This window comes from Bradyrhizobium manausense, from assembly GCF_018131105.1.
GTDB classification, from domain to species: Bacteria; Pseudomonadota; Alphaproteobacteria; order Rhizobiales; family Xanthobacteraceae; genus Bradyrhizobium; species Bradyrhizobium manausense_B.
The window spans coordinates 1,694,712-1,750,718 of sequence record NZ_JAFCJI010000001.1; the positions used below are offsets into that span (position 1 = coordinate 1,694,712).

At 63.7% G+C, this 56,007-nt stretch carries 55 protein-coding genes and 3 tRNA genes (2 of these 58 running past the window's edge); 35 read left to right on the forward strand and 23 right to left on the reverse strand.

Features of this window, described 5'->3' with window-relative positions:
- The 5 genes from plsX to JQ631_RS07935 form a co-directional block, all read left to right on the forward strand.
- Positions 1–150, forward strand: partial view of a phosphate acyltransferase PlsX gene (gene plsX / locus JQ631_RS07915; RefSeq protein WP_212325254.1) — the 3' end only. 912 nt of this gene lie to the left of the window's left edge; only the last 150 of its 1,062 coding nucleotides appear in the window; its start codon lies beyond the left edge, outside the window; the stop codon is at positions 148–150.
- Positions 147–1,127, forward strand: a complete 981-nt coding sequence (locus JQ631_RS07920) for a beta-ketoacyl-ACP synthase III (RefSeq protein ID WP_212325256.1) — start codon at positions 147–149, stop codon at positions 1,125–1,127. The genes plsX and JQ631_RS07920 overlap by 4 nt, the downstream gene beginning before the upstream one ends.
- Positions 1,128–1,260: 133 nt before the next feature.
- The gene (locus tag JQ631_RS07925; protein WP_018456841.1) at positions 1,261–1,602 is read left to right on the forward strand and encodes an integration host factor subunit alpha; all 342 of its coding nucleotides are present in this window, start codon (positions 1,261–1,263) and stop codon (positions 1,600–1,602) included.
- 27 nt (positions 1,603–1,629) lie between these two features.
- Positions 1,630–2,208 (forward strand): MerR family transcriptional regulator, encoded by a 579-nt coding sequence (locus tag JQ631_RS07930; protein WP_212325258.1) that lies wholly within the window; start codon positions 1,630–1,632, stop codon positions 2,206–2,208.
- A 107-nt stretch (positions 2,209–2,315) separates the two neighbouring features.
- Positions 2,316–2,393, forward strand: a tRNA-Pro gene (locus tag JQ631_RS07935).
- 33 nt (positions 2,394–2,426) lie between these two features.
- On the opposite strand, the gene JQ631_RS07940 is transcribed toward JQ631_RS07935, so the two are convergent.
- Both JQ631_RS07940 and JQ631_RS07945 read right to left on the reverse strand, forming a co-directional pair.
- On the reverse strand, positions 2,427–2,726 hold the full coding sequence (locus JQ631_RS07940; RefSeq protein WP_212325260.1) for a hypothetical protein: 300 nt from the start codon (positions 2,724–2,726) through the stop codon (positions 2,427–2,429).
- A gap of 145 nt (positions 2,727–2,871) precedes the next feature.
- Positions 2,872–3,501, reverse strand: coding sequence for a TetR/AcrR family transcriptional regulator (locus JQ631_RS07945; protein ID WP_212325262.1), 630 nt, complete (start codon positions 3,499–3,501; stop codon positions 2,872–2,874).
- Between the two features lie 114 nt (positions 3,502–3,615).
- On the opposite strand from JQ631_RS07945, the gene JQ631_RS07950 reads away from it, so the two are divergent.
- Positions 3,616–4,587, forward strand: a complete 972-nt coding sequence (locus JQ631_RS07950; RefSeq protein WP_212325263.1) for an alpha/beta fold hydrolase — start codon at positions 3,616–3,618, stop codon at positions 4,585–4,587.
- 140 nt (positions 4,588–4,727) lie between these two features.
- Here JQ631_RS07950 and JQ631_RS07955 read toward each other — a convergent pair whose 3' ends face one another.
- Entirely contained in the window at positions 4,728–4,967 is a 240-nt protein-coding gene (locus JQ631_RS07955; protein WP_212325265.1) for a hypothetical protein, read from the reverse strand.
- Between the two features lie 326 nt (positions 4,968–5,293).
- Between JQ631_RS07955 and JQ631_RS07960 the strand changes: the two genes are divergently transcribed.
- The 3 genes from JQ631_RS07960 to JQ631_RS07970 all read left to right on the forward strand — a co-directional run bounded on the left by JQ631_RS07960 (position 5,294) and on the right by JQ631_RS07970 (position 8,703).
- Complete coding sequence (locus tag JQ631_RS07960; RefSeq protein ID WP_212325268.1) at positions 5,294–6,202, forward strand: dihydrodipicolinate synthase family protein; 909 nt, start codon at positions 5,294–5,296, stop codon at positions 6,200–6,202.
- 143 nt (positions 6,203–6,345) lie between these two features.
- Positions 6,346–7,317, forward strand: a complete 972-nt coding sequence (locus tag JQ631_RS07965) for an SDR family NAD(P)-dependent oxidoreductase (protein WP_212325270.1) — start codon at positions 6,346–6,348, stop codon at positions 7,315–7,317.
- Between the two features lie 270 nt (positions 7,318–7,587).
- A complete protein-coding gene (locus JQ631_RS07970) occupies positions 7,588–8,703 on the forward strand; it encodes an alpha/beta hydrolase family protein (protein ID WP_212325271.1) in 1,116 nt (371 codons plus the stop codon).
- Positions 8,704–8,737: 34 nt separating this feature from the next.
- On the opposite strand, the gene JQ631_RS07975 is transcribed toward JQ631_RS07970, so the two are convergent.
- Entirely contained in the window at positions 8,738–9,244 is a 507-nt protein-coding gene (locus tag JQ631_RS07975; RefSeq protein WP_212325272.1) for a MarR family winged helix-turn-helix transcriptional regulator, read from the reverse strand.
- 410 nt (positions 9,245–9,654) lie between these two features.
- Here JQ631_RS07975 and JQ631_RS07980 point away from each other — a divergent pair, with 410 nt between their 5' ends.
- A complete protein-coding gene (locus JQ631_RS07980; protein ID WP_212325273.1) occupies positions 9,655–11,142 on the forward strand; it encodes a porin in 1,488 nt (495 codons plus the stop codon).
- Between the two features lie 284 nt (positions 11,143–11,426).
- On the opposite strand, the gene JQ631_RS07985 is transcribed toward JQ631_RS07980, so the two are convergent.
- The 3 genes from JQ631_RS07985 to JQ631_RS07995 form a co-directional block, all read right to left on the reverse strand.
- Positions 11,427–11,909, reverse strand: a complete 483-nt coding sequence (locus JQ631_RS07985) for a GcrA family cell cycle regulator (RefSeq protein ID WP_212325274.1) — start codon at positions 11,907–11,909, stop codon at positions 11,427–11,429.
- A 72-nt stretch (positions 11,910–11,981) separates the two neighbouring features.
- Entirely contained in the window at positions 11,982–12,179 is a 198-nt protein-coding gene (locus JQ631_RS07990) for a hypothetical protein (protein ID WP_007603456.1), read from the reverse strand.
- A gap of 197 nt (positions 12,180–12,376) precedes the next feature.
- A complete protein-coding gene (locus JQ631_RS07995; protein ID WP_212325275.1) occupies positions 12,377–13,318 on the reverse strand; it encodes an acetamidase/formamidase family protein in 942 nt (313 codons plus the stop codon).
- 188 nt (positions 13,319–13,506) lie between these two features.
- Between JQ631_RS07995 and JQ631_RS08000 the strand changes: the two genes are divergently transcribed.
- From JQ631_RS08000 to JQ631_RS08010, 3 genes are read left to right on the forward strand one after another with little or no spacing between them, the layout of a single operon-like run.
- Positions 13,507–14,274 (forward strand): YdcF family protein, encoded by a 768-nt coding sequence (locus JQ631_RS08000; protein WP_212325276.1) that lies wholly within the window; start codon positions 13,507–13,509, stop codon positions 14,272–14,274.
- Between the two features lie 42 nt (positions 14,275–14,316).
- The gene (locus JQ631_RS08005) at positions 14,317–15,099 is read left to right on the forward strand and encodes a DUF169 domain-containing protein (RefSeq protein ID WP_212325278.1); all 783 of its coding nucleotides are present in this window, start codon (positions 14,317–14,319) and stop codon (positions 15,097–15,099) included.
- A 9-nt stretch (positions 15,100–15,108) separates the two neighbouring features.
- Positions 15,109–16,287 (forward strand): saccharopine dehydrogenase family protein, encoded by a 1,179-nt coding sequence (locus tag JQ631_RS08010; protein WP_212325281.1) that lies wholly within the window; start codon positions 15,109–15,111, stop codon positions 16,285–16,287.
- Positions 16,288–16,346: 59 nt separating this feature from the next.
- On the opposite strand, the gene JQ631_RS08015 is transcribed toward JQ631_RS08010, so the two are convergent.
- Positions 16,347–17,543 carry an FAD-dependent monooxygenase gene (locus JQ631_RS08015; RefSeq protein ID WP_212325283.1) on the reverse strand — a complete coding sequence of 399 codons (1,197 nt, stop codon included), beginning with the start codon at positions 17,541–17,543 and terminating at the stop codon, positions 16,347–16,349.
- 148 nt (positions 17,544–17,691) lie between these two features.
- On the opposite strand from JQ631_RS08015, the gene JQ631_RS08020 reads away from it, so the two are divergent.
- On the forward strand, positions 17,692–18,168 hold the full coding sequence (locus JQ631_RS08020; RefSeq protein ID WP_212325286.1) for a MarR family transcriptional regulator: 477 nt from the start codon (positions 17,692–17,694) through the stop codon (positions 18,166–18,168).
- On the opposite strand, the gene JQ631_RS08025 is transcribed toward JQ631_RS08020, so the two are convergent.
- The 3 genes from JQ631_RS08025 to JQ631_RS08035 all read right to left on the reverse strand — a co-directional run bounded on the left by JQ631_RS08025 (position 18,137) and on the right by JQ631_RS08035 (position 22,274).
- Positions 18,137–19,393: an O-antigen ligase family protein gene (locus JQ631_RS08025; RefSeq protein ID WP_212325288.1), complete on the reverse strand. Its 1,257-nt coding sequence runs from the start codon at positions 19,391–19,393 to the stop codon at positions 18,137–18,139. The genes JQ631_RS08020 and JQ631_RS08025 overlap by 32 nt on opposite strands.
- A gap of 79 nt (positions 19,394–19,472) precedes the next feature.
- Positions 19,473–21,020, reverse strand: coding sequence for an undecaprenyl-phosphate glucose phosphotransferase (locus JQ631_RS08030; RefSeq protein ID WP_212325290.1), 1,548 nt, complete (start codon positions 21,018–21,020; stop codon positions 19,473–19,475).
- A 120-nt stretch (positions 21,021–21,140) separates the two neighbouring features.
- Positions 21,141–22,274 carry a glycosyltransferase family 4 protein gene (locus tag JQ631_RS08035; protein WP_212325292.1) on the reverse strand — a complete coding sequence of 378 codons (1,134 nt, stop codon included), beginning with the start codon at positions 22,272–22,274 and terminating at the stop codon, positions 21,141–21,143.
- Positions 22,275–22,476: 202 nt separating this feature from the next.
- Here JQ631_RS08035 and JQ631_RS08040 point away from each other — a divergent pair, with 202 nt between their 5' ends.
- Complete coding sequence (locus tag JQ631_RS08040) at positions 22,477–24,753, forward strand: GumC family protein (protein WP_212325294.1); 2,277 nt, start codon at positions 22,477–22,479, stop codon at positions 24,751–24,753.
- A gap of 48 nt (positions 24,754–24,801) precedes the next feature.
- Here the strand turns inward: JQ631_RS08040 and JQ631_RS08045 are convergent, their stop codons facing one another.
- The gene (locus JQ631_RS08045; protein WP_212325296.1) at positions 24,802–25,983 is read right to left on the reverse strand and encodes a GNAT family N-acetyltransferase; all 1,182 of its coding nucleotides are present in this window, start codon (positions 25,981–25,983) and stop codon (positions 24,802–24,804) included.
- Positions 25,984–26,112: 129 nt separating this feature from the next.
- Here JQ631_RS08045 and JQ631_RS08050 point away from each other — a divergent pair, with 129 nt between their 5' ends.
- Positions 26,113–27,156 (forward strand): polysaccharide deacetylase family protein, encoded by a 1,044-nt coding sequence (locus JQ631_RS08050; protein WP_212325298.1) that lies wholly within the window; start codon positions 26,113–26,115, stop codon positions 27,154–27,156.
- Here JQ631_RS08050 and JQ631_RS08055 read toward each other — a convergent pair.
- Positions 27,146–27,367 carry a DUF2842 domain-containing protein gene (locus JQ631_RS08055; protein WP_212325301.1) on the reverse strand — a complete coding sequence of 74 codons (222 nt, stop codon included), beginning with the start codon at positions 27,365–27,367 and terminating at the stop codon, positions 27,146–27,148. The two genes, JQ631_RS08050 and JQ631_RS08055, sit on opposite strands and share 11 nt — an antisense overlap.
- Positions 27,368–27,463: 96 nt before the next feature.
- On the opposite strand from JQ631_RS08055, the gene JQ631_RS08060 reads away from it, so the two are divergent.
- Complete coding sequence (locus tag JQ631_RS08060; RefSeq protein WP_212325302.1) at positions 27,464–28,546, forward strand: COX15/CtaA family protein; 1,083 nt, start codon at positions 27,464–27,466, stop codon at positions 28,544–28,546.
- Here JQ631_RS08060 and JQ631_RS08065 read toward each other — a convergent pair whose 3' ends face one another.
- From JQ631_RS08065 to JQ631_RS08080, 4 genes are all read right to left on the reverse strand, one after another.
- Entirely contained in the window at positions 28,547–28,891 is a 345-nt protein-coding gene (locus tag JQ631_RS08065) for a hypothetical protein (protein WP_212325304.1), read from the reverse strand. It lies immediately after the preceding gene.
- A gap of 211 nt (positions 28,892–29,102) precedes the next feature.
- Positions 29,103–30,383: an O-acetylhomoserine aminocarboxypropyltransferase gene (locus JQ631_RS08070; RefSeq protein ID WP_212325306.1), complete on the reverse strand. Its 1,281-nt coding sequence runs from the start codon at positions 30,381–30,383 to the stop codon at positions 29,103–29,105.
- A 138-nt stretch (positions 30,384–30,521) separates the two neighbouring features.
- Positions 30,522–31,106 carry a CoA-binding protein gene (locus JQ631_RS08075; RefSeq protein ID WP_212325307.1) on the reverse strand — a complete coding sequence of 195 codons (585 nt, stop codon included), beginning with the start codon at positions 31,104–31,106 and terminating at the stop codon, positions 30,522–30,524.
- A 19-nt stretch (positions 31,107–31,125) separates the two neighbouring features.
- Positions 31,126–31,950, reverse strand: coding sequence for an enoyl-CoA hydratase (locus JQ631_RS08080; RefSeq protein WP_212325308.1), 825 nt, complete (start codon positions 31,948–31,950; stop codon positions 31,126–31,128).
- A gap of 86 nt (positions 31,951–32,036) precedes the next feature.
- Here JQ631_RS08080 and JQ631_RS08085 point away from each other — a divergent pair, with 86 nt between their 5' ends.
- The 6 genes from JQ631_RS08085 to JQ631_RS08110 all read left to right on the forward strand — a co-directional run bounded on the left by JQ631_RS08085 (position 32,037) and on the right by JQ631_RS08110 (position 35,728).
- Positions 32,037–32,465, forward strand: coding sequence for a PaaI family thioesterase (locus tag JQ631_RS08085; RefSeq protein WP_212325309.1), 429 nt, complete (start codon positions 32,037–32,039; stop codon positions 32,463–32,465).
- Positions 32,466–32,623: 158 nt separating this feature from the next.
- The gene (rplM, locus tag JQ631_RS08090) at positions 32,624–33,088 is read left to right on the forward strand and encodes a 50S ribosomal protein L13 (protein WP_008137961.1); all 465 of its coding nucleotides are present in this window, start codon (positions 32,624–32,626) and stop codon (positions 33,086–33,088) included.
- A gap of 2 nt (positions 33,089–33,090) precedes the next feature.
- A complete protein-coding gene (gene rpsI, locus JQ631_RS08095; RefSeq protein WP_212325310.1) occupies positions 33,091–33,573 on the forward strand; it encodes a 30S ribosomal protein S9 in 483 nt (160 codons plus the stop codon).
- 229 nt (positions 33,574–33,802) lie between these two features.
- Complete coding sequence (locus JQ631_RS08100; RefSeq protein WP_212325311.1) at positions 33,803–35,035, forward strand: GGDEF domain-containing protein; 1,233 nt, start codon at positions 33,803–33,805, stop codon at positions 35,033–35,035.
- 60 nt (positions 35,036–35,095) lie between these two features.
- On the forward strand, positions 35,096–35,332 hold the full coding sequence (locus tag JQ631_RS08105; RefSeq protein ID WP_212325312.1) for a hypothetical protein: 237 nt from the start codon (positions 35,096–35,098) through the stop codon (positions 35,330–35,332).
- 99 nt (positions 35,333–35,431) lie between these two features.
- The gene (locus tag JQ631_RS08110; protein WP_212325313.1) at positions 35,432–35,728 is read left to right on the forward strand and encodes an antibiotic biosynthesis monooxygenase family protein; all 297 of its coding nucleotides are present in this window, start codon (positions 35,432–35,434) and stop codon (positions 35,726–35,728) included.
- Between the two features lie 6 nt (positions 35,729–35,734).
- On the opposite strand, the gene JQ631_RS08115 is transcribed toward JQ631_RS08110, so the two are convergent.
- The gene (locus tag JQ631_RS08115) at positions 35,735–36,871 is read right to left on the reverse strand and encodes an AI-2E family transporter (RefSeq protein WP_212325315.1); all 1,137 of its coding nucleotides are present in this window, start codon (positions 36,869–36,871) and stop codon (positions 35,735–35,737) included.
- Between the two features lie 136 nt (positions 36,872–37,007).
- Here JQ631_RS08115 and JQ631_RS08120 point away from each other — a divergent pair, with 136 nt between their 5' ends.
- The 3 genes from JQ631_RS08120 (at position 37,008) to JQ631_RS08130 (ending at position 39,269) form a co-directional block, all read left to right on the forward strand.
- A complete protein-coding gene (locus tag JQ631_RS08120; protein WP_212325317.1) occupies positions 37,008–37,721 on the forward strand; it encodes a hypothetical protein in 714 nt (237 codons plus the stop codon).
- 89 nt (positions 37,722–37,810) lie between these two features.
- Positions 37,811–38,584 (forward strand): gamma-glutamyl-gamma-aminobutyrate hydrolase family protein, encoded by a 774-nt coding sequence (locus JQ631_RS08125; protein ID WP_212325319.1) that lies wholly within the window; start codon positions 37,811–37,813, stop codon positions 38,582–38,584.
- Positions 38,585–38,657: 73 nt separating this feature from the next.
- On the forward strand, positions 38,658–39,269 hold the full coding sequence (locus JQ631_RS08130) for a hypothetical protein (RefSeq protein ID WP_212325321.1): 612 nt from the start codon (positions 38,658–38,660) through the stop codon (positions 39,267–39,269).
- A 196-nt stretch (positions 39,270–39,465) separates the two neighbouring features.
- On the opposite strand, the gene glnA is transcribed toward JQ631_RS08130, so the two are convergent.
- Together glnA and JQ631_RS08140 are read right to left on the reverse strand one after the other, a co-directional pair.
- Positions 39,466–40,875, reverse strand: a complete 1,410-nt coding sequence (gene glnA, locus JQ631_RS08135) for a type I glutamate--ammonia ligase (protein ID WP_212325323.1) — start codon at positions 40,873–40,875, stop codon at positions 39,466–39,468.
- A 150-nt stretch (positions 40,876–41,025) separates the two neighbouring features.
- The gene (locus JQ631_RS08140; protein WP_007603495.1) at positions 41,026–41,364 is read right to left on the reverse strand and encodes a P-II family nitrogen regulator; all 339 of its coding nucleotides are present in this window, start codon (positions 41,362–41,364) and stop codon (positions 41,026–41,028) included.
- A 379-nt stretch (positions 41,365–41,743) separates the two neighbouring features.
- Between JQ631_RS08140 and JQ631_RS08145 the strand changes: the two genes are divergently transcribed.
- On the forward strand, positions 41,744–43,243 hold the full coding sequence (locus JQ631_RS08145; protein WP_212325325.1) for an NAD(P)H-hydrate dehydratase: 1,500 nt from the start codon (positions 41,744–41,746) through the stop codon (positions 43,241–43,243).
- 107 nt (positions 43,244–43,350) lie between these two features.
- Here the strand turns inward: JQ631_RS08145 and JQ631_RS08150 are convergent, their stop codons facing one another.
- Complete coding sequence (locus JQ631_RS08150; protein ID WP_212325327.1) at positions 43,351–44,652, reverse strand: multicopper oxidase family protein; 1,302 nt, start codon at positions 44,650–44,652, stop codon at positions 43,351–43,353.
- A 154-nt stretch (positions 44,653–44,806) separates the two neighbouring features.
- On the opposite strand from JQ631_RS08150, the gene JQ631_RS08155 reads away from it, so the two are divergent.
- From JQ631_RS08155 to JQ631_RS08190, 8 genes are all read left to right on the forward strand, one after another.
- Positions 44,807–44,891, forward strand: a tRNA-Leu gene (locus JQ631_RS08155).
- Positions 44,892–45,071: 180 nt separating this feature from the next.
- Positions 45,072–46,430, forward strand: coding sequence for a trigger factor (gene tig / locus JQ631_RS08160; RefSeq protein WP_212325329.1), 1,359 nt, complete (start codon positions 45,072–45,074; stop codon positions 46,428–46,430).
- Between the two features lie 271 nt (positions 46,431–46,701).
- On the forward strand, positions 46,702–47,337 hold the full coding sequence (locus JQ631_RS08165; protein ID WP_212325331.1) for an ATP-dependent Clp protease proteolytic subunit: 636 nt from the start codon (positions 46,702–46,704) through the stop codon (positions 47,335–47,337).
- A 450-nt stretch (positions 47,338–47,787) separates the two neighbouring features.
- A complete protein-coding gene (gene clpX, locus JQ631_RS08170) occupies positions 47,788–49,059 on the forward strand; it encodes an ATP-dependent Clp protease ATP-binding subunit ClpX (protein ID WP_212325333.1) in 1,272 nt (423 codons plus the stop codon).
- 322 nt (positions 49,060–49,381) lie between these two features.
- Positions 49,382–51,805, forward strand: a complete 2,424-nt coding sequence (gene lon, locus JQ631_RS08175; RefSeq protein ID WP_212325335.1) for an endopeptidase La — start codon at positions 49,382–49,384, stop codon at positions 51,803–51,805.
- Between the two features lie 70 nt (positions 51,806–51,875).
- The gene (locus JQ631_RS08180; RefSeq protein ID WP_212325337.1) at positions 51,876–52,280 is read left to right on the forward strand and encodes a GFA family protein; all 405 of its coding nucleotides are present in this window, start codon (positions 51,876–51,878) and stop codon (positions 52,278–52,280) included.
- 59 nt (positions 52,281–52,339) lie between these two features.
- Positions 52,340–52,416: transfer RNA gene (locus JQ631_RS08185), tRNA-Val, on the forward strand.
- A gap of 70 nt (positions 52,417–52,486) precedes the next feature.
- A complete protein-coding gene (locus JQ631_RS08190) occupies positions 52,487–53,347 on the forward strand; it encodes a class I SAM-dependent methyltransferase (RefSeq protein ID WP_212325339.1) in 861 nt (286 codons plus the stop codon).
- Between the two features lie 123 nt (positions 53,348–53,470).
- Here the strand turns inward: JQ631_RS08190 and JQ631_RS08195 are convergent, their stop codons facing one another.
- Positions 53,471–54,442, reverse strand: a complete 972-nt coding sequence (locus JQ631_RS08195; protein ID WP_212325341.1) for a cation diffusion facilitator family transporter — start codon at positions 54,440–54,442, stop codon at positions 53,471–53,473.
- 2 nt (positions 54,443–54,444) lie between these two features.
- Positions 54,445–56,007, reverse strand: the 3' end of a protein-coding gene (locus tag JQ631_RS08200; protein ID WP_212325343.1) for an efflux RND transporter permease subunit. It continues 1,650 nt past the right edge of the window; 1,563 of the gene's 3,213 nt are visible here — the last part of the coding sequence; its start codon lies off the right edge, out of view; the stop codon is at positions 54,445–54,447.

The following is a 56,007-nucleotide window of genomic DNA, read 5'->3' on the forward strand; positions in this document are numbered from 1 at the left end:
GGCGGAATCAACGCCGAAGGCTTTGCCTATGCGATCGATGTTGGCTATGAAATGGCTCACTACGATCTCCTGAACAAGATCAATCAGATGCTCAACCGCGAGGGTGGCGCACTTAATTCCGTGCAGTCCGCGCAGGAGGCTGTTTCGTGACTCAAATTCGTTCGGTCGTGCTGGGCTGCGGCTCTTATTTGCCGGAGCAGGTGGTGACCAACGCCCAGTTGGCGGCGCGTATCGACACGTCCGACGAGTGGATCGTGCAGCGAACCGGCATTCGCGAACGGCACGTTGCCGCCGAGGGCGAATTCACCTCGCATCTGGCGATCAAGGCGGCGCAGGCCGCGCTTACGGATGCCGGTGTGGACGCCCAGTCGATCGAGCTGATCGTGCTCGCGACCTCGACGCCGGACAATACGTTTCCCGCGACCGCCGTCTCCGTGCAGCATGGGCTCGGCGTCAATCACGGTGCGGCGTTCGATCTTCAGGCGGTGTGCTCGGGCTTCGTGTTCGCGCTTGCCACGGCCGACAATTTCCTGCGCACCGGCGCCTACAAGCGCGCGCTGGTGATCGGCGCCGAGACCTTCTCGCGCATCCTCGACTGGAACGACCGCGGCACCTGCGTGCTGTTCGGCGACGGCGCCGGCGCTGTCGTGCTGGAGGCGCAGGAGCAGCCGGGCAATCCCGCGACCGACCGCGGCATCGTCACCACGCATCTGCGCTCCGACGGCCGCCACAAGGCCAAACTGTTCGTCGATGGCGGGCCGTCCTCGACCCAGACCGTCGGTCATTTGCGCATGGAGGGCCGCGAGGTCTTCAAGCATGCGGTCGGCATGATCACCGACGTGATCGTGGATGCCTTCCAGGCGACCGGGCTCAATGCCGACGGCATCGACTGGTTCGTGCCGCATCAGGCCAACAAGCGAATCATCGACGCCTCCGCCCACAAACTCCATATCGCGCCGGAGAAGGTGGTGCTGACGGTGGATCGGCACGGCAACACCTCGGCGGCCTCGATTCCGCTGGCGCTGTCGGTGGCGCGCAGAGACGGCCGCATCAAGCGCGGCGACATGGTCCTGCTGGAGGCGATGGGCGGCGGCTTCACCTGGGGCTCCGCCCTGGTGCGCTGGTAAAGCCACATCGATAAAATTTTGTCGGAATCAGCGCCTGATATCGATGCGTCTGCATTGATGAGCGGTGTTGACCGCCGTATCGTAAGCTCATAATTTCAGACAACAATTGTTCGCCGTGATGTGGGGCAGGGCGATGACCGATCAAAGTAAAACCGTAACGCGTGTCGACCTCTGCGAGGCCGTCTACCAGAAGGTGGGCCTGTCGCGGACGGAATCGTCCGCTTTCGTGGAACTCGTACTGAAGGAGATCACCGACTGCCTTGAAAAGGGCGAGACGGTGAAGCTGTCTTCGTTCGGGTCCTTCATGGTCCGCAAAAAGGGTCAGCGCATCGGCCGCAATCCGAAGACCGGCACCGAGGTGCCGATCTCGCCGCGCCGGGTGATGGTGTTCAAGCCGTCGGCGATCCTGAAGCAGCGGATCAACGCCCAGCACCGCACCAATGGCGATGCCAGCAAGGCTCAACCCGAGGCGTAAGTCGCGCCTACGCGAAGGATTTGGCATTTGGACAAGGCGCCGGATGCGTTCCGAACGATCAGCGAAGTAGCGCAGGAACTCGACATTCCGCAGCACGTGCTGCGGTTCTGGGAGACGCGTTTCTCCCAGATCAAGCCGATGAAGCGCAGCGGCGGCCGCCGGTATTACCGGCCCGACGATGTCGACCTGCTCAAGGGCATCCGTCGGCTGCTCTACGGGGAGGGCTATACCATCCGCGGGGTGCAGCGGATCCTGAAGGAGCACGGCGTCAAATCGGTGCAGGGGCTGGCCGACGGCTCGGCCGCGGTCTCGTTCGGGGCGATCGAGGATGCCATCGGCGCGAGCCTGATGGAGCCCGACGACGAGGCCCCCATCAAGGGCGTCGCCGATAGCGACGATGACGACTACCAGGGCGACGAAGAGGAAGGAATCGACTTCCGCTTCACGGAGGTCGACGACGAGGACATTCTCACCACCTTCCGCAAGGGCGGCGCCCCCGCCGCGCCCGCCGGCCCCAGTGCGCTAGATCGGGAGCGGCTTGGCAAGGCACTTGCCGACCTCGTCGCGTGCCGGGACATGCTCGATCAGGCGCTGAACGACGGGTGAGGACCTTTCGCCGGCTTTACGGGCAGTTCCGGGGCTTGGGTGAGAACACCAAAATGCTGTGACCTTGCCTTGCGCAAAGCAGCGATCCTAGCTAATGGAACGACGTTCGGAGCGTGGCGCAGCCCGGTTAGCGCACTAGTCTGGGAGACTAGGGGTCGGAGGTTCAAATCCTCTCGCTCCGACCATTTTCTTCAAAGTAGGGCCGAATGCTTGCGCGATCACTGATCGGCAAGTGACCCTGTATGTTCCGGGCAATCCAATGTCAGCGGCTGGCGGTCAGCACTGATTGCGGGACACGGCTGCTCCGCAGGAGTCCTGCCGCGGGCCCAGGTCGGAACGGCGAAGGCAAGTTGATATTGCCCCATCGTGTCCACGAATGAGGCTTGCGCGCTCTCCAGGCGCTGGGCCAACCCGCTGACGTTCAGGTCCAGGCCCGCGTCGACGGCCAAAAGAAAAATGGACACGCATGCAATCGTCGCGGCGACCGTGATGGCCTTCCATTCTGGTGACTTAATCATCTGATTTTCTCAGGTATATTCCCTGCCCGGATAGGTAGTGCTCCCTTGCAGAATTCAACCCCCTCGCACGGCTCGCGTGCACGGGTTTTTGAAATGCGACAATTTTGCAACGAGGTCGCGCCGAGGATCGGCCTCATGGCGAATGCTAGGTGGAAGGACGCAAGAACCCCACCACCATCCGCGTCGTCTCGTCCACCAGCGTCCGCACCGTCTTCTCCGACAGTATCTCGGCCTGGTTCAGCACCGTGTTGTGGGCAACCGCTTCGATCGCGCTGACGCAGATGAAGGTTGCGATATCGAGGTCGATCTTGCGCATCTCCTTGCGGCGGCTGTCGAGATAGGCGCGCACCAGGGTGTGGACCTCGCGGTTGAAGGCTTCGACGTCGAGCTTTCCGGCGCGGGGGATCTGCTCGGCAAGCACCCGATGCAGTCCGGGGTTGACGCGGTGCGCGTCGATCGCGACGGTGACGAGGCGGCGTACGGCTTTTTCGATCGGCATGTCCATGATTTCGGTGAGCGTCGTGCGGACGATCCCCATGATCTCATCGTGATGACGGTCGATCACGGCGGCGACCAGCGCCTCCTTGCTCGGGAAATATTGATAGAGCGAGCCGACGCTGACACCGGCGATTTCGGCGATCCGGTTGGTGCTGGTCTTCTCAAAGCCTTCGCGCACCAGAATGCGAGCAGTTGCCTCGACCAGTGCATCGACGGTGGCGCGGGATCGTTCCTGCGAGGCATTTTTGCGGGGTTTTGTCGGCGGCTTGCGCGCCATGATCCTGCATTCCGAATGCGAGTAGGAAAAGCGAGTGAATGCTCGCATTATAGCCAGCGTCGGCACCCGATGGATAGTAGCAATCGGCCGGGCGCAGCAAATGAGGGCAGGAGCATGAGCGTTGCGAAGATGCTGTCGATCGGGCGGCTTTGCGAATGCAGTTTCTTGCAGGCGAAATCTTCAAACGATCCTGCGCCGAGCTTGCAGAGCCGCCTTTTCAACCTGCTGCTCGGGCTGCTTCCCTACAAGCAGCAGCTTGCCTCCGCCGAGGCCGTGCAGGCGCATGTGCAGAAGCTCGCGTCGGAGCCGGTCTCGTTTGAGCCCCCAGATCTGGGCCGCGGCGTCGAGGTGACGCTGACGAAGATGGGGGGATGGCCGGTCTATTACACCGCGCCGTCGTCGGGCCATGAGGGCTGCAACCACGTGATGTTCCTGCACGGGGGCGGCTACATCAACGAGATCGTGCCGGCGCATTGGCGCTTTGTCGGCCGGATGACGCGCAAGGCAGGCGTCGTCTGCGTCGTGCCGATCTATCCGCTTGTGCCGCGCGCGACCGCGAAAGACGTGGTGCCGGCGACGGCCGAACTGCTCAGGATGCTGCTTGAGGATGCGGGGCCGGCAAAGGTTACGGTGGTCGGCAACTCGGCCGGCGCGGGCCTCGCGCTTGCCGCGTGCCAATGGCTGCGTGATCGCGGGCATCGACAGCCGAACCGGCTGATCCTGATCTCGCCCGCGGCCGATGCGTCGATCAGCCGTCCGGAGCAGATGGAGATCGCATCGCGCGATCCGATCCAGGATATTCCGGGGATCATAGAGGTGGGGCGGCTCTATGCCGGCGAGCTCGATGTCGGCCATCCCTTCGTCAGCCCGCTGAACGGCGCATTCCGTTTCCTCGCGCCGATGACGATCTTCTCAGGCACGCGCGATCTGCTCTATCCCGATAGCGTCGATCTCGCCGCGCGGGCGCGGGCGGCGGGTGTGCCGATCGAGCTGCATCTGTGGCGTGACCAGCCGCACAATTACGCGCTGATGCCGACACCGGAGGGCCGGCGGGCGCGTGCGATAATTCTGCGGGCAGTGACTTGAAGGGGGCGTGACCGTCGTCACAATGCGTCTCTGCGAGACTTCGGAGCTGGCGAGCAGTTGGCGCGGCCTCGCGCCGATCGTTTCGCGCGAAGGGCAAGAGCGGCCCCCGGGGCGTTTCCTCGGTATCGTTTTGCGGGGCCTTAGGCGTGGCCCTTGATCTCGTAGTGGCCCGGCACGCATTTGTAGCGGTCGAGGCGCCAGTTGTTGTGATAGATCGGATGCTCGCCCATCCATTTTGCGAGCGGAGCCTGTGCACCGACTGCACACGCCATCATCGACATATCGGGTGTCATGTTACTGTCGGTCACGATCTCCTCGACACAGATGCCTGAGGCCGCAGCGCCAAGCCGGCAGAGCACGGCAACGACGGTAATGAACATTCCAGTCACCTCATTGGTAGTTTCGACCACGAGGAGGATGCAAGCCGAGTGCCACAGCCTGTGTCGGAAGCGACACGCCGGCTGGGCCCGAATCACCCCAGCGTTCCCCATTTGACGATTCGGATTGTAAAAAAATTGCCCCTAAACCGAAGCCGGACAAATACGGGGAACCCCCAGGAATCAAGGCAGCGATGACCGATTGTGGGGGCAGCGCCGCGCCATCAGCGCTTCACAAGGCCTGAGCAGCCGATACGCTTCGACGCTGCGGAATGCTCGCCATGAGAGCGGGACCGCCAGCAGGGCCAAAGGAAACGCGAGGGCAGACCATGAAGGTACGACCGACCGGCGTGATTCCGCCGATGACGACGCCGTTCATGAAAGACGGCGAAATCGACTACAACTTGGTAGCGCCCCAGGTCGATTGGATGATTGGTGCCGGCGCGCATGGTGTTGCGGCCGGCGGCTCGACCGGCGAGGGCCATACGCTCGACCACGAGGAATATCGCGACCTGATGGCGGCGACAGTGGAGGCTGTGAAGGGACGCATCCCTGTCATCGCCGGTATCATCGTCGATTCCACGCGCGATGCGATCCGCCGCGGCAAGCTGGTGCGCGACATGAATGTCGCAGCCCTCCAGGTCACGCCGGTGCATTATCTGTTCAAGCCTGACGACGAGGCGATGGTCGCGCATTTCCGCGCCATGGCTGATGAAACGGGCATGCCCATCATCATCTACAACGTCGTGCCCTGGTCGTATCTGTCGCCGGCGCTACTGACGCGGATCATGACCGAGGTTCCGCTGGTCGTCGGTGTCAAGCAGAGCGCGGGTGACCTCAAGCTGTTCGCGGACCTCATGATGATGGCGCCGGACAAGCTGATTTACAGCGCAGTCGATGCCCTGATGTATCCGTCCTATACGCTGGGGGCTCATGGCTCGATCGCCGCGATCCTGACCGCCGCGCCGCACGCCTCCGTGGCGCTGTGGGACGCGGTGAAGGCGGGCGATCATCCGCGTGCGCTCGAGCTGCACAAGAAGCTGCTGACACTGTGGAACGCAATCATTGCCGACAATCTGCCGGCCTGCACGCGTTACGCGCAGACGCTCCAGGGCTTGCCGAGGACCTATCCGCGTGCGCCGATGCCGGAGGCCTCACCCGCGCAGCAGGCCGCGACGCGCAAGGCGCTGGAGGCGCTTGGCGCGCTGGACGGGCGGCACGTCGAGGCGGCCGAATAGTTCGCACGCCGAAATAACTGATGTCGAATAGCAGCGCCGATCCGCTTTTACCTGCGGACGCGGCGCTGCTACATTTTGCGCGGTGCGCATGCGTCGCGCCAACGACGAAGAATTTTGCCGATAAGGGGAGGGGCTGAAGTCCCATGAAGGAATTTGCTGGAAAGATCGCCGTCATCACCGGCGGCGGCACGGGCATGGGGCGGGAGCTCGCCCGGCAGCTCGTTGCCGAGGGCTGCAACGTCGCAATGTGCGACGTCTCGGAGGCGGCCATGGCCGAGACCAAGCGGCTGTGCGAGGTCGAGAAGCTGCCGCAGGGCCTGCGCGTCACGACGCATGTTGCCGACGTCTCGATCGAGGACCAACTCAAGCGCTTTCGCGACGAACTCGCCGAGCAGCAGAAGACGGACAAGATCCACCTGCTGTTCAACAATGCCGGCATCGGTGGTGGCGGCAGCCTGTTCACCAACACGCGCGAGCAGTGGGAGCGCACCTTCAACATCTGCTGGGGCGGCGTTTATCTCGGCGTCCGCACCTTCCTGCCCATGCTGGTCAAGGCGGACGAGGCCCACATCGTCAACACCGCCAGTGTCAACGGCTTCTGGGCCTCGATCGGCATGGGCCAGGCGCACACGGCTTACAGCTCGGCGAAATTCGCGGTGAAGGGATTTACCGAGGCGCTGATCAACGACCTCCGTTTGCACGCGCCGCACGTCAAATGCTCGGTGGTGATGCCCGGCCACATCGGCACCTCGATCGTCTCCAATTCACGGAAAGTGCAGAGCGGCGACGGTTCGGAGCGTCTCAATGCCGACGAGGTGGTGCTGACCCGGAAGCGGATGGTCGCGGCCGGCGTGCCAGATGCTGACAAAATGTCGGATGACCAAATCCAGGCAGCCTTCGCCGAGCGCGCCCGCAGCTTTCTGGAGGATGCGCCGACCACGGCTGGGCAAGCCGCCAGAATCATCCTCGATGGCGTGAAGGCGGAGCGGTGGCGTATTCTCGTGGGGGATGACGCCAGGCTGCTCGACGAGCGCGTGCGTGCGGCGCCGGAGCAGGCATATGACAGGGCCTTCTACGAAAGCTTCACCCAGGAAGTCGGCTGGCGGCTCGGCTGAGCCTGTCAACGATCGCGCACGTAGATAGGGATGATGGTGATCATCGCAAGAGGTGCGACGGCAATTTGAGCAGGTAATTTTGCTCAGATAACTTCACCTGCGGCCCGTGCGCGGCGTCTTATGACGATGAGGAATGTCACGCATGCGACATGTCGCCTGCGTTCAAGCGATGGTGATCTCGAACGGCTCTCATTCGGCGCACGGCAGCTTGGTTAGGGAACTAAAATAGTTTAGTGAATCAGGGTCGCGCCATCATAAAGCGTAGCTCCGATGATACCCGCATGCCTCTCCGACGACTTCATCCTCTGCCCGGAGAGAGAGGATATCTCCGCTGAATTCACGCGGCTGCTGACCGCAGCACAAGAGGGTGGCGCCACCATCGCCGAATGCCTGATGATCGCGCGGCAGCTGAAGCAGGGCGACGAGCAGTCATGGCATCGTGAATGGAAAAGGCTGGCGCAGGCCAACCGGCATCGCGCCGAAGCGGCGTTCGCGGAAGGCCATATGGTGACCGCGCAGCGCAACTGGCTGCGTGCGATGAACTACTACGGTGCGGCCGCGATGCCGCTCGATCCCGCCGATGAACGTCGCTGGGTCGCGGTGCTCGCGATGCAGGAATGCGCCCGCCGCTTCCTCACGGCACGAGGGCCATCAGGCGAAGTCGTGACAATCCCGTGGGTCGAAGGACACGCGCTGCAAGGCTACTTCCTGCCTGCGCCGGCAACGAATGGCCGTGCGCCGACGGTGATCTGCATCGGTGAGCCCGGACATCGCAAAGAGGAATTTCTGGTCAAGCTTGCGCCGCATGCGCGTGAGCGCGGTTTTGCGATGCTGGCGCTGGACCTGCTCGGCGACCAGCGCGACGACTACGCCGACACGTTGCTGCAGCGTCGCGATCTCGAGAGCTCGATCGGCAGCGTGATGGATTATCTCGAGCTGCGCACCGACGTCGATTTCGATCGCGTTGCGATCGTGGCAGACGGGTGGGGCTCTTCGTTCGTGGCGCGCGCCGTGTTGCAGGAGCCGCGTCTGGCCGCGGCGGTCTGCGACGGCGGGCTGTGGGACCTGCACGAGCGTTCGTTCCTGGCCAGCCGTTTCGGGATGAGCGACCTCAGCATCGTTCCGGTGCCGCATGCGCCGCTCATGGCCTCCAGCGTCGAGTGTCCGGTGCTGATCACGATCGGCGAGGACGGCTGGCTCAAGGCCGACCGGGCACGTCAGATCGTGCAGGGCTCCCGGCTCGGCAGTTCCGACGTCGTGCTGAAAGTGTTCACGGCGGCGGAGACCGGCGCGGCGCAGGCCCATGCCGACAATCCAAGTCTTGCCAACGAATACATCTTCGACTGGCTCGAATCGCAATTGAGCGCCACCGGCAAGCGGATCTGAGCACGGCCTCCAGGCCGAGACGCCGATCCGCGCCTCAGAAGTCCAGCGAGATCCTGACGCAGGCTTTCTCGAGCCGGGTCTTCAGCGTCGCAAGCTTGGTGGTGAATTCCGTCAGCTCGTCCTCGTCGAACTCCTGGAAGACGAATTCGCGAATCGTCTTGTACTGCTCGTTGAGACTCGCGATGTGCTTCTGCGTCTTTTCAACCAGCGACAGCCGCACCACGCGCGCATCGGTCGGCGAGGGGCGACGGCGCAGCAGGCCCTTCTTTTCGAGAAGCTTGGACTGGGTGGTGACGAAGGACGGGTCGACGTGGAGGAGCTTCGAGACCACGTTGACGGGGACGCCGTCGTCCTTGTCGAGATCGGAAATCGCCATGAGGATCAGCCATTGCGGTCCGCTGATGCCGAGCGTCCTGGCCCAGAACTGACGCAGCTCCTCCAGATACATGTTGATCGACGATATCTCCCAGGTGAAACGCCTGATGATATCGAGATTGCCGGCGGAGCGGAGGCGCGCCCCTTCTTTCCTCGTCGCTGACACAGCGTCACTCCCGCAAGCTGATCTCTTTCCGATCGTTTATTCCGGCGGGCATAGTCCACGCAACTCTGCCCTGACGCAAGTGCAGAGCAAGGTAATTGTGTCACGGAAATTACAAATATGATTCCGTCAGCCTTTTGGCTCGGGGCCGGTGTTGCGCCGCAGACACAGAGTTAGTGAAACCACAAAGCTGATCTAATAAACTATTTTGATTAACGGAAAGGCGCAGGCATATTGATCCGTGACGGTGGGGGGTTCTCGATCGTCCCGTTGCAGGTGGTTCGCTCACGTCCCTCGCGTCGAATGCGGGTACGTCCGAAAGCGCGAAGCGGCCGAGCGGATTTGATGAAGAGCGGTGATCTGGGGGGCCTCAGGGTCCGATCTCCGTAAAATGAGCAACTTGGAGGTTTTAAATGAAAGTGGTGAAGAGCCTTTTGCTCGGCACTGCGGCGACCCTGATCGCCGTCGGTGGAGCTCAGGCGGCTGATCTTCCGGTCAAGGCCAAGGCGGTCGAATACGTGAAGGTCTGCTCGCTCTACGGCGCTGGCTTCTACTACATGCCCGGCACCGACACCTGCATCAAGCTGGGCGGCTACCTGCGTGCTGACGCGCTTCTCGGCGGTACCGGCGACTACGGCTTCAACAACAGCACCAGCAGCGCGAACGGTGGTTCCAACAACCGCCTCACCAACTACTACTACAGCCGCGCCCGTTTCGACTTCAATATCGACACCCGCACGGCGACCGAGTACGGCGTCGTTCGCACCTACGCCGACATGGTCTTCAGCTACGACTCGACCAACGCCACCGGCAGCAACCCGTCGACGATCTCGTCCAGTGCGGCATCGCTCGGTCTCTACCACGCGTTCATCCAGTTCGCCGGCTTCACCTTCGGCCGCACGGTCTCGATCTTCGATGCCCCGTGGCAGAGCTATCCGGCTGGCGGTCCCGATACCATTCCGGGCGGCTCCAACCACGTCAACGGTGTGAACCAGGCTGCCTACACGGCTGACTTCGGCCAGGGCATCACTGCTTCGTTCGCGTTGCAGGACGAGACGTCGGCGAACAACGGCCAGTCGAACCTCTGGAACGTGTCGTCGGGTACGGCTGCTCAGTTCGTGACGGGCGTCTACGGTGCCAACGATTGGGGTGGCACGCGTTCTCCCGACATCCTCGGCAACGTGCGTGTCGACCAGGCCTGGGGTCTGGCCCAGATCTCGGTGGTCGCGCATGACCTGCACACGGCCTACTACGGCACGACCGAAGCCTCGGGCCATCCCGCCGACAAGTGGGGCTGGGCGGTGCAGGGCTCGTTGTCGATCAAGAACATCCCGACGGGTGCGGGCGACAACATCAACCTGCAGGCCGTCTACACTGACGGTGCGACTCGTTACAACTTCCAGAGCCTTTTCCCGCAGAGCTTCTTCATGTTCAGCGGCAGCGGCTCGGGCGCGTATCAGAGCACCGGTTTCGCCGGTCTTGCTGACGGCGTCTTCGGAGCGACGACCGGCATCGACACCGTCAAGACCTGGGGTCTCCGTGGTGGCTACACCCACAACTGGAACCCGAACTGGGCGAGCGCCGTCTACGGTGGTTATGCCCAGCTGAAGTACGGTGATACGGGCAAGGCCCTGATCTGCACCAACTTCGCCGCGATCGCGGTGGCCGGTTCGACCTGCAACCCGGACTTCAACTTCGCGGTGGTCGGTGTCAACACTGTGTGGACCCCGGTCAAGAACCTGGCGTTCACGGCTGACCTGAGCTGGTCGCGTCTGGACCAGAAGTACTCTGGCGCCATCAACAGCCCGGGCGTTCCCTCCGCTGCGAAGCCGGCGGCCGTGTATGAGCTGAAGGACCAGAACTCGGTGAGCATGCTGCTGCGCGCTCAGCGCAACTTCTGATCATCGATCGCGCAAATCGATCAGAGAGCCCCGGCGGGAAACCGCCGGGGCTTTTTTCTGGGATGACCTGCTGGTTTCAAGATCAGAGATCCCTCCGCGAGCGACGAAGACGAGCTATGCGATTCGATCGCCACCAATTTTATTTACTTACCTGAGTTGCTCAGCTATATAGCTGTCAGCCGGTTTCGAAAAGTCACGGCTCTTAGCTTGATGCTAAGCCTCCAGAAACCTCCGGTAGTGCCCTGCCGGAGGTTTTTCGTTGTCGGAGAGAGGCGTGGCTCGCTTCAGCCGCGCATGACACGCGCGCGGGAATTCGGCCGGTAGGCGAGGCGGCTGTGGCCGGCGCAATATGGCTGGCCGTCGTGCGCGGCATTGCCGCAGAAGCAGAAATCGTCCGCGCCCGGGGTCGAAATCGGCCAACGGCAGCGGTTTTCGCCGAGCTCCATCAGCGAGCAACGATTGGCCTCGTCGATCGGTCCGGTCGCGACAGGCGCATCCGCTTCGCCATAGATCGTGGCGAGCAATTCGAATTGCAGCCGTGGCACCGCTTTCGGTGCGCGAGGCGTCCTGTCCGGATTTCTGTCCTGGAGCCTGCGCTCGTCGACCGAGCGGCCGCGCGTGAGATTCAGTCGCGACAGCTTGCCGATCACGGCGTTGCGGCTGACACCGATGTCGGCGGCGATCTCGCGGCAGGACAGGCCGGCCTCGAAGTGCTGCTTCAGGAGTTCAATTCGTTCGTTGGTCCAGGTTGGTGAGAGAACAGGCATTTGTAATGGTCCCAGGTTGCGACAACAGGCCGACTGTCGCTGAGATCCATCCGCCTCACGTTCGGCGTGCGCTCACGTCCTGCCATTGTCGCGAATCGACAAAAGCCCGTCCTTGATGGCGAGACGGATGCCTTCCTCGATCAAGGTGCGTGCGACGCCGGGAACGCTGGTGCCGTGGGTGCCCTGTCTCACCAACTTCTCCAGGTAGGTGATGGTCGAGAGCGCCAAGGTTACGGGAATGCGGTCAGTCTCGGCTTTTTCGGTGGCCATGGCCCGAACGCTAGCCTCTTACTCAGATACATAAAAGTAACGATTAAGATTCTATTTAGGTTCAGGTGGAAGTCAAATCCGGGCTTTGCCGGATAAGCAGCGCATTGGAATCGCTAGGAAAAACGCGCAGCCGCGCGCGCCGCGCGAAAACCCCGGCCGGCGGTGTGCGTCAAGAGGTCGGGACAGGCGGGCCGGGCTTAGCCGTGCACGATCGCTTTTTCGATCATGCAATGGATGCCCTTGGAGCCGTTGACGGTCTGGGTGACCCGCAAATCGGCCGCGAGACTGCACAGCGTGTAGGCGTCCTCGCGCGACAGGTTTCTGATCTCGCCGAGCAGCACGATCATATCGCGCAGCGCGCGCACCGCGCACTGGTCGAGGTCGGGGTCCATCGCCATGGTCATGTAGTGGGTTGCCGTCTCCGCGCGCGGGTAATCAAACCGCAGATCCTTGCGCAGCGTCAGCCTGAAACGGCCCCGGAGCGCGGTCTCGATCGCGGTGACGCAGACCTCGCCATCGCCCTGAACGCCATGGCCGTCGCCGCAGGAGAACATCGCGCCCGGGACGAACACCGGCAGATACAGTTTGGCGCCGGCACCGAGCTCCTTGTTGTCGAGATTGCCGCCCATGGCACGTGGAATGAGCGAGGAGATGCGGCCCCAGGCCGGCGGCGGCGACACGCCCATCACGCCGAAAAACGGCTTGAGCGGCAGGTCGAGTCCCCAGGGCATACGGCCGACCATCCGCGTCCGGTCCAGTGGAATGTTGAGGATGCGCGTTTCGTGGAAATCGTCGGGCAGGGTGCCCGACAACGGCTTGATCAGATTCCAACCCCAATCCTGCCGCAGCTGGACGTCGAGGATGTCGACTTCCAGCACGTCGCCGGGCTCGGCGCCGTCGACCGCGACGGGGCCAGTGAGGATATGGCCGGGCACCATGCGCTCGTTCCTGGCGTGAACCTCGAACATCTCAGGCGGAATGTGAAACTTGCTGCGATCGGGCAGGACGTCCGGGCCGCCGCTGATGGTATCGACGGTGACCTCATCACCGCTGGCGACGGTGAGAACCGGCTTCAGCGCGGCTTCAAAGAAGCCCCAATGGCAGGTTTCGGGACTTGAATGCAGGTGGTGATGGGTCATTTGCCGCGTCCAATCGGTTTCATCAGAACTCGTCGGATCTTGCGATGGCGGGCTTGACCCGACAAGCGATCCTCTTCCAAGAAGATTTCTGGAGATAAGCGGGCGGGTCAAGCCTGCCTCTCGTCGGCACGATCATTTCAGCGAGGTTTCTCCTGTTCTTCGTTCTGTCCAAGACGCTCGGCGCCGCGGTGCTGCCGATCAATCTTCTGGTCGAGCTCGGGATCATCTCCGTCGTGCTGATGGCAACGCGCTTTGCCGGGCTCGGCCGGAAACTGGCCGTGACCACGCTGGTCCTGCTCGCACTCGCCGCCTTTTCGCCGCTCGGCAATCTCTTGCTCTATCCGCTGGAGTCGCGCTTTCCCCCGTGGGATCCGTCGCGCGGTGCGCCCGACGGCATCATCGTGCTGGGCGGCTCGGTCGATACCGATCTGTCGGCGGCGCATCATACGCCGGTGGTGCCGCATGCCGCCGATCGCTTGTTCGCGCCGGCCGAGCTTGCGCGGCGCTATCCGAATGCGCGTATCGTTTTCACCGGGGGCTCCGCAAACTTGGTGTCGAACAGTGCCAGGGAAGCCGACTATTCTGTTCCGATCCTGGAAAACACCGGCATCCCGAGGGAACGCCTGATCGTGGAGCGGGACTCGCGTAACACTTACGAGAACGCGATCTTCACGAAGCGCTTGCTGGCGCCAAAGCCGGGCGAGCGCTGGCTGCTGATTACCTCGGCCTACCACATGCCGCGTTCGATGGGCATTTTTCGCAAGGCCGGATTTGACGTCGAGGCCTATCCCGTCGACTGGCGCATGGGCGGGCGCGGCGATTTGTTCTCCTTCACCAATTACGGCGCGGACGGTCTCGGTCGCACAGAGGTGGCCGTGCGCGAATGGATCGGCCTTCTGGCCTACCGCCTGATGGGAAGGACCGGCGAGTTGCTTCCCGGGCCGGCCAAGGACTAGAACAGTTCTTGGAAGCGCTACGATCTGCGTCGGGAGGATGCCATGCAGCAGCAAGCCGCTGATACGATCGACCTTGCCGGCCTGGTGGCCGATCTCAACAGCCTGTTGCGGCTGAAGACGACGGTAACAGGCATGAAGTTGTTCGCGCATGCGGCGGACATGGAGGCGATCCCGAAAATCCGGCGGCCGAACGCGGTTCACACCACCGACCAGATCGTCAGCATGGCTTCACGGCTCGGCTGGACCGTCGGCATCACCGGCGACGATCTCGTCGGCGCGCAGTGCCGCGCGGTGATCGGCCTGAGTCCCCAGGACGAGAAATGGCTCGCCGGGGAAAATTATGTCGGCGTCTGGCACGGCACGGCGGAGGATGCGCGCAAGCGCCAGGAGGCGCTCGACGTGGTTCCATTCGGGCAATATCAGGCCCTGGCTGTCAGTCCGCTCGCAAGCGGCCGGCTCAATCCGCCCGACATCTGCCTCGTCTATGCGACGCCCGGGCAGATGATCATCCTGATCAACGGGCTGCAATACACCGGCTACAAGAAGTTCGAATGGGGCGTGGTCGGGGAGACTGCCTGCGCGGATTCCTGGGGGCGGGCGCTCAAGAGCGGCCAGCCCAGCCTGTCCTTGCCATGCTATGCCGAACGGCGCTATGGCGGCGTGCCGGACGAGGAAATGCTGATGGCCTTGAAGCCCGCGCATCTCGCCAAGGCGATCGAGGGCATGAAGGCGCTGGCCAGAAACGGTCTGCGCTATCCGATCCCGCCCTATGGAATTCAAAGCGACGTCCGTGCCGGCATGGGCGTGAGTTACGCAAAGAAATAAAGGCCGACCATGAGCTCTGCGAAGTTCGACATCGTTGTCTATGGCGCGACCGGTTTCACCGGTCAGCTCGTCGCCGAATATCTGGCGGCGCATTACAAGAACGACAAGCAGCTCAAATGGGCGATGGCGGGGCGCAGCCTCGACAAGCTGAAATCCGTGCGCGACGCCATCGGCGCGCCCGCGACGACGCCGCTGATCGTGGCCGATGCATCCGATGCGGACTCGCTGAAGGCGATGGCAGAACAGACGATGTCTGTCATCACGACGGTCGGTCCGTATCAGCTCTACGGCGAGGACTTGTTGGCTGCCTGCGTTGCGACAGGCACTGACTATTTCGATCTCTGCGGTGAGCCGATCTGGATGCGGCAGATGATCGACAAATACGAGGCGGCTGCGAAGGACAGCGGCGCGCGCATCGTGTTCTCCTGCGGTTTCGATTCCGTGCCGTTCGAGCTCGGCACGTTCTTCGTGCAGGAAGAGGCCAAGCGCGTGTTCGGCGCTCCCGCCGCGCGTGTGAAGGGCCGCGTGCGCGACATGCGCGGCACGCTCTCAGGCGGCACCGCGGCGAGCGCAAAGGCGACCTTCGATGCTGTCGCCAAGAATATCAGCCTTGTCGCAATCCTGAACGATCCGTTCGCGTTGACGCCCGACTTCACCGGACCGAAGCAGCCGAGGGGCAACAAGCCGCTGCTCGAGGACGACCTGCAATCCTGGGCGGCGCCGTTCATGATGGCGCTGATCAACACCCGCAATGTCCACCGCTCCAACATGCTGATGGGCTTCCGATACGGCCGGGACTTCATCTACGACGAGATGGTTCTAACCGGTCCCGGCGAGAAGGGTGAGGCCAACGCCAAGCGCGTGATGGCGGCCAATGCCGAGAAGACCGGCCCAAGCGCGCCGAAGCCGGGCGAGGGACCATCGAAGGACGAGCGGGAGAACGGGCTTTTCAATTTGCTCTACATCGCGATCGCGCCCGACGGCCGCATGGTCCGCGCCGGCGTCACCGGTGACCGCGATCCCGGCTACGGCTCGACCTCGAAGATGATCTCGGAATGCGCGATCTGCATGCTGCGCGACGTGACCGACGTCGCCGCCGGCTTCTGGACGCCGGGCGCAGCGATGCAGCACAAGCTGATCAAGCGGCTGCGGGACAATGCCGGGCTGACCTTCGAGGTGGAAGGCTAGGTCGGCTCTCTCGGGTGCGCAAAGCGGAGCGTGCCCACCCTACAGCAGCCTTCGTGTTGCTACACCGCTCGCGCATCATACGCGTACATGAAATCCATGCTCTTCGATCCCAGCGGGAGCAGCCATTTCATCATCTGATTTCGGACCCATGCGCCGGTGGCGCTGAACTCGCGCTTGTTGTTGCCATTGCGGCGGGCGAGGGCGACGATCTTTTCCGCGCGGGGGCGCCGTTCAGCCTCGAAGGCCTGGAAAGTGGCGGTTAGCTCCTGGCCTTCCTGCATCAGCCGGGCGAGCCGCATCGCATCCTCGAGCGCAAGCGAGGCGCCCTGGCCGGCATGAGGGCTGGTCGCATGCGCGGCATCGCCGATCAGGAGCGAGCGCTTGCGCGACCAGGTCGGCAAGGTCGCGACGTCGAGCGTGTCGGTGACCACGATGTTCTCGGCCGCCTCGATGATGGCGGGGATCGGATCGTGCCAGCCGTGATGGAAGCCGCGCAGGTGCTGCTTCAGCGTCTGCTCGTCGAGCGCGCGGAACATCGCGGCATCCATGCCGTGCGCCGGCTGCGTGCTCCACCACATCGCGCCATCCTTCGGGTCCGGGCTGCAATAGCCGTAGCCGAAGAAGCCGCTCTGCCCGAACGTGGTCTCGACGTGCCGGCCGCTCTCGCGGCCGTCGAGGACGGCATGGGGCACGAAGCCGCCGAACCCGATCAGGCCGGTGTTGAACGGTGTAGGCCCGTCCGGCACCACCTGACGCCGGGTGATCGAATGAACGCCGTCCGCCCCGATCAGGAAATCGCCCTCGGCGGTGGTGCCGTCGGCGAAATAGGCGATGATCGGCTGGTCGCCGCGATCCTCGATCTTGATCAGGCGCTTGTCGAAATAGAGCGAGACGCAGGCGCACCAGGCCTTGTCGATCAGCATCTCGTTCAGCGTGGCGCGGCAGACATTGACCGCCGGTTGGCCGAAGCGCCGCGCCATGTCGCGGTTGATCGAGCCGAGCCGTCGGCCTTCTTGCGAATAGAAGTCGAAGGACTCCGCGATCGAACCGCGATTGATCAGCTCGTCCGCGAGCCCGATCTCGTCCATGACATGCATGCCGTTCGGTGCGATCTGGAGACCACCGCCGATGCCCTTGGAGTAGGGCCAGGCTTCGTAGATCGCGGATTCGATGCCGGCGCGCCGCAACAGGATCGCGGCAACGGGCCCGGCGATGCCGGCGCCGATGATCAGGGCTTTGCGGGGACGATGAGGCATGGGCTTGCTCCCGACGTTTCCGTGGTGCTAGGAGAAATTACGGCTGCTAAATCTCTTAGTGGCTAAGATATATATTGACTAAGATATGAGGTGAGCCTTGTCAAGGACGAAGGCGCGCACGGCGTTGCTGGGGGAATTGGAAGAGGCGATGCGGCGGTCGTCCGCGCAAGGCGTGCTCTATGGCCAGACTGTTGCGAACGTTGCCGGAATTGCCAATTCCGATCTCGAATGCATGGACATCCTCTATCTCGAGGGGCGGGTGACCGCGGGCCGGCTTGCCGAGGTCACGGGGCTCACGACCGGCGCCATCACCGGCGTGGTTGATCGGCTCGAGAAGGCGGGATTGGTGCGCCGGGAGCGGGACGAGGCCGATCGGCGCAAGGTCTACATCGCCGTCGTGCAGGAGACCGCGATGAAGATCGGCCAGCTCTACGTGCCGATGCAACAGGCGATGGAGAAGGTATTCAATGCCTATTCCGACGAGGAACTACGGCTGTTGTTGCGCTTCGCCAATGAAGGATACAAGGGTGTGGTCGCGGCGACGGCGACGCTGAAGAGCCTGCTTGATACGCCGCCGGAGAAACGCCCCGATCTCAAGCTGAAGCAACGTCGTCGCGAGACCTGATCTTGTAGGCCTGCGCGGCCGCGATCATGCCCCACATCGCGCCCAGCATCATCCAGAAGTGACGCCAGTGGTCGGTGTCGATCACGAAGCTTTCGCCGACGGTGCCGACGAACGCCGAGAACACCGCGAGATAAGCGCGCTGCCAGGGCACGCGGACGAAGATGTGCCGGAAGCCCATGATGACGGTGGTGAAAACCAGCGCGGGATAGCACACGCCGGAGAGCCAGCCGCCTGACATGAAGGCGTTCAGATAGGAATTGTGAGTGTCTTCGGGAAAGAAGCGGTGGAATTGCAGTGGGCCGATTCCGAACGGCAGGTCGAGCGCCATCTGCGCACCCAGGATGTGCCGGCCGAAGCGGCCGAAGCGGCCCTCGTCGTAGCTCTGGTCGAAGCTTGCGCGCTGCTTGAACATCTCGGCGATGGAATCGAACGACAGCAGCACCGCGATCAGCGCCAGGCCCAGCACCACCGCGACGATGGCCATGATGATGATGCGCGAGCGCTGCGCGTTGGTACGGCTGGTCAGCACCATCAGCGTCAGCATGAAGGCCGAGGTCAGGATCAGCCCGCCCCAGGCGGCGCGGGAGAAGGCGAGCAGGATCGCCAGCGACATGACGCCGAAGGCGATGACGTTGCGGAACGCCTTGCCGGGCTTGTCCGAGACCACGCTCTGGAGCGCAAACAACGCCGGCAGGATCAGGAAGGCGCCGAGCACGTTCGGGTCCTTGAAGGTGCCGCGGGCGCGCTCGTACAGCGTCAGCAGGTCGTGGCCACCGGGAACCAGGTTGAAATAGCCCGCGATCGCGGAGAGCGAGGCGATCATCGCACCGACCACGAGGCCGCGGCGCAGCATGTCGAGCCGCGCCGCCGTGTCTTCGGAGGTGACCATCGCGAAGAACACCACGGTGACCGCCATGTACCAGGAGGTCGCGATCCAGCTTGCGACCTCGGACTGGTCGAGCAGCGGAATCGCGCTGATGGTGTAGCCGACATTGAGCAGGACCAGGGCCAGCACCAGCGGCATCAGCACGAGCCTGAGCCGCAGGCCGGTGGCGAAGAAAGCGACGGTGGCGAGCAGCGTCGCGATCTCGTAGGGGCTCGGCTCGATGAAGACGATGGCGCCTGAGGCGCCGACCAGCCACACCAGCGCGCGCTGCAAGGCCAGCACGCCGGGTGCGGCCGGCGCGGCTACAGTCATTTCTCCGGCTGTCGCCGCATACGCCATCAGATGCCCATACGCTTACGCAACTCGTAAGCCAAAACGCCGCTGTCATCGCCCGGCCTGACCGGGGCATGACGAAAATTCAATACGCGTTCTCGTTCTTGGTCAGCAGCGAGATCGGCGTCTTCAGGAGAATGTAGAGGTCGAACAGAACCGACCAGTTCTCGATATAGTACAGATCGAACTCGACGCGCTTCTGGATCTTCTCTTCGTTGTCGATCTCGCCGCGCCAGCCGTTGATCTGGGCCCAGCCGGTGATGCCGGGCTTGACGCGGTGGCGCGCGAAGTAGCCGTCGACGGCCTCGTCGAACAGGCGGCTCTGGAGCTTGCCCTGCACCGCATGGGGGCGCGGGCCGACCAGGGAGAGATTGCCCGAGAACATCACGTTGAAGAGCTGCGGCAGCTCGTCGAGGCTGGTCTTGCGGATGAAGCGGCCGACGCGGGTGACGCGCGGATCGTTCTTGGTCACGACCTTCGAAGCAGTCGGGTCCGCCTGATGGTGATACATCGAGCGGAACTTGTAGACGTCGATGCGCTCGTTGTTGAAGCCGAACCGCTTCTGACGGAACAGCACGGGGCCGGGGCTGTCGAGCTTAACGGCCAGCGCCACCAGCGCCATCACCGGGAGGGCCGCGAGCAATGCGAGGCCGCCGACGACACGGTCGAACAGCCACTTCATCACCAGATCCCAGTCGGTGATCGGTGCCTCGAACACGTCGAGTGTCGGCACCTCGCCGAGATAGGAATACGAGCGGGGACGGAAACGCAGCTTGTTGGTATGCGCGGACAAGCGGATGTCGACCGGGAGCACCCAGAGCTTCTTCAGCATCTCCAGGATGCGCGTCTCCGCCGAGATCGGCAGCGCGAACAGCACGAGATCGACACGGGTGCGACGGGCGAACTCGACGATGTCGTCGACCTTGCCGAGCTTGCTTGCGCCGGCGCAGGTGTCCAGCGCGCGGCTGTCGTTGCGGTCGTCGAATACGCCGAGCACGTGGATGTCGGAATCCTCCTGCGCCTTCAGTGCTTCGACCAGTCCCTCACCGTTGCTGTCGGAGCCGACGATGATGGTGCGGCGATCGAGCCGACCCTGGCGCGCCCAGCTGCGCACCAGCGAGCGCAGGACGAGGCGTTCGCCGACCAGCACGGCGAGGCCGAGAAAGTAGAAAGCGGCGAGCCACAGCCGCGAGATGTCGCTGCCGAACTTGGCGAAGAAGGAGATGCCGATGAACATCAGGAAGACGAACGACCAGGACGAGATCATCCGTGTCATCTGCCTGAGCTGACCGCGGAACAGCTGCACCTGGTAGATGTCGGCGGCCTGGAAGCAGACCACTGCGGCAACCGCGACAGCGACGATCTCCGTCGGATAGATCCAGCTGAACCCGACCACCGGCATGACATAGCCGACATACACGGCGATGCCGACCATGCTCAGCAGCACGAAATCGATGACGCGCGCGATGCCGGCGATCACGATCGGCGAATAGGCGCGCGCGACCTTCTGGTTGACGACCTCGAGCGCGGCCGGCGTCAGGCGGCGGCGTCGTTCGACAAAAGGCTGTTCAGCCGGCTTGGCCGCGGCGCTGGTCGCGGCATCGAGCATCGAGCGTGCGTTGAGCGGTTCCACGGGCGTCCACGTCCATTCCAAAGACCCGCGGGCGCAGCTTGGCGTCCCCGGGGCATGCGTCCCCCGCGACCTCGATTATCGGACAAATCGGAAGATTCTCTAAAGCCGGCTTAACGGTGGTTAATGGTTGGTGAATGCGTCGCGATATCCCGCGAGCACGCCGTCGACCATGGCCTGCTGAGAGAAGTGCGCCGAAATGCGCTCGCGCAAGGCGGATGCGCGCTGCGCGGTCGCCTGCGTATCCACGAGCGCGGCGGTGATCGCCTCGGCCATCGCCTCGGCGTTGCTCGCCGCGAACAGGGCAGGGCTCTCGCTGCCGAAAATCTCGGGGATGCCGCCGACGCGCGCCGCGATCATGGGAATGCCGGCCGCGCCCGCCTCGATCACGACATAGGGCATGGAATCGCCGCGTGAGGGCACGACCAGCAACCGGCCCTTGGAGAAGCCGTAGCGTGCCTTGACGTGGCCGATGAAGCGGATCGCGTCCGTCAGGCCGAGTCTTTCGACTTGCGCCTTCAGTGCCGCCGTCTCCTCGCCGTCGCCGCCGAGCGTCAGCGTCACCTTCTTGCCGCGCTCATGCAAAAGCGCGACCGCATTGACCAGCAGATCGGCGCCCTTGATGTGCCTGAACTCGCCGACATAGGCGAGGTCGGTAGCGTCGTCGGCGATGACGACGGGCTCGAACTCCTCCGGCGTCACGCCGTTGAAGACGCAATGCACCACGCCCTTGGGGGTGCCGACGATGCGCTGATACGTGTCGCGCGCGAAGGCACTCTCGAACAGGAACAGATCCGTCGCGTTCATCAGCGTGCGTTCAAGACGTGCGTAAAACTCTCCCTTCAAGGTGTTGAGAGGGTAGTGCAACGAGCCGCCGTGCGGGGTGTAGATACGGATGGTGTCGTCGGAGCGCCGCCGCATGCGGACAAAGGCGCCGGCCTTGGCGCCGTGGCCGTGCATGACATCGGGCTTGAGCCGGCCGGCCAGGCGCCGCATCCGCAACCACACCAGGAAATCGTCCGGCGAAGGTTCACGGCGGATCGCAAGCCGGTGCACGCCGAGCTTCAGGCGCGGCGCGAGCTCGGCCAGCGCCTTCTCGGCGCGCTCGCCACCGGTGAGGCTGTCGGCGAGAATCCCGACATGGTGGCCGCGATCGACCTGGCCGTTGGCGAGGTCGAGGATGTGCCTGAAGATGCCGCCGACGGGGGCGCGCACAGCGTGCAGGATTCGAAGCGGCTGGTCGGGAGAGGGAGGCATGATTAAAACCAGCGCTCGACGGCGGATGCCGAACAATGTTCTCGAAATATCGAGATGGATTAAGGGCCCTCGTGGTTAACAAATGGTGACGAGCGCCCCCGTGTTGCCCGCGAGACGCCGCGATTAACCCAGCGGCAACCTTAATGGAGTGTAATCGGCGCCATTGAGGTACACGAGTGGCGTTGCCCTGCGGGAGTGTTCGATGCGTTTAGCGTTCTGGCGTGCCGGCAAGGACAAGGCCGTCATCGAGCGGGCCGTTTCGAAGGCCAAGCACGAAGCCAAACCTGAGCCCAAGCCCCGGGTTGAAGCCAAGCCCGCGCCGATCGCCGCAAAACAGGCGCCCGCCGAAACCGGTGACATCGATCTGCACGCACTTGGCGGCGCGCTCGCGCGCAAGCGCGGCTGGATCATCGTGCCGACGGTGCTGGCGCTCGTTGCCTCCGTCGCCATCGTCAATCTCATCACGCCGCGCTACAAGTCGGAAGCCCGCATCCTGATCGATGGCCGCGAGAACGTTTTCCTGAGGCCGAGCAGCGACCGCAGCACCGAGGAACGGCAGGCACTCGACCCCGAGGCCGTCACCAGCCAGGTGCAACTCGTGCTGTCGCGCGACCTCGCGCGCGAGATCATCAAGAAGAACAAGCTCGCCGAGCGGCCGGAATTCGATCCGGTGCTGCAGGGCGTTTCGCCATTGAAGTCACTTGCGGCGCTGGTCGGCATCGGCCGCGATCCGTTCTCGATGACGCCGGAAGAGCGTGTCCTGGATGCCTATTACGATCGGCTGCAGGCCTACGCCGTCGACAAGTCGCGCGTGATCGTCATCGAATTCCAGTCGGCTGACCCGGATCTCGCCGTTCGTGTCGCCAACTCGATCGCCGACGGTTATCTCGTGCTCCAGCAGGCCGCACGCCAGGACCAGGCGCGCAATGCGAGCCAGTGGCTTTCGGGCGAGATCGAGAATTTGCGCAAGAAGGTCTCCGATGCCGAAGCCAGGGTCGAGGACTTCCGTTCCAAATCGTCGCTGTTCGTCGGCACAAACAACACCACGCTGTCGAACCAGCAATTGGGCGAGGTCAATACCCAGCTCAACAATGCGCGCGCGCTGAAGGCCGATGCCGAATCCAAGGCCCGGCTGATCCGCGAGATGCTCCAGAGCGGCAAGCCGATCGAGGCCTCCGAAGTCGTGAACTCCGAGCTGATGCGGCGGCTGTCGGAGCAGCGGGTGACGCTGCGTGCGCAGCTTGCCGAACAATCGTCCACGCTGCTCGGCAACCATCCGCGCATCAAGGAATTGAAGGCACAACTCGGCGATCTCGACGGTCAGATCCGCGACGAGGCAGCAAAAATCTCGCGCTCGCTTGAAAACGATGCGCGGATCGCTGACGGCCGGGTCAACGGCCTGACCACCAGCCTCGAGCAGCTCAAGAAGCAGGCGACCTCGACCAACGGGCAGGATGTCCAGCTGCGGGCGCTCGAGCGCGAGGCCAAAGCCCAGCGCGACCTGCTCGAGACCTATCTCGCCAAATACCGCGAAGCCAACACCCGCGAGACCATCGACACCGCGCCGACCGAAGGACGCGTCATCTCGCGCGCGATCGTTTCCAACACGCCTGCCTATCCGAAAAAGCTGCCGATCGTGCTGATCGCGACGCTGGCGACGCTGCTGCTGTCGTCCGGTCTGGTGGTCACCGGCGAGCTGCTGCGCCAGACCGCGCCGCGCACCATTGCCACGCTCGCGCCGGCGATGGTTCGCCGGGAGCCGGTCGTCCAAGAGCCGGTCGCCCAGGAGCCCGTCATCCAGGAGCCGGTCGTCGATGCGGTCGAGATTGAGCCCGCGCCGCTCCAGCCGGAGATGACGGCCGATGCCGATCTCAGCGAAATCGCCGAGATCGGGCAGCTGGCCGAAAGCCTGAGGGCTGCGGGGTCGGCCGCGAAGAAAATCACCGTCCTCGGCACCGCATCGGGCGATGCCATCACGCTGTCGACGCTGACGCTGGCCCGCCACCTGGCGCGCGACGCGCGCGTCGTCGTGGTCGATCTCGCCGCATCCTCGCCGACGATTGCTGCGGTGTCCGTCGATCCGACGGCGCCCGGTCTTGCCGAATTGATGCAGGGGCAGGCCTCGTTTGCCCAGGTCATCACGCGCGACAAGCTCTCGCGGCTGCATCTGGTCATGGCTGGCCGTCCCGGTTTCGATCGCAGCCTGCTCCAGTCGCCGCGGGTGACGCTCGCCATCGACGCGTTGCTGCGCGCTTACGATCATGTGCTGGTCGATGCGGGGAGCGCCGAGGACTTGCCGGCCGATCTGCTGACTGCGAATGCCCGCGCCGTCGTGGTGCCTGATGCCTCGATGGAGGCGGATGCGCGCGCGCTGATGTGCGAGCAGCTCAAGGCGGTCGGCTTCAGCGATGTGACGATGCTGAGCCGGCCGGTGCAGCCGTCAGATGCCATTGAGGCGCCGCGCGTGGTGGCGGCGTAGGTCTGGGGGAAGGCAGCTCGCGGGCGAATCGAGTCGAGCGCGAGCCTGCTAACCGAACGCCTGGCGCAGCCGTCGTGCCAGGTCGAACAGCATCTGGTTCTGCTTCACCAGGCGCTTGCCGTGGTTGAGCGAGGACATCGCCATCGCTGCAAGCTTGCCGCGCGAAGTTAGCGGCACGAAGCTGTCGAAGATGTCCTCGTCGTCCTTGCAGAACATGCGCTTGTAGTCGTCGGTGCCGATGCCGAGGTCAAGCGAGCGGTAGCCGCGCTCGGCGTAGCCGTCGATGATGTTGCGCAGCAGGATCAGGCCAGGGCTGTAGCGGGCGTGCTCCGACATCGTGTAGGTGTTGAACATCGTCGAGAAGCGCTGGCCGTCGGCGACGCCGGCGAAGATTGCGATGACTTCCTCGTCGCATTCGAGCGCATGGATGTCGATGATCCGACCTTCGCCGCGCGGCGCGAGACAGGCGCTGCGGATGAACTGTTCGACACCTGGCTCGGCAAAGACATCGGGCAGTTTCTGCTCCGCCATCCGCGCAGGCTTGACGCGGAAGAACCAGTCGAGCAGGCGGCTGATGTCCGCATCTGTCGTGGCAAGGTGATAACGATAGCCGGCGAGCGTCTGGAGTTTCTTCTCCTTGCTCTTCAGCCGGCGGCGGAAGGAGTTGCTGATTCTCGATGCGGGCGCGCCGCCCGGCTCCATCGCCAGCAGTGGGCAGCCATTGATGGCGCTCTGCTGCGACAGCAGCGCAAACGGGTTCTGCTGATCGTGCCAGCGCCTGGGTTGCTGCAGCAGCGCGAGCACGTCGACCTGATCACGCAAGGGCGCGAACAGAGTGTCGAGATCGGCGCCCACGGCCTGCGCTGCGAATTCGGCGTTCCACAGCCCCATGTTGAAGGTCGTATGCTTGCCGCCCATGAAGCAGGCCATGCGGACGCCATGGCTTTGGCGGAGTGTGAGCGGCAGCAGCGCGAGCGGGCGCTGCTCGGCGTCGCGGGCAATGACGATGACGGGGCGGGCGCCTTCACGTTCTCCGACCGAACGTTGCCATGAGGCGAGGAGATCGTACCGCTGGTAGGGCGTGGAGAGGTGGCCGGGTTCTTCGAGCGCGCGCCAGACCGCTTCGGCCTCGGCGAGATCACCGACGACATCGACATGCGCGACACGGCTCGCTTTCGACCGCGCTGGCGATTCTGCCGTCCGGCCTTGCACCGTCGCAGCCATGGTCATTCGCGAAACCTGTCGAGAAAACGAAAAATACGTATTTCGGCCCGTGGCCGACCTTTGCAAATAAATGTCAACAAAGGGTAATGACAATGAACGAGGGAACAGGCCGCCGGCGAACGCGAAGGTGGGATATTGGCATCCGACGACAGATGGCTGGAGCGGTTGCGGCGCGAACTGGCCTGGTTCACCGCCCAGCCCCTGTTGCGCAGCCGTGGTGCAGGCGCGATCCTTCGCTTCGAGCATGTGCGGCCGCGGCGGCGCGGCGCGTTCCAGCCGCTGCGCCAAAGCGAAATCACGCCGCAATTTCTCGATCGTGCCATCCGCGCGCTGAAGCGATGGAACTATGACTTTCTCGGCATGGACGAGGTCTGTCGGCGGGCGGTGACGATGCCCGAGAGTCGGCGCTTCGTGGCGCTGACCTTCGACGGCGCGCCCAAGGACCTGATCAGCTTCGCCTATCCGGTGCTTGCGCGTCACGCCGTGCCGTTCACGCTCTACGTTCCCACGGCCTTTCCCGACGGCGTCGGGGAGGCGTGGTGGCTCGGGCTCGAGCAGGTGATCGCGCGCGAGAGCCGCATCAGCCTGATGATGGGCGACAAGGAGCAGCGCTTCAACGTCACTGATCTCGCGGACAAGCAGGCGTTGTTTTCGCATCTCCAGCGTTGGCTGTGCTCGCTGGCGCCGGCAGATCTGTCAACCGCGATCGCCGATCTCTGCACGCGCTACCGCATCGATCTCGCCGCGCTTTCGCGCGAGGCGTCGATGAATTGGGAGGATCTGACGAAGCTTGCCGCCGATCCGCTGGTCACGATCGGCAGTGCGACCGTGAACTATCCCAACCTCGCCAGTATGAAGGACGCGGCTGCGCTACGCGAGATGACGATGGGCAAGGCGGTCGCGGAAGCATCGTTCCGCCGGGAGATCCGGCACCTGGCATTTCCGTTCGGCGATCGCTCGTCGTTTCGGCGTAACCATGTCGTGATGGCGGAGGAGGCTGGCTTTGCCAGCGCGGTCTCGACCATCCCGGGCATCGTGGACGCGGAGGGACGGACCAATCTGCGCGCGCTGCCACGGATTTCCTGGGACGGACGGGTACGCTCGCTGCGGATGATGCGCGTGCTGGTGTCCGGTGTTGCCTTCGCGCCGGTGAAACCGACGGGCGCCGTTACGAGCTAGATTTGGCGCGGTCGGGCCGCTGCATCCAGCTCACGATCGGCATTGCCGGCAGTACCCAGCCCAAGCCGACCACCACGTAATAGATCGCCTGCCGCCAGCCGGACTCGGCGATCCATGGCATTTGCGCCGCCGCCATGCCGAGCAGGGCCCAGACGGTGGCCAGCACCAGGAGCAGGATGGCGCCGAGGAACTTGCGGGTGCGGATCGTCATGGCTGAAAACTGCGGCTTTCGCGTAACTTGCGCTGTGGGAGCGGGCGACTATAAGGGGCACGCAGTCTGGTTCAAGCCTTGGTTTCAACCCCTGAAATGACGACGATTTCCGCCCCCGCCAACCCGCATCGCGCCGTGCGCTGGTGGCTGATCTCCGTGGCCGCCCTGATCGCGCTGATGGTGCTGGTCGGCGGCGCGACGCGGCTGACGGAATCCGGCCTGTCGATCGTCGAGTGGAAGCCGGTCACCGGTAGTGTTCCGCCGCTGACGGAGACGCAATGGACCGACGCCTTCGAGGGTTACAAGAAGATCCCGCAATATCGCGAGCTCAATGCCGGCATGAGCCTGTCCGAGTTCAAACAGATCTTCTGGTGGGAATGGAGCCATCGCCTGCTCGGCCGCTTCATCGGCGTCGCTTATCTGCTGCCCTTTCTGTTTTTCCTGTGGCGCGGTGGTCTCTCCGGTGAGTTGAAGCGGAGGCTGTGGCTGCTGTTCGCGCTCGGCGGCATCCAGGGCGCGGTCGGCTGGTGGATGGTGGCCTCGGGGCTGTCTGAGCGGGTCGAGGTGTCGCAGTATCGGCTGGCGACGCATCTGGTGCTGGCGCTGCTGATCTTCGCCGGCATCGTCTGGACGGTGCGGCGGCTTGCCGATCGACCGCAGCTCGCGGTTCCCGCGCGATTGCGCTTCACGAGCACGGTGCTCGTGATCGTGACTTTCATCCAGATCTATTTCGGTGCTCTGGTCGCGGGCCTGCGCGCGGGACGCGCCTACAACACCTGGCCGCAAATCGATGGTGCGTTCATTCCGTCGGCGGACCGACTGTGGTTCGAGACGCCGTGGTGGCGCAACATGTTCGACAGTGTGCTGACGGTGCAGTTCGAGCACCGCATGACGGCCTATCTGCTGTTCACGCTGGCGGTGCTGCACGCATTCGACGCGGTGCGCTCGCGCGCAGGTTCGGCGGCAAGCGGCGCGCTCTGGCTGCTGGCTGCGGTGAGCGTGCAGGCGGTACTCGGCATCCTGACGCTGCTCAACCAGGTGCCGATCGATCTCGCGCTCTCGCACCAGGCAGTTGCGATCGTTGTGTTGACGCTGGCGGTGATCCAGGCCGAGCGGTTGGCGTCGCGGCATAGCGCGGAAGCGCAGCCGCGCGCGGTTCCCATCGGTCAGCCCGGCTGATCAGCAATAGCCGTAGATGCCGCACGAGTAGGGCAGGCGCCAGAAATAATCGACCTGTTTCCCGCCGTAATACGATCCCTGATAGTCGTAGTCCCAGGGGCGGCCGTAGTAACCCGGCAGCGTATGCGCGCCCGGAAGCAGCGGGGTGCCCGGCAGGTTGCGGATGTAGCTGCCGATGCCATAGGCCGGCGAGATCAGCGCATCCGGATCGGTCTCCACATAGACCTTGGGTGGCTCCTGCGCCGGCGCGGCTGCCCGCCGCTTCGGATGGGCCGACAAGTCGGCAGCATGTGCGGCTGAAACCGTCATCATCACCGCCAGGGCAGGCACCATCCAGCGCAGCATCGTCGGCTCCGAATCAAAGGGGCGATCCAAGGACGATGTATGCGGCCGATATGGTTAATGACTGTTAACTGGCGTGCGCGGCGCCTTCGCAAAATCTCACCGCGGTCATCCCGGGGTGGTGCGAAGCACCGAACCCGGAATCCGGAGGTGGCCGACGATGTCGAGATGTCGGGGTCTGGTCCTTCGGACCACCCCGGAATGACGAGGATGACTAGGCGCTCAGAGCCTGCTCCAGGTCGGCGATCAGATCTTCCTTGTCCTCGATGCCGATCGAGAGCCGGACCACGTCGGGACCGGCGCCGGATTTGGTCTTGGCGGCGTCGTCGAGCTGGCTGTGCGTGGTCGAGGCCGGGTGGATCACCAGCGAGCGGGTGTCGCCGACATTGGCGAGGTGCGAGAACAGTTGCAGCTTCGACACCAGGTTGACGCCGGCGTCATAGCCGCCCTTGAGGCTGAAGGTGAATACGGCACCCGCGCCCCTCGGCGCATATTTGCGCGCAAGCTGGTTGTACTTGTCGCTCGCCAGACCCGCGTAGTTCACCGCAGCCACCGCCGGATGCCCGGCGAGGAATTCGGCGACGGCCTTGGCATTGTCGCAGTGCTTCTGCATTCGCAGCGGCAGCGTCTCGATGCCGGTGAGGATCATGAAGGCATTGAACGGCGACAGCGCCGGGCCGAGATCGCGCAAGCCGAGCACGCGGCAGGCAATCGCGAAGGCGAAATTGCCAAATGTCTCCTGCAGGCGGATGCCGTGATATTCCGGCCGCGGCTCCGACAGCATCGGATATTTGCCGCCGGTCGACCAGTCGAACGTGCCGGCGTCGACGATGATGCCGCCGAGCGAATTGCCGTGACCGCCCAAAAACTTCGTCAACGAGTGCACGACGATGTCGGCGCCGTGGTCGATCGGGCGGATCAGATAGGGCGAGGCCAGCGTGTTGTCGACAATCAAGGGAACGCCCGCCTTGCGCGCCACCGTCGAGATCGCCTCAATGTCGGTGATGCTGCCGGCGGGGTTGGCGATGGACTCGATGAAGATCGCTTTCGTGCGCGGCGTCACGGCGCGCTCGAAGCTCGCGATGTCGTCGGGATCGGCCCATACCACATTCCAGCCAAAACTCTTGAAGGCGTGGCTGAACTGGTTGATCGAGCCGCCATAGAGCTTTCGTGCCGCGATGAACTCGTCGCCGGGCTGGAGCAATTGCTGGAGCACCACGACCTGCGCGGCGTGGCCCGAGGCGACAGCGAGCGCCGCGGTGCCTCCTTCGAGCGCGGCGACGCGCTCTTCCAGTACCGCGTTGGTCGGGTTGCCGATGCGGGTATAGATGTTGCCGAACGCCTGCAAGCCGAACAGCGAGGCGGCGTGGTCGGCGTCGTTGAAGACGAACGAGGTCGTCTGATAAATCGGAGTCGCGCGCGCACCGGTGGTCGGATCGGGCTGTGCACCGGCATGCACGGCGAGGGTTGAAAATCCCGGAAGGCGATCGCTCATTGAGGGCGTCCTGTTCTTGTGGTCTGAAATCGCGCGGCATGCTGATCGGGGCCGCGCCCGGCGTCAAGCCGCGGCTTCACATCGCAACGATCGTGCTACGCATTGACGCGCTCGCGAAACGAATCCTTCGCAATTGCGTCAGCTTTGCTCGCTCTTGTTTTTGGCCGCGCGATCGGAGGCCGCGGTGTCGCCGCCGCCGACACTCATCCGATTGAGGGATAGGCGCATGCCCTGCGTCGGTGCCGGCGGGCGCTTGGAGCTGAGCGTGCGTGAATTGACGCCCATCCAGGAGATCTCCGACGACAGCCGGCCATATTCGATCTTGGGGCATCGATTCATCACGACCTTGATACCCGCGGCCTCGGCCTTTTCCGCCGCGGCATCGTCGCGCGCGCCGAGCTGCATCCAGATCACCTTCGGCAGCGGATCGAGCGTGAGGGCTTCTTCCACGACGGGCATGATGTGGCTGGAGTTGCGGAAGATGTCGATCATGTCGACGGGGCGGCCGATGTCGCGCAGCGAGGCGACAAAGGGCTTTCCAAGCAGGTCCTTGCCGACATGGCCGGGATTGATCGGGATCATGTCGTAGCCGCGCTGCGCGAGATATTTGAACGCGAAATAACTCGGCCGCACGTTGACCGGCGAGGCGCCGACCATCGCGATCGACTTCACGCTGTTGAGGATGCTGCGGATGTAATTGTCGGGATAGGCGTCGTGGTTCATTGCTGGTCTTTTCTTGTTGTCATTCATCCCGCCATGTCGGCGTGCGCTTTTCGATGAAAGCGCCGATGCCTTCTTCGGCATCGCGGGCCATCATGTTCTCGGTCATTACCTCTGCCGCATAGCGATAGGCATCGGCAAGGCTCATCTCGGCCTGGCGGTAGAATGCCTCCTTGCCCAGCTTGACGGTGTAGGCGGATTTCAATGCGACCTTTTCCGCGAGCGCAATCGCGGCGTCGCGCTCGGTGCCGGCGGCGACCACGTGATTGACGAGGCCGATTTCGCGGGCCCGCACGGCCGGGACCGGCTCGCCCGTCAGCAGCATCTCCATCGCCTGCTTGCGTGGCACGTTGCGCGACAGCGCCACCATCGGCGTCGAGCAGAACAGGCCGATATCGACGCCGGGCGTGGCAAAGCTCGCCGCTTCCGAGGCGATCGCGAGGTCGCAGCTCGCCACGATCTGGCAGCCGGCCGCGGTCGCGATGCCCTGGACGGAAGCCACCACCGGCTTGGGCAGACGCACGATCGCCTGCATCATCGCGCTACAGGCATTCATCGCCTCGGCGAAGAAAGCGCGGCCGCGATCGGGGTCGGTGCGGCGTGCGGTCAACTCCTTCATGTCGTGACCGGCCGAGAAGGCGGGACCGTTGGCCGCGAGCACGACAGCCCGGACGGCCTTGTCGCTGCCGACCTCATCGAGCGCGGCATGAAGGCTGGCGATCATCGCCGTCGACAGGCTGTTGCGCGCGGCCGGACGGTTGAGAGTCAGCACCGCGATGTTCCCCACCATTTCGCGCAGCAGAATTGGCGGTTGCGGGGAGGGGGCGCGGGCGGCGTGGACGGACATTGCGGCGTTTCCGATTGGATTATTACAGTGAGATGATGCAGATAACCTAATGTAGTAGGCGACGTGAAGCGAGGGCGGGGAACAACATGGCGGCAGCGAAAATGAGCGTGGCGGAGCTCGAGCAGTTTCTCCGCGACGAATTTCCCCAGGCCTTCAGCGGCGACGACATCACGATCGAGAGCGCGGACGGCCAGACCTGTCTGTTGCGGCAGCGCTATGGCGAGAAGATGCTGCGGCCGGGCGGAACCGTGTCGGGCCCGACCCTGATGGCGCTGGCCGATTTCGCCATGTACGTGGTGCTGCTGTCCGCGATCGGCCCGATCGGGCTCGCTGTGACCACCAATCTCAACATTAACTTCCTGCGCAAGGGTCTGCCCGGGCAGGATGTGCTGGCGGAGGCCCGGCTGCTGAAGCTCGGCAAGCGCCTGGCCGTCGGGGAGGTAAAGCTCCTGTCCGGAAGCTCGCCCGATCCGATCGCCCATGTCACTTCGACCTATTCCATTCCAAATGTTTGATCTTTTCGAAGGTAATATAACACCATATTTCTAAGATGCTGATTTTGCACGCGTAATTTACGTCGCCGAGCATTGACCGTCGGGCGTCTCTTCTCTAGAAACCCGCTCAGTCCGGTGCGGTGTTCGCGCCGATGCTCCCCGTCCACGGAAACTCTGACATGAAAACCTTTTCGGCAAAGCCGGCTGAGGTGACGAAGAAGTGGGTGCTGATCGACGCCAAGGGTCTGGTCGTCGGCCGCCTCGCCACCATCGTTGCCATGCGCCTGCGCGGCAAGCACCTCCCGACCTACACCCCCCACGTTGATTGCGGTGACAACGTCATCATCATCAACGCGCAGCATGCGGTCCTCACCGGTCGCAAGCGCGAGCAGAAGACCTACTACAAGCACACCGGCTACGTCGGCCACGTCAAGGAGCGCACCGCGCGCCAGATCCTTGAGGGCAAGCACCCCGAGCGCGTGCTCGAGAAGGCTGTCGAGCGCATGATCCCGCGTGGTCCGCTCGGTCGCGTCCAGATGGGCAACCTCCGCGTCTATGGCGGTGCTGATCATCCGCACGAGGCCCAGACGCCCGAGAAGATCGATATCGCCAAGTTGAACCGCAAGAACACGAGGGCCGCATAATCATGGCCGAATCCATTCAGTCGCTCGACCAGCTCTCGCAGCTCAAGACCGCGGCAGCGGCGCCCGACGCGCCCAAGCACGAGAAGAAGGTCGACAAGTTCAACCGCGCCTACGCCACCGGCAAGCGCAAGGACGCGGTCGCCCGCGTCTGGATCAAGCCCGGCGCCGGCAAGGTCACCGTCAATTCGCGCGAGGTCGAGGTCTATTTCGCTCGTCCGGTGCTGCGCATGATGATCGAGCAGCCGTTCTCCGTGGCCGCGCGTTCGGGCCAGTACGACGTGATCTGCACCGTCGCAGGCGGCGGTCTGTCCGGTCAGGCCGGCGCGGTGCGTCACGGCATCTCCAAGGCTCTCACCTATTTCGAGCCCGAGCTGCGTAGCGTGCTCAAGAAGGGTGGCTTCCTGACCCGCGACTCCCGCGTGGTCGAGCGCAAGAAGTACGGCAAGGCCAAGGCCCGCCGGTCCTTCCAGTTCTCGAAGCGTTAATCGCTTCGGTCACATTCGCCGCGAAAGCGGCTTCAATGAGATGCAAAAAGGCGCTGTTTTCAGCGCCTTTTTTGTTACTCGTTTGTACGCAAATTGAGCGCGTGTTTCCCGAAAACTTGGCCTCGCATGAAAACCTGAATGGAACCCGCGGGACATAGCGTCGCATCTGGAAGGGCGCGCAAGTCGGCTGGGCCGATCGCGCAACTGCTATGTTTAGAAGGGGGCCGACATGATGTCGCTCGATAGCATCACGCTCTATTTGGTCGCCACGATGGTCGCCGCATTGCTCGGCGCCATGATGGTGTTTTTCGGCAAGCAGGAGAACAGCCCCGCGCTGAAATGGTGGGGCACGGCCTATCTGCTCGGCGCGGCCTCCGTCGCGTTGTGGACGGCGACCGGCGACAAGCTCGGTCCGCACCTCTATCTCGCACTGAACGCAGTCGGCTTCGTCGCCTGCGGCATGGTGTGGAATGCGGCGCGCGTCTTCCACGGCCGCAAGCCGAACTGGCCCGGTCTCGTGCTCGGTGCGATCGCCTGGGTCGCGACGGTGATGCTGCTCGATCCCGCAGCCTCCATGTTGCGCATGATCATCGGCGCCGGCATCGTCTCGATTTACGCGGCGCTGACCGCGAGCGAGCTTTGGGTCGAACGGCGCAAGAGCCTGCAACGGCGCTGGCCGGCCTTCGTCGTGCCTGTCATGCACGGCTGCGTGCTGATGCTGCCGATTCTGCTCGGCAGTTTCATGCGCCCGAATGATGCCGGCTTTTCCACCAGCGTCTGGGTTACCGTGTTTGCGGTCGAGCTCGTGCTCTATGCCGTCGGCACCGTGTTCGTGATCTTCATGCTGGTGTCCGAGCGCACCGTCACCGCGCATCGCACCGCGGCGTCGACCGATCCGCTCACCGGCATGCTCAACCGCCGCGGCTTCTCGGAAGCCTGCGCGCGGATGATCGAGCGCGAGGCCAAGGGCGGCCGCCCGGTCACCGTGATGATCTTCGACATCGACCATTTCAAATCGATCAACGATCGCTTCGGTCATCCTGCTGGCGACGAGATGCTGAAACTGTTCTCGACCGTCGTCGTCAACAATCTGCGCATCTCCGACCTGTCCGGCCGCATCGGCGGTGAGGAGTTCGCCGCGCTTCTGCCGTGTGCGCTCGAGGAAGGCGTGCTGGTCGCCGAACGCGTGCGCGAGGCGTTCGAGACGTCAGGCGTCGTGGTCGACGATGGTGCGGTCGATACCACCGTCAGCATTGGCGTGGCCGGCGGTCCTGCGGGCACCGAGCTCGAGGTACTGCTGGCCTCGGCCGACACCGCGCTCTACCAGGCCAAGCGGGGCGGCCGTAACCGCGTCGAGGCGGCCGAGGAGCTGCCATTGTCGCTGGAGAACTGGCGCCGCCAGAGCGCCGCGCGGATCGGTGTGCCCAAGGAGCAATCCAAGACGCAGCCGGCGACAGCCTGATACGGAGGGGGGCGCTCGCGGTAATCCTCTGTTTACCATTCGGTTCCTACCATTGCGGTCATGGAATCGATCCGTCGACAGAATCCGCAAGCTGCCCTGATGTCGCTCGAAGCCGCTGCGGCCTCGGCACGCGGCGGCTTCGCCTGTCTGTTCTCGACCGCGGACGAATACGAGACCGCGGTGATCGCCGAGCGCCGCGCCCAGGGCCGTTACACGCAGGCCCGCAGCTATTGGCCGGTCGGGTTGTTCATCGGTTGCACGCTGATTGTACTCGGCACAGCGGTGCTGTTCGCCTGAGAGCATCGCATTTTCGGCCGGGCAGGGCGCCATTTCGGCGCCTTTTTCTTTGGTCCCGGCTGCGCTAGACACGGCCACCAGACAACGGGGTGGAAACCGATGATCACCGAGATCGCGCAAATCGACGTCAAGCCGGGCAGTGAGAAGGACTTTGAGGCCGCTGTCGCCAAGGCTAAAGCTGCCTTCGGCCGCTCCAAGGGCTTTCATGGTTTCGAGCTGCACAAGTCGATCGAGAAGCCGCAGCGCTACCGGTTGATGGTGCAATGGGCGACGCTGGAAAACCACACCGTCGACTTCCGCGGCTCCGAGAATTTCACCGAATGGCGCGGCCTCGTCGGGCAGTATTTTGCCTCGCCTCCGGAGGTCGAGCACACCGAGACCGTGCTGACGACCTGATTGAGGTCAGGCCGCCTCCGCCAAAGGCGGCACCTCATATGTCTTGAAATGGTCGATCATGACCTTGGCGATGGCGACGAGTGGCAGCGCCAGCGCCAGGCCCCAGATTCCGAAGACGACGCCGAGCAGGATCTGGAACGCGAACAGCGTCGCCGGGGGAATGTCCAGCGCTTGGCGCTGGAGGAGCGGCGTCAGCACGTAGCTCTCCATCGCGTGCACGCCGAGGAACAGGATCAGCGCCGATAGCGCCGGGATCCAGCCCGAGGCGAGACTCGCCAGCACCACGACGACACCGGCGATGATGGCGCCGACGGTTGGGATGAAGGCGAGCAGGCCGGCCTGAATCCCCAGGATGAACGAGCCGGGGATGCCGATGATGGCAAGCCCGATCCAGGTCACGGCGCCGACCGCAAGCATTACGATGATCTGCGCGATCAGCCAGCGCTCCAGCGTCTCGCCGATGCGGTCGATGATCAGCGTCGCGCGGACGCGATGTCTCGCCGGCGCCAGGAAGAGCAGACCGTCGTGATAGACGTTGGGCTGTGCGGCGAAAGCGAGCCCCAGGAACAGTACGATAAAAACGTTGCCGACGGCGCTGATCGCGCCGAGCAGCAGCCTGAAGGTCTGGCTCACGATGGCCCCGCCGCTGGAGGCAAGGGCGCCTGCGCCCGGCAATGGACCGTGCGCATTCTGGTTGGGGGCCGCCGCTGGCGCCGTCTCTCCGGAGGAGGCGGCCGAGCTGGCATTGCCGAGGTCGAAGACGCTGGTGTCGATGCCGTGGTTTTCCAGGAACGACCTGACATGTGTGATCTGCGACTTGATGGTGTTGCTGAGCACCGAGGCCTGCTCGGCGATGGTCGCGCCGCCGAGATAGGCGACACCCGACAGCATTGCGGCGAGCACGATGCAGACGATCGCAAGCCGCACCGCGTGCGGCAGCTGAACGCGCCGGCCGAGCGCATCGGTCAGGGCGTTGAGGCCGACGCCGACCAACATGCCGGTGAAGATCAGGAGCAGGGTCGCTGCAAAATACCAGGTGAAAACCAGCGCGGCGGTGAACAGCACGACGGCGATGCCGCCGACCGAGATCGCCCAGGCCAGGTCATTGCGGGTCCGGGGACGCTCGTCTGCGGGAAGGGTCACATCAAGTCCTTTTCGGCGGCTGCGGGCGAGGCACTCTTTCGGCAAACGCGCGTCCGATCAAGACCGCGTCAACGCGCTGGTTTGACGCTATCGCGCGAACGGTGCAGAGCGTGAGGAAAGAACAAGTGGGGGGCGCTTGAGTTTCATCAGCAAATGGGCCGGTCTGCTCGGGCTCCTGGCCGTGATCGTGATCGGCGATCAGATCCGGATCAACCGTCCCGGCCACAAATATCGCCTCACGGTCGAGGTGACGACGCCTGACGGGATCAGGGCCGCCTCCGGCATTCTGGCGGTCGTGCCAGACCGCAACTATAACCGCGGCGGACGCACCACGACGCGCGGGGAAGCTGTCTTTGTTGATCTCGGTCAGGGCCGCGGCGAAGGCAAGAACCTGGTGGCGTTGTTGGCGCATCAGCAGGGCGGCAAGCTCGACCTCGATCAGATCAACTATGTCGCGCTGCGCGCCTACGGCGCCGCGCGTGGCAACCGCGTCTCGTTCAGCGACATCACCAGGCAGACCGGCATTGTCCCGGTGCAGGGCGAGGTGATCCCCGTGCTCGTGAGCTTCGGCGATCCCAAAGATCCCAAGACTGCGCGCACCGTCGCCAGCGATCATGCCGAGGAGGTCCTGGGTGACGGCTATGCCATCCGCGGTCTCACCGTCGAGGTGGTGCCCAACGGGCTCTGGCCGATCGATTTCGGTGGCGTGCTCGGGGAGCCCGTGACGCGGGGAATCGACGCGAAATTGCCCTGGCTGGCCACGCCTGGCGCGGCGGCGACTGCCCTGAAGGCAGCCGGCCTGCCCCTCGTGGGGACAACCGAGGCCCAGGAGGCATTTGCGCGAAAATAGCATTGCCGTCCCGCGATCCCTTCTGTTGAAATTGTTCCATCCCAAGGGCATGTTTGGAGAATCTTCTTGCGCAGAGGTCGGAACGGGAGATGAGAAAGCCGGTCGTCGGCGTGATTGGGAACGCCAGTCGCATCGAAAATCGATTTCAGGTCCAGATGGTCGGCGAGCGAAACTTGCGCGCCGTGGCCGAGGTCTCCGGCGGCTTGCCGGTGATGTTCGCGGGCTCGCCCGACATCACCGATATCGCCGCACTGCTCGATACCGTTGACGGCGTCGTGCTGACCGGGGCCCGCGCCAACGTTCATCCGACCCGCTTCAACGTCGATCCCTGCGAGAAGCACGAGCCCTACGACATCCACCGCGACGAGGTCGCGCTGGCACTTTCGGTGGCCTGCGTCTCGCGCGGAATACCGCTGTTCGGCATCTGTCGTGGCTTGCAGGAGATGAACGTCGCTTTCGGCGGCTCGCTGCACCCCGAGATCCGCGAAATCCCTGGCCGCATGAACCACCGCATGCCTCGGCTCGAGAACGGCGAGATCCATCCCGATCCGACCGTCGTGTTCGCCGACCGTCACGACGTCGACCTTACGCCGGGCGGCGCGTTCGCAAAGCTCCTCGGCTGTGAGAAGATCCGGGTCAATTCGCTGCATGGGCAGGGCATCCTCGATCCCGGCAAGCGCGTGCTGATCGAAGGCATTGCCGAGGACGGCACCATCGAGGCGATCCGTATCGCGGAAGCGCCGACCTTCGCACTCGGCGTGCAGTGGCACGCCGAGTACGACCCGCAGCGCAATCCGATCAATCGCAAGCTGTTTGAAGCGTTCGGCGAAGCGATGGTGGCGAAGCAGCGGGCGGCTGCGTAGCGCGCGAGAGTTGTGCCGGATCATCGGGGCGCGCTACGTTTCAATTCAATTTTGAAACTGGAATTGCATCCCGATGATACGCGACACGGCCGCTGCCGCCCTTATCCTGCTCGTGTCGCCGGCACTCGCTCAAACCACGCCGCCGAGGGACGGGCCGATCAGTTGCGCTTCGCCGGTCTCACCGGACGATACCGAGCGCAGCCTGAAGCAGCGTTACGGCAAGGAGGCCGTGATACAGGACCTGCCGGGTGCGGAGGGTGAGACCGACAAGGGGTTCGTGCTGTTCCCGAAGGCGATGGATCGCCGCATCGAGGTTGCCTTCAGCAACGACAAGGCCATGCGCGCCTCCGGCTTGACCCTGCGCGACACCGCCAGGACCAGCCGTTGGAGCGTTGGCGGCATCACAATCGGATCGAGCCTCGCCGACGTGCAGAAGGCGAACGGCAAGCCGTTTATGGTGGCCGGCTTCGAGTGGGATTACGGCGGCTTCGTCACCGATTGGAAGGGCGGCACGCTGAGCGGTCCGATGGACGGTGGCTGCACCATCACGATCCGCTTCGACAGGAAATCGGCCGCGCCGAAGTCGCTGCTGGGCGACGGCGTGAAGGTTGCCTCCGACAATGCGACGCTGGTGAAATGGGCACCGGTGGTGACTGAGATCGGCGTGAATTTTCCGGACAAGTGAGTTCAACCGAACCACTGCACGCGCAATATCTCGGGGCGAATAAACCAATCAGTAGGAATTGGTGCGCGCCGGTTTTTGCGATTCCGATTCGTTCTTCGAGAACGAAATGGAGTCAGATGCAGAACGAAAATCGATGGCCCAAAACAAGAAAGGCGCCCGAAGGGCGCCTTTCGCGTGTCTTGGTCGTTCGGGCCGCTTAGCCCGAATAGTACATGTCGAACTCGACCGGATGCGGAGTCATTTCGAAGCGGGCGACCTCGGTCATTTTCAGCTCGATGTAAGCGTCGATGAAGTCGTCGTCGAACACGCCACCGTTCTTGAGGAAGCTGCGATCCTTGTCGAGGCTTTCCAGCGCTTCGCGGAGCGAGCCGCAGACGGTCGGGATCTGCTTCAGCTCTTCCTTCGGCAGATCGTAGAGGTCCTTGTCCATCGCCGGACCCGGATCGATCTTGTTCTTGATGCCGTCGAGGCCGGCCATCAGCATCGCGGCGAAGCCGAGATAGGGATTGGCGAGCGGATCGGGGAAACGCACCTCGACGCGCTTGGCCTTCGGCGAAGCGGTGTACGGGATGCGGCAGGAGGCCGAGCGGTTGCGCGCGGAGTAGGCGAGCAGCACCGGGGCTTCATAGCCCGGGACCAGGCGCTTGTAGGAGTTGGTCGACGGGTTGGTGAAGGCGTTGATCGCCTTGGCATGCTTGATGATGCCGCCGATGTAGTGGAGGCAGGTCTCCGACAGGTCGGCATATTTGTTGCCGGCGAACACCGGCTTGCCATCCTTCCAGATCGACTGGTGCACGTGCATGCCCGAGCCGTTGTCGCCGTAGATCGGCTTCGGCATGAAGGTGGCGGTCTTGCCGTAGATGTGCGCGACCTGGTGGATGCAGTACTTGTAGATCTGCATGTGGTCGGCCATCAGCGTCAGCGTGTCGAACTTCATGCCGAGCTCGTGCTGGGCGGACGCGACCTCGTGGTGATGCTTCTCGACCTTGACGCCCATCTTGGCCATGGCGCCGAGCATTTCGGAGCGCATGTCCTGCACCGAGTCCTGCGGCGGAACCGGGAAGTAGCCGCCCTTGGTGCGGATGCGGTGGCCGAGATTGCCGCCTTCATATTCGGTGTCGGAGTTGGTCGGCAGCTCCGAGGAGTCGAGGCGGAAGCCGGTGTTGTAGGGGCCGGACGAGAAGCGGACGTCGTCGAACACGAAGAACTCGGCTTCGGGGCCGACGAACACGGTGTCACCCACGCCCATCGACTTCACCATGGCCTCGGCCTTCTTGGCGATGCCGCGGGGGTCGCGGTTGTAGGGCTCTCCGGTGGTCGGCTCGAGCACGTCGCAGGTGATGACCATGGTGGTTTCGGCGAAGAACGGATCGATCGTCGCGGTCACCGGGTCCGGCATCAGGCACATGTCGGACTCGTTGATCGCCTTCCAGCCGGCGATCGAGGAGCCGTCGAACATGGTGCCTTCAGCGAAAATGTCTTCGTCGATCATGCTGATGTCGAACGTGACGTGCTGCCACTTGCCGCGCGGATCGGTGAAGCGCAGGTCGACGTACTTCACGTCGTTGTCCTTGATCGATTTCAGGACGTCTTTGGCGGTCTTCATGCATACCCCTTTTGGCTCTGCGGGTCGGTTTCCAGGTGAGCAGATTCGTTCTCGCTTTCGGCGAGTTTGCGCAACCGCACAAACGAAATGAGGCCGCCGAAGCAGCCTTTTTTCTTTCAGAGTGTCGCAAAATTCGGGATAGCACCCGGCTCAGATAGCGTCCAGCCCGGATTCGCCGGTTCGGATGCGGATCGCCTCTTCGATATTGGAGACGAAAATCTTGCCGTCGCCGATGCGCCCGGTTTGCGCAGCACGGCGGATCGCGTCGATCGCGCGCTCGACCAGGTCGTCGCCGATCACGATCTCGATCTTCACCTTGGGCAGGAAGTCGACGATGTATTCTGCGCCGCGGTAGAGTTCGGCGTGACCTTTCTGGCGGCCAAAACCCTTGGCCTCGGTCACGGTGATGCCCTGAAGGCCGACTTCCTGAAGCGCTTCCTTCACCTCGTCGAGCTTGAACGGCTTGATGATGGCTTCGATTTTCTTCACTGCGCGCCTCCCGGCCTTTCGATCAAATAGCAACGTCTTCGTCAGGATGCGCTTCTCTTAACGCACGATCTTGTCTTCGCTATGCCGGGATCTGACCAGCCCGGCAAGATCGGCCGGCCACACCCAGAATATGCCAGTGAGCACGACAAACCGAAGCGGCTTCCTCGAAAGCAGGGTCTATGCCAAGTTGCAAATGCCCTGATTATTGGAGCGTTATCAGCCTTTTAACGAGCATCTCTGATAGGTGGGGCCGGTCGGCTCAAAATACCGCAGACTACGAAATAGGCAAACGGTTCAATATCTGTGCAAACAGTTGTTCCGGAGGCCGGATCAGCACGAAACGTGCCTGTTGAAAAGGCGTTTGGACCAGGGAAGTGGCATGGAAGTTCTAACCACCGCCGAGATGCAGCGGGCTGATCAACTCAGCATCACGGCCGGCACGCCCGGCTTCAAGCTGATGCTGAGCGCCGGCCAGGCGGTTGCGGAAGCCGCCAACGCACTGGTGGAAGAGGGCCCGATCCTGATCGTGGCCGGCCCCGGCAACAATGGCGGGGACGGTTTTGTCGCGGCCGCCGAGCTGGGTGCGCAAGGGCGCGAGGTCTCGGTCATTCTGATGTGCGAGCGCGACCAGCTCCAGGGAGATGCCGCCTCCGCCGCGCGTGGCTGGAAGCAGCCGGTGCTGCCGTTCAATCCGCAGGCGATCGGAAAGCCGGCGCTGATCATTGATGCGCTGTTCGGCGCGGGCCTCAGCCGTTCCGTCGACGGCGAGGCGCGCGCGATGATCGAGGCGATCAATGCCAACGGCGCGCCGGTGCTCGCCGTCGATCTGCCGAGCGGCATCAACGGCACCAGCGCAGCCGTGCTGGGCGCCGCCGTGAATGCCACCGAGACCGTCACCTTCTTCCGCAAGAAGCCCGCGCATTTGCTGTTGCCCGGCCGCATGCATTGCGGCCGCGTGCGCGTCGCCGATATCGGCATCGACGCCCAGGTGCTCGACGAGATCGCGCCGCAAACTTTCGAGAACGATCCGGACTTCTGGGGCACCGCCTTTCCAGTGCCGCGCATCGACGGCCACAAATACGCGCGCGGCCATGTGTTGGCGGTATCGGGCGATGCAGCCGCGACCGGCGCTGCGCGGCTCGCTGCGCGTGGCAGCTTGCGCGCCGGCGCCGGCCTCGTGACGCTCGCGACCCCGCGCGATGCGCTGGCGATCAATGCGAGCGCGTTGACGGCCGTGATGGTGCGCCCGGTCGACACGGTGGTCGAGTTCGCCGAACTGCTCGATGACGTCCGCTACAATACCTGCATGATCGGCCCGGGTGCCGGCCTCAGTGATCGTACCCGCGATATGGTGCACACTGCGATCTCGGCACAGCGCCATGTCGTGCTCGACGCCGATGCGCTGACGAGCTTCGCGGCCAATCCCGAGCGGCTGTTTGAGTCGATCAAGGCTGCGCCGGAGGCCCAGGTGGTGCTGACGCCGCATGAGGGCGAGTTTCCGCGCCTGTTCTCCGACCTCAGCAACAAGACTCCGGGCCGCTCGAAGCTCGAGCGCGTGCGCGCCGCCGCCGAGCGCTCCGGTGCGGTCGTGCTGCTGAAGGGCCCCGACACCACGATTGCCGCGCCGGACGGTCGTGCCACCATCGCCGCCAACGCGCCGCCCTGGCTTGCGACCGCCGGCGCCGGCGACGTGCTCGCCGGCATCATCGCGGGACTTCTGGCACAGGGCTTGCCGGCGTTCGAAGCCGCCAGCATCGGCGTCTGGATGCATGGCGAGGCGGCAAGCGAAGCAGGGCCGGGACTGATCGCGGAAGACCTGACCGAGACGCTGCCGGCGGTGCATCGGCGGATCTATAACGCGCTCGGGATCGAGTACTGAATTTCCACGTCGATCGGCAGGATGGGTAGAGCGCAGCGAAACCCGTCATCTCTGACCTCGGCGAGACGGCGATGGGTTTTCGCTGCGCCCGACCATCCGACGTAACCTCACTCGACCCCGTACCACCGCACCAGCCGCGGGGCCGCCCAATCGGTCACGACGGATTCGATCAGCCATCGCCCCGGAGAGGTCGCGGCGAAGGCGATGCGCTGGGTCTGGCCGGGCTCGATCGCGAGCGTGTCGAGCCAATAGGGTTTCCAGCCATCGTCGAGCCGGTCGAGCAGGCGGAAATGGTGGCCGTGCAGGTGGAAGACCGTGGTGACCGGGGCGGGGTTCTTCACGGCCAGCACGACGGTCCGACCCGCCTTGGCACGGAAGGCGGGGGTGGAGGCGGTGGAGAAGTTAGCCGTCCGGGTCCAGCCAGCATCGGCGGCCCCGAGCGCGACATCGAACCGCAGTGCGCCTTTCAGGTCGAGTTTTTCGGGAAGGTCGTTCGAGGGGAGTGGCTGCGGCGGCGGCAGCGGGGCGCGCTCCAGTTTGCCGGAGACCTTGAGGCGGCCGATCGGGCGCGCCTCCTTGCCGTCATGCAGGACGAACCCGGCCGATGCGGCCGCATCCACGAAGGCGTCGGCGCGGGCACCCGGGGCCAGCACAAGAGCACCATTGCGGGCTGGGAAGGGCTCGGCCGGCTGCCCGTCCAGAGCCATCACCTGGACCTCATGGCCTTCCAATTTGATTGCCAGAACAGACCGTTGCGAGCCGTTGATGAAGCGCAGCCGCAGCCTTTCGCCGGCGGAAGCTGAGAGCTCGAATGAGGTTCGTCCGTTCAACGTGTAGGTCGAGGTCGTGTCCTTGGGATCCCGTCCCGGCGGGAGCGCGGTGCCATCTGGACCCACTCGCCATTCCTCGATCAGCACGACCTCGTCGCGATCGACGGGGATGCGGCTGGTTTCGTTGGCAATGATCGGGAGCGGTCGTGCAGGCTGCTTCAGGCGGTCCTCAAAGAGCCGGAAGTCGGCCAGCAGGGTTCCGGCGTTTGGTATTGAAATAATTGATGTTTCGGTCGCGTCGGGCGCGGTCGGCGCCCGCCCGCGCAAGGGATCGGCCATCACCGCGCCGTTGAGGCCGTACCAGACTGGCGCAAGTGGGACGGATAGCGCGTTCCGGAAGGTCACCTCGCAGCGGTCGCCGCGCTTGAGATGGACATTGCCGAGGTGGCTGACGGCGGCGAGCTCCCAGATCGGTGTGGGCGGCCGATCCGGCCGCAGAGCCAAGGTCGCCGGGCGAGCCTGGAGGGCGAGCTGGGCGGTCGCAACAGGCGTCGCTCCACCCCCAATCAGGCTCGCGGCGGAAGCCCCAAGGCCAGCCAAGACCTCGCGTCTGCTCGGGTCGAAAATCCGCGGTTTCATGGCTCGATCCGGACCACGCCACGCTGGATAAGTCCAGCCATCGTGCCTACTTGGAGAGTGCCTCCACCAGGCCATTTTTTTGCTGCGAACAGTCGGGCACATGCTATAAGCCCGGCCGCCCGCGGCATCGCGGCCGGTCTTGATGCAACTTCACGCGGGCGTGGCGGAACTGGTAGACGCGCTGGATTTAGGTTCCAGTGACGAAAGTTGTGGGGGTTCGAGTCCCTCCGCCCGCACCAAGCGCTTATCGCGTTTGCACGGATTACTGAGGGGCCATGCTCCGCGCGGATGTTTTTCCGTCCGGAGCCGGGCTCGATGAACCACCGGCGTTGAGGTGTTTTGCCTCGGGCTGGATCGATTAATGAGAGCGTCCCGACGCGACAGCGTGCCGGGACCGAACGAGAAGAAGATTGGACGCCATGCAGGTCACAGAAACCCTCTCGGAAGGTTTGAAGCACGAGTTCAAGATCAGCGTTCCCGCGTCTGATCTCGACGCCAAGGCTGGCGCCAAGCTCGTCGACCTCAAGGACAAGGTCCGCCTCAACGGCTTTCGTCCCGGCAAGGTGCCGGTCGGTCACCTCAAGAAGGTCTATGGTCGCTCGGTGATGGCCGAGACCATCGACCAGACCATCCGCGACACCAACACCCAGCTGTTCTCCGAGCGCGGCTTCAAGCTCGCGACCGAGCCGAAGATCACCATGCCGACCGAGCAGGCCGAGGTCGAGGAACTGCTCTCGGGCAAGACCGATCTGACCTACACGGTCGCGATCGAAGTGGTGCCTGCGATCGCGCTCGCGGACTTCAAGACCTTCCAGGTCGAGAAGCCGGTTGCCGACGTCGCCGATTCGGACGTCGACGAGGCGATCAAGCGCATCGCCGACACCAACCGCGGCTATGCTGACAAGGGTGAGGGCGCCAAGGCCGCCTCTGGCGACCGCGTCACCATCAGCTTCAAGGGCACCATCAACGGCGAAGCCTTCGAGGGCGGCACCGGTGAGGGCATCCAGGTCGCGATCGGCTCCAACACCTTCATCCCGGGCTTCGAGGAGCAGCTCGTCGGCATCGGCGCCAATGAGACGCGCACGCTGAAGGTGTCGTTCCCGAAGAACTACATGAGCGAGAAGCTCGCCGGTCAGCCGGCCGAGTTCGAGACCACAGCGACGCTGATCGAGGCGCCGCAGGATCTCAACATCGACGACGAGTTCGCAAAGACGCTTGGCCTGGAATCGCTCGACAAGCTCAAGGAAGCCGCGCGTGAGCGTCTTACGGCCGAGTACGCCGGTGCGACGCGCCAGCGCGTCAAGCGCGCGCTGCTCGACCGCCTCGACGAGGCGCATCGTTTCGAGGCGCCGCCCTCGCTGGTCGATGAGGAATTCAATCTGATGTGGAACTCGGTCAAGGCCGAGATGGACTCAGCCGGCAAGACTTTTGCCGATGAGGACACCACCGAGGAGAAGGCGAGGGAAGAGTACCGCAAGATCGCCGACCGCCGCGTGCGTCTCGGCCTCGTGCTCTCCGAGATCGGCGAGAAGAACAAGATCACCGTGACCGACGATGAGGTCGGTCGTGCCGTGATCGAGCGCGCCCGCCAGATGCCCGGCCGCGAGAAGGAGGTTTGGGACTTCTACCGCAACAACGCCCAGGCGTTGGCCCAGCTTCGCGCACCGATCTACGAGGACAAGGTCGTCGACTTCATCCTCGAACTCGCTCACGTGACCGAGAAGAAGGTCTCGCGCGAGGATCTGTACAAGGACGACGAGGAAAAGACTGCGGCCTGAAGGCTTTGAGACAGTCTTCTATTAATGATGATCAGCGAACGGGCCCAGCTAGCCAGATGGCCGGCTGGGCCTTTTTGCGAGAATCAGCTTCAAGGGCCAGGTGGATTAAGCCTTAATGCGCTCTGCACTTGTCTGGCGCGAATTGGGCTATATCTGTCGGTGCCTACGCGTTCTACCCTCTACCAACTTCCTGCATCACGGGACGTCCATCGGCCTTCCGGCACATCCAGTCAAGACTGGCGATGTCCGCCTCTAAAACCCTAGGTGACTCATGCGCGATCCGGTTGAAACCTACATGAACCTCGTGCCCATGGTGGTCGAGCAGACCAACCGTGGCGAGCGCGCCTACGACATTTTCTCGCGCCTGCTGAAGGAGCGGATCATCTTCCTGACGGGTCCGGTCGAGGACGGCATGTCGACGCTGGTCGTCGCGCAGTTGTTGTTCCTTGAGGCAGAAAATCCGAAGAAGGAAATCTCGATGTACATCAACTCGCCGGGTGGCGTGGTGACGTCGGGCCTTGCCATCTACGACACCATGCAGTTCATCCGACCGCCGGTCTCGACGCTGTGTACGGGTCAGGCTGCCTCGATGGGCTCGCTGTTGCTCGCCGCCGGCGAGAAGGACATGCGGTTCTCGCTGCCGAACGCCCGCATCATGGTGCATCAGCCCTCCGGCGGCTTCCAGGGCCAGGCCACCGACATCATGCTGCACGCGCAGGAAATCCTGAACCTGAAGAAGCGGCTCAACGAAATCTACGTGAAGCACACCGGCCAGACCTACAAGTCGATCGAGGACGCGCTGGAACGCGACAAGTTCCTGACCGCCAACGACGCCAAGGAGTTCGGTCTGGTCGACAAGGTCATCGACAAGCGCGCCGAAGAGGCCGCTGCAGCGAAGGCCCCGTAACACTACCGGGACCGCAACTATGATCCCCGGGAATGCCGGGGATCATGAGCACGGCGTTCATGTTAAGAACGCGTTCGCGAGGGCGCAAAGAGCCTGTCTTGCGCCCTGCGGCAGGCAGAAAGTTCCGCTTTCGTGCTCGTTTTTTCGTGGTAATCCAGCAACGTCGAGGTGATTTCGGTCACTTCACCCGTGCCAAGACCTGAAATCACGGTATTGTAACGGGTAGCCGTCGACCCCGCGATTAGCGAATTCTTGATAGTCGGGTGACAGCATGGTTGGCTACGAATGATCGGCTATGATCGCGGAGAATCGAGTGACCGTGATTCGCACGGGATGTAACGCGTAGGGTCTTTTTTGGTACGGAATTTGCTCTATTTGAATCCCTTGCCCGCCAACGTTTCGGGACGGGACGACTGAGCGGACGGGATCGAACCGCGGACGGAGACATGAATGAGTAAGGTCGGCACGAGCGACTCCAAGAACACGCTATATTGCTCGTTCTGCGGCAAGAGCCAGCACGAAGTCCGCAAACTGATCGCGGGTCCCACGGTCTTCATTTGCGACGAGTGCGTCGAGCTCTGCATGGATATCATCCGTGAGGAGAACAAGTCCTCGCTGGTCAAGTCGCGCGACGGCATTCCGACGCCGAAGGAAATCTGCAAGGTCCTGGACGACTACGTCATCGGCCAGAGCCATGCGAAGAAGGTCCTGTCGGTCGCGGTGCACAACCACTACAAGCGACTCAACCACCAGACCAAGCACAACGATGTGGAGCTCGCGAAGTCGAACATCCTGCTGATCGGTCCGACCGGCTCGGGCAAGACGCTGCTCGCGCAGACGCTCGCCCGCATCCTGGACGTGCCGTTCACGATGGCGGATGCGACCACGTTGACCGAAGCCGGCTATGTCGGTGAGGACGTCGAGAACATCATCCTGAAGCTGCTCCAGGCTGCCGACTACAATGTTGAGCGCGCCCAGCGCGGCATCGTCTACATCGACGAAATCGACAAGATCAGCCGCAAGTCCGACAATCCCTCGATCACGCGCGACGTGTCGGGTGAGGGCGTGCAGCAGGCGCTGTTGAAGATCATGGAAGGCACCGTGGCGTCGGTCCCGCCGCAGGGCGGCCGCAAGCATCCGCAGCAGGAATTCCTGCAGGTGGATACCACCAACATCCTGTTCATCTGCGGCGGTGCGTTCGCCGGCCTCGAGAAGATCATCTCGGCGCGCGGCCGGTCGACCTCGATCGGTTTCGCGGCGCAGGTGATGGCGCCGGAAGATCGCCGTACCGGCGAGATCTTCCGTCACGTCGAGCCTGAGGATCTCCTGAAGTACGGTCTCATCCCTGAATTCGTCGGTCGTCTGCCTGTGGTCGCGACGCTCGAGGATCTGGATGAGGCTTCGCTGAAGAAGATTCTCACGGAGCCGAAGAACGCGCTGGTGAAACAGTACCAGCGGCTGTTCGAGATGGAGAACATCGAGCTGACCTTCGCCGACGAGGCGCTTGGCGCGGTCGCCCGCAAGGCGATCGAGCGCAAGACCGGCGCGCGTGGCTTGCGTTCGATCCTCGAAGCGATCCTGCTCGAGACCATGTTCGACCTGCCGGGCTTGGAAGGTGTGGAAGAAGTCGTGATTTCCCGCGAAGTTGTGGAAGGCACGGCGCGTCCGCTCTACATCTACGCCGATCGGACCGATCGTGCCGTCGAGAACGCCAGCGCCTGATTTGCGGCGCTGGAACGCTCCTGTCGTCATTCATCGTAGCGGCTGCGGATAAGTCTTCCGCAGCCGGAATTGCGTCGCTTACCCACGTGCGTAAGCGCCTGATGGCGCGTGTTTTTCAATGACTTGACACCCCCCGGGTCGATAGCCACCTAATGTCGGCGGCGAGCGAGAATTTTGTTCAAGATTCGCCTCAGTTCCGATCCGGCAAGCCCGGTCCAACCTTCAAATGGTAGACCGGTTTTGTGGATCAATTCGGCACCTTGTGGCGGTTGCGCATGAGACGCGGACTGCGTGCGAGGGGGCAAAGCAAAAGGAAAAGGCCATGACTAATCCAAAACCCCGGCCAACCATCACTCATGGTGAGACGCACGCTTATCCCGTGTTGCCGCTGCGCGATATCGTCGTCTTCCCGCACATGATCGTTCCGCTCTTCGTCGGTCGCGAGAAGTCGATCCGCGCGCTTGAAGAGGTGATGAAGAACGACGCGCTGATCATGCTCGCGACGCAGAAGAATGCGTCTGATGATGATCCGGCGCCCGATGCCATTTACGAGACCGGTACGCTTGCCAGCGTCCTGCAGCTCTTGAAGCTTCCCGACGGTACCGTGAAGGTGCTGGTCGAAGGACTCGAGCGTGCGCGCGTGGAGAAGTACACGGATCGTGCCGACTATTACGAAGCCACCGCAATTGCGCTCGCCGACACCGACGGGAAATCGGTCGAGGCGGAAGCGCTGTCGCGTTCGGTCGTGTCCGACTTCGAGAGCTATGTGAAGCTCAACAAGAAGATCTCGGCAGAGGTCGTCGGCGTCGTGCAGGCGATCACCGATTTCGCCAAGCTCGCCGACACCGTTGCCTCGCATCTCGCCGTCAAGATCGCCGATCGCCAGGGCATCCTGGAGACGCTGTCCGTCACCACGCGCCTGGAGAAGGTGCTGGGCCTGATGGAGAGCGAGATCTCTGTGCTGCAGGTCGAGAAGCGCATCCGTTCGCGCGTCAAGCGCCAGATGGAGAAGACCCAGCGCGAGTATTATCTCAACGAGCAGATGAAGGCGATCCAGAAGGAACTCGGCGACGACGACGGTCGCGACGAGCTCGCCGATCTCGAAGAGAAGATCTCCAAGACCAAGCTCTCCAAGGAAGCGCGCGAGAAGGCGCAGCATGAATTGAAGAAGCTGCGCCAGATGTCGCCGATGTCCGCGGAAGCGACCGTCGTGCGCAACTATCTGGATTGGCTGCTGTCGATCCCGTGGAACAAGAAGTCCAAGGTGAAGAAGGATCTGGAATCGGCGCAGGCCATTCTGGACTCCGATCACTACGGGCTCGAGAAGGTCAAGGAGCGTATCGTCGAGTATCTCGCGGTGCAGTCGCGCGCCAACAAGTTGACCGGCCCGATCCTGTGCCTCGTCGGTCCGCCCGGCGTCGGCAAGACCTCGCTCGGCAAGTCGATCGCGAAGGCGACCGGCCGCGAGTTCGTGCGCGTGTCGCTCGGCGGCGTGCGCGACGAGGCCGAGATCCGCGGTCATCGCCGCACCTATATCGGCTCGATGCCCGGCAAGATCATCCAGTCGATGCGCAAGGCGAAGTCGTCGAATCCGCTGTTCCTGCTGGACGAGATCGACAAGATGGGCGCCGATTTCCGCGGCGATCCGTCCTCGGCCTTGCTCGAGGTCCTCGACCCCGAGCAGAACGGGACGTTTGCCGACCACTATCTGGAGGTCGACTACGATCTGTCGAACGTCATGTTCATCACGACCGCGAATACGCTCAATATTCCGGGCCCGTTGATGGACCGCATGGAGATCATCCGGATCGCGGGTTACACCGAGAACGAGAAGGTCGAGATCGCGCGCAAGCACCTGATCCCGACCGCGGTGTCCAAGCATGGCCTGGACTCCAAGGAGTTCTCGATCGACGACGACGCACTGCTGCTGTTGATCCGCCGCTACACCCGCGAAGCGGGCGTGCGTAACCTGGAGCGTGAGCTCTCCACACTCGCCCGCAAGGCGGTGAAGGAGCTGATGATCTCCAAGAAGAAGTCGGTCAAGGTCACCGAGAAGACTCTGGAAGAGTTGCTCGGCGTGCCGAAGTACCGCTTCGGCGAGATCGAGAGCGAGCCGCAGGTCGGCATCGTTACCGGCCTTGCCTGGACCGACGTCGGCGGCGAGTTGCTGACCATCGAGGGCGTCATGATGCCCGGCAAGGGCAAGATGACGGTCACTGGCAATCTGCGTGACGTCATGAAGGAATCGATCTCGGCGGCTGCGTCCTACGTCCGCTCGCGCGCAATCGTCTACGGCATCGAGCCGCCGCTGTTCGACCGGCGCGACATCCACGTGCACGTGCCGGAAGGCGCGACGCCGAAGGACGGGCCGTCGGCGGGCGTGGCCATGGCCACCGCGATCATCTCGGTCATGACCGGCATCCCGGTCCGCCACGATGTCGCGATGACCGGCGAGATCACGCTGCGCGGCCGCGTGCTGCCGATCGGCGGTCTGAAGGAGAAGCTGCTGGCTGCGGCGCGTGGCGGCATCAAGACGGTGCTGATCCCCGAGGACAACGCCAAGGATCTCACGGAGATTTCCGATGCGATCAAGGGCGGCATGGAGATCATCCCGGTCTCGCGTCTCGACGACGTTGTCGCCAGGGCGCTGGTGAAGAAGCCTGTGCCGATCGTCTGGGAAGAAGACACCAAGGTGACGGTGAAGCCGGACGGCGACGAAGCCGCCGGCGGACTGACCGCTCACTGAGGTCGCAAACCGAAAAGATGATAAAACGGCGCCTTCGGGCGCCGTTTTTGCTTTGGGGTAGGGGATTGCGATGCAGGTCGACGGTCACTGTCATTGCGGCATGATCACCTTTGAGGCGGAGGTCGATCCAGAGGCGGTCTCGGTCTGTCATTGCCGCGACTGCCAGGCCCTGACGGGTTCGCCGTTCCGGGTGACGGCGGTCTGCACCAAAACCGACGTCAAGCTCACCGGCGGCACGCCGAAGGTCTACGGCAAGCGTGGCGACAACGGCCGGATGCGTTTCCAGCACTTCTGCGCCGACTGCGGTTCCCCGCTGTTCACCAGCGGCGAAGGCGACCAGGCCGACGATTGGGGCATCCGCTGGGGCAGCATCCGCCAGCGCGACAAATTGCGCCCGGTCAGGCAGATCTGGTGCCAGTCGGCCGCAGTCTGGATCGATGCGGTCCCGCTGCTGCCGGGCCGGCCGCGGGATTAAGGGGCGTCGTCCGATCGGCACTTGCTCCGGCCGGGCTCGTAAGGCTAAACAGGCGCCGAGGGCGGTTAGCTCAGCTGGTTAGAGCATCTCGTTTACACCGAGAGGGTCCGCGGTTCGAATCCGTGACCGCCCACCAGACTTCTCTCATCTGACCGCGTATCGGGTCTCCGGCGCGGTGTTCACCGCCGGCAAAAATGAGAGACCCAATGGAACAGCCGGCCGGACACGCGCAGAATGCCGACCAGATCGCCTACTGGAACGGCCCGAGCGGTCAGCGCTGGGCCGATCGCCACGGCGCGCAGGAGAGCCTGCTCGGACCCATCGCCGATGTGCTGATCGACCGCGCCAGACCGAAACCGGGCGAGCGCGTTCTCGATGTCGGCTGCGGCTCGGGGGCGACGACCTTTGCATTTGCGAAAGCTGTCGCGCCTCATGGTTTCGCGCTGGGCCTCGATGTGTCCGATCCGATGCTGTCGCAAGCACGCGCGCTTGCGCCGAAGGGGCTGCCGCTCGATTTCGTGCTGGCCGATGCGACGGTGCATCCGTTCGAGCCGGCGAGTTTTGATCTGCTTGCCTCGCGTTTCGGGGTGATGTTCTTTTCCGACCCGATCGCGTCCTTCACCAATTTGCGGCGTGCGCTGAAGCCGACCGGGCGGCTCGCCTTCGCCTGCTGGCGCGAACCGAAGCAAAATCCGTGGATGATGGCGCCGCTGATGGCGGTCTACAAACACGTGCCAAAAATGCCGCCGGTCGGACCCGAAGAGCCGGGCCCGTTCGCGTTTGCATCCGAGGAACGCGTCACGCGTATCCTCACGGGCGCGGGCTTCGCCGACGTGGCGATGGAGCCGCATAATTTGCCCATGGACATCGCCATTGGCGGCGGGCTCGATGCGGCGGTCGACGGCTCGCTCCAGATCGGCCCCGCCAGCCGCGCGCTCCAGGGTCATCCGCCGGAGACGTATGCAGCAGCCAAGGCCTCGATCCGCGAAACGCTTGCGCCGTTCCTGACGGGCAACAGCGTGGCGCTGCCGGGCGCGATCTGGATCGTGACGGCGAGGGTGGGGTAGGCCTCGGTCCATGCGCCGTCATTGCGAGCGTAGCGAAGCAATCCCGACCGTCTCCACGGCGATAGTCTGGATTGCTTCGTCGCTTCGCTCCTCGCAATGACGGCGTCGATGGAGTTGTGAGTCCTACACCACATCATCCGGCGCGAGCGCGCAGCCATTGTCGGGATGGGTTTCAACCTGGAGCGTGGTGTGGCCGATGCGGAAGGACGTCTTCAGCATCTGTGAGGTTTCCATCAGGAACGCATCGGCGGTGCCCGCGGGCATCACGAGATGACAGGTCAGCGCGGTCTCGGTCGTGGAGATCGGCCAGACGTGGAGATCGTGGATCGCTGAGACGCCCGGCCGCGCCAGCAGAAACGCCCTGATTGCGGTGAGGTCGGTGCCCTTCGGCGCGGCCGCCATCGACATGTCGATGGAGCCGCGAAGCAGGCTGGTCGTGCCCCACAAAATGCTGGCGCAGATGACGAGGCTGGTGACGGGATCGAGCCAGAGCCAGCCGGTCCAGATGATCAGCGCCGCCGAGACCACGACGCCGAGCGAGACGGCGGCGTCGGACGCCATGTGCAGGTAAGCGCCCTCGATGTTGATGTCTTCCTTGCGGCCGCATGCGAACAACATGGCGGTGAAGCCGTTGATGAGGATGCCGATGCCGGCGACCACCATCACGGTCACGCCCGCGACCGGCTCGGGTTCGCGGAGGCGCAGGATCGCCTCCCAGCCGATCGCACCGGTTGCGACCAGCAGGAACACCGCATTCGCCAGCGCGGCCAGGATTGTGGAGGCGCGGAAGCCGTAGGTAAAGCGGCCGCTCGGTGCGCGCTTCGCTGCAATCGAGGCGCCCCAGGCTACGACGAGGCCGAGCACGTCGGACAGATTATGGCCGGCATCGGCGAGCAGCGCGGTGGAGTTGCCGAGATAGCCGTAGATGGCCTCAGCCACGACCAGCGCGCTGTTCAGCGCAATGCCGATCGCAAATGCCTTGCCGAAATTGGCGGGCGCATGGACATGGACGTGACCGTGGGAATGGTCGTGGCCATGATCATGCGCGTGGCCGTGGTCATGGTGGTGATGACCGTGGTGGTCGTGGCTGCCCAAACCTAGCGCTCCCCGGCTTCAGCCAAATCAGGCCTCATTGTAGGCGTTTCACCCGTCGCGTCACGCCGGAACAGTACGTAGAGCGCCGGCAGCACCAGCAATGTCAGCACCGTCGAGGAGATGATGCCGCCGATCACGACGGTTGCCAGCGGCCTCTGCACTTCGGCACCAGCGCCGGTAGCAAGCGCCATCGGCACAAAGCCGAGCGAAGCAACCAGCGCCGTCATCAACACCGGACGCAGCCGCGTCAGCGCGCCCTCGCGCACGGCCTCCGCGATGGGCCGCCCCTCGCTGCGTAAACGCTCGATGAAGGCGATGATGACGAGGCCGTTGAGCACGGCAACGCCCGATAGCGCGATGAAGCCGACGCCGGCGCTGATCGACAGTGGAATGCCGCGCAGCAAGAGCGCCGCGACGCCGCCGGTCAGGGCCAGCGGCACCCCTGAGAACACCAGCGCCGCATCCGACGCCGAGCCCATGCTCATGAACAGCAAGAGGAACACCAGCGCGAGCGCCGCCGGCACCACGATCGTCAGCCGCTTGCCGGCGGAGACCAACTGCTCGAACTGGCCGCCCCAGCCGATCCAGTAGCCGGGCGGCAGCTTGACCTTCTCCGCGACGGCAGCTTGTGCCTCTGTCACGAAGGAGCGCAGGTCGCGGGCGCGGACGTTGGCCATCACCACCACGCGGCGCTTGCCGTTCTCGCGGCTGATCTGGTTGGGCCCCGGGGCGATCTCGATCGCGGCAACGGAGGATAGGGGGACATAGCGAAGTGCTGCGCCCGATGCACCCGACCATGCGGTCTTGGTCACGGTCGCGGCATCCTCGCCCGGGGGCAGCGGGATCGGCAGCGATTTGATCGCGTCCGGGTCGGCTCGCAGGCTCTCCGGCAGGCGCACCACGATGTCGAAGCGGCGGTCGCCCTCGAACAGCTTTCCGGCCGACTTGCCGCCGATCGCGATCTCGACGAGGTTTTGCACCTCGCTGAGACTGAGGCCGTAGCGCGAGAGCGCCTGGCGGTCGAGCTTGACGGTGAGGATCGGCAGACCTGCGACCTGCTCGGTCTTGACGTCGGCCGCGCCCTCGATGCCGCGGACCACGCCGTTGACCTGCTGGGCAATGCCCGCGAGCACGTCGAGGTCATCGCCAAAGATCTTGACGCCGACGTCGCTGCGAATGCCCGCGATGAGTTCGTTGAAGCGCATCTGGATCGGCTGGGTCATGCCATAGGCGGTGCCGGGCAGGGTGTTGGCGGCGCGCTCGATTTCCTCGATCACCTCGTTCTTCGGCTTGGCGGGATCGGGCCATTCGTCGCGCGGCCTCAGCGTGACATAGGTGTCGGCGACGTTCGGCGGCATCGGATCATTGGCGATCTCGGCGGTGCCGATCTTGGAGAAGATGGTTGCCACCTCGGGCACCTGCTTGACCGCCTTCTCAAGCCGAAGCTGCATATCGACGCTCTGGGTCAGGCTGGTGCCGGGAATCCGGATCGTCTCGATGGTGATATCACCTTCATCAAGGCTCGGGATGAACTCGCCGCCCATGCGCGTTGCGGCGAACAGACT

Bases quoted from the DNA above. Each gene is read 5' to 3' on its own strand.
- JQ631_RS07925 (WP_018456841.1), top strand. From the start codon at position 1,261: ATGACCGATCAAAGTAAAACCGTAACGCGTGTCGACCTCTGCGAGGCC.
- JQ631_RS07940 (WP_212325260.1), bottom strand. From the start codon at position 2,726: ATGATTAAGTCACCAGAATGGAAGGCCATCACGGTCGCCGCGACGATT.
- JQ631_RS07945 (WP_212325262.1), bottom strand. From the start codon at position 3,501: ATGGCGCGCAAGCCGCCGACAAAACCCCGCAAAAATGCCTCGCAGGAA.
- JQ631_RS07950 (WP_212325263.1), top strand. From the start codon at position 3,616: ATGAGCGTTGCGAAGATGCTGTCGATCGGGCGGCTTTGCGAATGCAGT.
- JQ631_RS07955 (WP_212325265.1), bottom strand. From the start codon at position 4,967: ATGTTCATTACCGTCGTTGCCGTGCTCTGCCGGCTTGGCGCTGCGGCC.
- JQ631_RS07960 (WP_212325268.1), top strand. From the start codon at position 5,294: ATGAAGGTACGACCGACCGGCGTGATTCCGCCGATGACGACGCCGTTC.
- JQ631_RS07965 (WP_212325270.1), top strand. From the start codon at position 6,346: ATGAAGGAATTTGCTGGAAAGATCGCCGTCATCACCGGCGGCGGCACG.
- JQ631_RS07970 (WP_212325271.1), top strand. From the start codon at position 7,588: ATGATACCCGCATGCCTCTCCGACGACTTCATCCTCTGCCCGGAGAGA.
- JQ631_RS07980 (WP_212325273.1), top strand. From the start codon at position 9,655: ATGAAAGTGGTGAAGAGCCTTTTGCTCGGCACTGCGGCGACCCTGATC.
- JQ631_RS07985 (WP_212325274.1), bottom strand. From the start codon at position 11,909: ATGCCTGTTCTCTCACCAACCTGGACCAACGAACGAATTGAACTCCTG.
- JQ631_RS07990 (WP_007603456.1), bottom strand. From the start codon at position 12,179: ATGGCCACCGAAAAAGCCGAGACTGACCGCATTCCCGTAACCTTGGCG.
- JQ631_RS07995 (WP_212325275.1), bottom strand. From the start codon at position 13,318: ATGACCCATCACCACCTGCATTCAAGTCCCGAAACCTGCCATTGGGGC.
- JQ631_RS08005 (WP_212325278.1), top strand. From the start codon at position 14,317: ATGCAGCAGCAAGCCGCTGATACGATCGACCTTGCCGGCCTGGTGGCC.
- JQ631_RS08010 (WP_212325281.1), top strand. From the start codon at position 15,109: ATGAGCTCTGCGAAGTTCGACATCGTTGTCTATGGCGCGACCGGTTTC.
- JQ631_RS08015 (WP_212325283.1), bottom strand. From the start codon at position 17,543: ATGCCTCATCGTCCCCGCAAAGCCCTGATCATCGGCGCCGGCATCGCC.
- JQ631_RS08020 (WP_212325286.1), top strand. From the start codon at position 17,692: ATGCGGCGGTCGTCCGCGCAAGGCGTGCTCTATGGCCAGACTGTTGCG.
- JQ631_RS08025 (WP_212325288.1), bottom strand. From the start codon at position 19,393: ATGGCGTATGCGGCGACAGCCGGAGAAATGACTGTAGCCGCGCCGGCC.
- JQ631_RS08035 (WP_212325292.1), bottom strand. From the start codon at position 22,274: ATGCCTCCCTCTCCCGACCAGCCGCTTCGAATCCTGCACGCTGTGCGC.
- JQ631_RS08040 (WP_212325294.1), top strand. From the start codon at position 22,477: ATGCGTTTAGCGTTCTGGCGTGCCGGCAAGGACAAGGCCGTCATCGAG.
- JQ631_RS08045 (WP_212325296.1), bottom strand. From the start codon at position 25,983: ATGACCATGGCTGCGACGGTGCAAGGCCGGACGGCAGAATCGCCAGCG.
- JQ631_RS08055 (WP_212325301.1), bottom strand. From the start codon at position 27,367: ATGACGATCCGCACCCGCAAGTTCCTCGGCGCCATCCTGCTCCTGGTG.
- JQ631_RS08060 (WP_212325302.1), top strand. From the start codon at position 27,464: ATGACGACGATTTCCGCCCCCGCCAACCCGCATCGCGCCGTGCGCTGG.
- JQ631_RS08065 (WP_212325304.1), bottom strand. From the start codon at position 28,891: ATGCTGCGCTGGATGGTGCCTGCCCTGGCGGTGATGATGACGGTTTCA.
- JQ631_RS08070 (WP_212325306.1), bottom strand. From the start codon at position 30,383: ATGAGCGATCGCCTTCCGGGATTTTCAACCCTCGCCGTGCATGCCGGT.
- JQ631_RS08075 (WP_212325307.1), bottom strand. From the start codon at position 31,106: ATGAACCACGACGCCTATCCCGACAATTACATCCGCAGCATCCTCAAC.
- JQ631_RS08080 (WP_212325308.1), bottom strand. From the start codon at position 31,950: ATGTCCGTCCACGCCGCCCGCGCCCCCTCCCCGCAACCGCCAATTCTG.
- JQ631_RS08085 (WP_212325309.1), top strand. From the start codon at position 32,037: ATGGCGGCAGCGAAAATGAGCGTGGCGGAGCTCGAGCAGTTTCTCCGC.
- rplM (WP_008137961.1), top strand. From the start codon at position 32,624: ATGAAAACCTTTTCGGCAAAGCCGGCTGAGGTGACGAAGAAGTGGGTG.
- rpsI (WP_212325310.1), top strand. From the start codon at position 33,091: ATGGCCGAATCCATTCAGTCGCTCGACCAGCTCTCGCAGCTCAAGACC.
- JQ631_RS08100 (WP_212325311.1), top strand. From the start codon at position 33,803: ATGATGTCGCTCGATAGCATCACGCTCTATTTGGTCGCCACGATGGTC.
- JQ631_RS08105 (WP_212325312.1), top strand. From the start codon at position 35,096: ATGGAATCGATCCGTCGACAGAATCCGCAAGCTGCCCTGATGTCGCTC.
- JQ631_RS08110 (WP_212325313.1), top strand. From the start codon at position 35,432: ATGATCACCGAGATCGCGCAAATCGACGTCAAGCCGGGCAGTGAGAAG.
- JQ631_RS08125 (WP_212325319.1), top strand. From the start codon at position 37,811: ATGAGAAAGCCGGTCGTCGGCGTGATTGGGAACGCCAGTCGCATCGAA.
- JQ631_RS08130 (WP_212325321.1), top strand. From the start codon at position 38,658: ATGATACGCGACACGGCCGCTGCCGCCCTTATCCTGCTCGTGTCGCCG.
- glnA (WP_212325323.1), bottom strand. From the start codon at position 40,875: ATGAAGACCGCCAAAGACGTCCTGAAATCGATCAAGGACAACGACGTG.
- JQ631_RS08145 (WP_212325325.1), top strand. From the start codon at position 41,744: ATGGAAGTTCTAACCACCGCCGAGATGCAGCGGGCTGATCAACTCAGC.
- JQ631_RS08150 (WP_212325327.1), bottom strand. From the start codon at position 44,652: ATGAAACCGCGGATTTTCGACCCGAGCAGACGCGAGGTCTTGGCTGGC.
- tig (WP_212325329.1), top strand. From the start codon at position 45,072: ATGCAGGTCACAGAAACCCTCTCGGAAGGTTTGAAGCACGAGTTCAAG.
- JQ631_RS08165 (WP_212325331.1), top strand. From the start codon at position 46,702: ATGCGCGATCCGGTTGAAACCTACATGAACCTCGTGCCCATGGTGGTC.
- clpX (WP_212325333.1), top strand. From the start codon at position 47,788: ATGAGTAAGGTCGGCACGAGCGACTCCAAGAACACGCTATATTGCTCG.
- lon (WP_212325335.1), top strand. From the start codon at position 49,382: ATGACTAATCCAAAACCCCGGCCAACCATCACTCATGGTGAGACGCAC.
- JQ631_RS08180 (WP_212325337.1), top strand. From the start codon at position 51,876: ATGCAGGTCGACGGTCACTGTCATTGCGGCATGATCACCTTTGAGGCG.
- JQ631_RS08190 (WP_212325339.1), top strand. From the start codon at position 52,487: ATGGAACAGCCGGCCGGACACGCGCAGAATGCCGACCAGATCGCCTAC.